This is a genomic window from Tsukamurella ocularis (assembly GCF_965138335.1).
Lineage (GTDB): Bacteria > Actinomycetota > Actinomycetes > Mycobacteriales > Mycobacteriaceae > Tsukamurella > Tsukamurella ocularis_A.
This window is the reverse complement of the sequence record NZ_CBCSDV010000015.1, coordinates 1701-56544: the sequence shown is the minus strand read 5'-3', so window position 1 is coordinate 56544 and position 54844 is coordinate 1701. Positions and strand designations below refer to the sequence as shown.

Genomic DNA, 54844 nt, shown 5'->3' with positions numbered 1-54844 from the left:
GGCTTCTGGCACAACGGTCTCACCTCCGGCGTCGGCAACGCCGTCTTCAACGAGTCCGACCAGCTCCTGGTGGTGGTGGACAACGCCTACGCCGCCGCGACCGGCGGTCAGGACCTGCTCTCCTCCCGAGCGATCCTGCCCGACCGCAGCACCAACAACCCGATCGAACGGGCGGTGCGCGGCGTCGGCGTGACGTGGGCGAAGACCATGCCGGACACCTTCGACGTCGCGAAGATGCGCGACGTCTTCATCGACGCCCTCACCAGTAAGAAGAAGGGCCCCAAGGTCATCGTCGCCCAAAGCGAGTGCCAGCTGAACAAGCAGCGCCGCGAGAAGCCGGAACGCGCCGCGGCGGTCGAGGCCGGCAAGCGCGTCGTGACCCAGCGGTTCGGCGTCGACCCGGAGACCTGCACGGGCGATCACGCCTGCATGCGGATCTCGGGCTGCCCGTCGCTGACGATCGCGCCCAACCCCGACCCCATGCGCACCGACCCCGTCGCGGCCGTCACCGACACCTGCGTCGGCTGCGGCGTCTGCGGTAACAACGCGCACGCGGCGGCGCTGTGCCCGTCGTTCTACCGCACGGACGTCGTCACCAACCCCACCCGCGTCGACCGGATCCGCGACCGCGTGCGCGGCGCCGTGTCCGAGCGCCTCGGCCGCGGCCTCGAGGGGCGCGCCGCTCGCTACGAATCCACGGAGGCCTTCTCATGACTTGGACCATCGGGCAGCGGCCCATCACCGTGGCGGTGCTCGCCATGGGTGGCGAGGGCGGCGGCGTGCTCGCCGATTGGATCGTCTCGCTCGGCGAGGACGAGGGCTGGACCGCGCAGAACACCTCCGTGGCCGGCGTCGCGCAGCGCACCGGCGCCACCGTCTACTACGCGGAACTCTTCCCACCGGACGTGGCGCACCGCAGTGGAACGGGCCGCGCCCGCGACACCCCGATCCTCTCGCTCATGCCCACGCCGGGCGAGGTCGACGTGCTCATCGCGTCCGAGCTCATGGAGGCCGGCCGCGCCGTGCAGCGCGGCTTCGTCACCCCCGACCGGACCACGCTCATCGCCTCGCTGAACCGGGTCTACTCGATCCTCGAGAAGTCCACCCCCGACGACGGCCGGGTCGACTCGGCGGCACTGCTCGACGGCGCCGCCGCGGCCGCGAAGACCCTCGTCTCCGGCGATTTCGCGACGCTCGCGCGGGAGAACGGCAGCGTGATCAGCGCGTCCCTGTTCGGCGCGCTCGCGGGGAGCGGCGCGCTGCCGTTCCCCCGCGAGGACTTCGAGGAAGCGATCCGCAAGGGCGGCAAGGGGGTCGAGACCTCGCTCGCCGCCTTCGCCGCCGGGTACGAGCGGGCGCGGGAGAGCCTGGCGGAGGACGCCGCGCGCACGCAGGCCCCGGCGCCGGCCCCCTCCGGCGGCGGGCCCGTGCCGCTCACCCTGCAGGTGCGCCGCCCGAAGACGCCCGAGGAGGTCAAGGCCGACCGGGAGGCCGAGCGCAACGCGATCGCCGCGCGCGCGCCCGAATCGCTGGTCGGGCCGGCCCTCGCAGACCGCGCCCGCCGCGTCGCCCGGTCCTTCCCCGCCGCGGCCGCGTCGATGCTCCTGCACGGCCTCGAGCGCACCGCCGTCTACCAGGACCTCGCCTACGCCGACCGCTACCTCGACCGCGTCGCGCGGATCAGCGCCCTCGACCCCGATCACGAGGGGGCGGCCACGCTGACCGTGGAGGCGGCCCGGCACATCGCGCTGTGGATGACGTACCAGGACACGGTGCACGTCGCGCTGCAGAAGGTGCGCGGCCGCCGCATGGAACGGGTGCGCGCCGAGGTGCGGCCCGGCGACGAACAGGTGATGCGGGTCCATGAGTACCTGCACCCCCACGTCGATGAGATCACCGACACGCTGCCCACCGCACTGGGCCGCGCGCTCGAGCACAACCGTGCCTTCGCCAAGGCGGTCGACACGGTGTGCCACCGGGGCTTCATCATCAACACCACCTCGGTGTGGGGCTACACGACGCTGTCCACCCTCGCCCGGATGCGGCCGCTGCGGCCCCGTTCCCTGCGATTCGGCCGGGAGCAGGTCTTCATCGACACCTGGCTCGACACCGTGACCTCGGTCGGCCGCACCGATCCCGCGCTCGCGACCGAGGTGGTCGTCGCCGCGCGGGTCCTCAAGGGCTACGGACAGACCCACGCCCACGGCGTCGACAGCTTCGGCCTGCTGATGGAGGGCCTCGCGCTGCTCCGCGGCCGGCCGGACGCCGCCGCGCGGATGCGTCGCCTGGTGGACGCCGCCGTGGCCGACGAGGACGGCGGCCGGCTCCGTACCGCCCTCGCGACGCTGCGCGACGCGGCGGCCTGACGGCACCGTCGGACACGGGAAGGGGGGGGCCCCCTTCTTCGTGGTGCGATCAGCGGCCGAGCAGGCGCCGCACGCGGGTCAGGGCACCGTCGNCGCGCCGGAGGAGCTCCTGCGCGACGAGGTGACCGGAGCCGCCGCCGAGGCCCGGCCCCGGATGTGTGGCCGCCCCGATGTGCCAGAGGCCGTCGACGGCGGTGCGATGCCGCGCGGTCAGCGGCCCCGGGCGCCAGAAGATGTTCTGGTCCAGCTCTGCCGCACCGCAGTACGGGTCGCCCCGCACGGCGTTGGGGTTCGCCGCCGCCAGGTCGACGGGGCTGATCGCGCTGACCGCGAGGACGGCGTCGCGCGTGCCGGGCGCCGCCTCCTCGACGAGGCCGAGGACCCGGTCGACGTAGCCGGCGACCAGCTCGTCGGTCCAGCCCGCGGACGTGTCGAGCTCGCCCGCCGCGTCGCCGACGGGCGCGAACGGGACCTCCTGCAGCTGCAGCCACAGCATGCCGCGGCCCGCGGGGACCCGGCTGGGATCGATGAGTGCCTGCTGCCCGACGACCACCGTCGGACGAGCCGGCAGGAGTCCGGCCTCGGCCTGTGCGCACGCGACGCCGACCGTGTCCGAGCCGCCGGTGAGGTGCACCAGCGGTGCGCCGTCGAGCGCAGGATCGGACCACTGCAGCGGCGCGTCCAGCGCGACGTGCACCTGCATCGCGGCCCGGCCGTACTGGTAGCCGCGCGCCTCGGCGCGGACCGACTCGGGGACGGCCGATTCCGGCAACAGATCGCAGTACAGGGCCGTCGGGGTGACGGACGCGAGGACCGCCTGCCGCGCGTCGATCCGGCGCCGTCCGACCATCACGCCCGCGGCGCGTCCGCCCTCGACCAGGATCCGGTCGACCGGCGCCCCGGTCAGGACCTCGACGCCCCGCTCGGCGAGCAGCGCGGCGAACGCGTCGAGGAAGGCGCGCTGTCCGCCGACCGCGACGGGCAGGCCGGCGCCGTGCATCGTCGCGGCGAAGACGGGGATCATGAGCCCGCCCGACGCGCTGTCGGGGCTCAGGCCCGCGTGCAGCAGCCACGGCGCCCACAGCTGGTCCACCTCGGGGCCCTCGAACGTCCTTCGGCCCCAGCGGCGCCCGCTGGCGGCGGCGTCGCGCACCCACCCCTCGGTGCGGCCCAGGCCGCGGCGCAGCATCGCCGCCGCGTGCCCCAGCACGCCCGGCGCGCGGGTCTCGTTGCCGAGGAGGCCGCCGATGACGTCGAGGTCCCCGCCGATCCGGTCGAGCATCGCCAGGTAGGCGGTCCGGTCCCGCGCCGAGAACTGCTCGACGGTGCGCGCGGGGTCCCGGTGCGCGACCACGGCGCGGCCGTCGCCGGAGACGGATCCGGTGACGGCGTCGTCGGCGTTCGCGTACTCCAGGCCGTGGCGGTGCAGGTCCGCACCGAGCGCGGCGTAGGCGCCGCCGGTCACGAACAGGGGATGCCACGACGAGTAGGTGTCGTGCAGGAAGTCGGGCAGCGTTAGCTCGTCGCTCGCGAGGAAGCCGCCCAGCCGGTCGGCCGCCTCGATGAGGCACACCGACCGGCCGGACCCGGCGAGCTCGGCGGCGGCGACGAGGCCGTTGATGCCGGACCCGATGACGACGACATCGGCCGTCACGCGACGCGCCTCGGGCTCGCCCCGGATCGTGCCGCGTCCGCCGCCGGGCGGGGACGACGGGCGAGCAGGCGCTGCGTCACCCAGCGGTAGTCCGCGGGCTTCGGCGGCAGCAGCCACTCGCGCACCCGCTGGCGCCGCGGCAGTCGCAGGCCCATCTCCTCGATGATCTCGTCGATGTTGTGCATCGAGAACGGGATCAGGTTGGTGCCGCGGGCGTGGTGGCCCTCGGTGCGGTCGCGCATCCACCGCAACCGCGCCGACACCTGGTCGCGCCGCGCGGGCACGGCCGGGAGCCGCGCCGCGCCGTCGAGGACGTGCGCGACGTACAGCGACGCCATCTCGGCGGACAGGGGCGAGAAGAAGGACGAGTTGTAGCCGACGAAGGCCAGGCCGGGCACCTCGTGCGGGAGGATGAAGCGGTAGAGCTCGAAATCGCCGTTCGCGTCGGTCAGCCGGGCCTGCACGTCGGCGTCGAGGAAGGGCACGTCCTGCCGCCATCCGGTGGCCGCGATGACGACGTCGGCCGGCACCGTCGAGCCGTCGGACAGGCGCGCCGCCGGGCGGCCGTCCTGGACCAGCAGCTCCGTGATCTCCGTGTCGCGGCGGACCGCGAGGCTGCCGTCCTGCACGGCCTCGAAGAAGCCCTCGCTGACCAGGCTCACGGTGCTGCGGGCGATGCGCTCGAAGTCCCCGTCCGGGACCAGGCCGTGCTCCTTGAGCCGCAGTTGCTTCGTCGCGACGGCCTGCAGGCTCGCGAGCATGCTGTTGCGCACCGGCTTGCCGGCGCCGTGCAGGAAGGCCTCCACGCCGCGCAGCCGCTGGTACTCGAAGAGCGCCTCGCCGAGGCGGGTGAGCATGAGGAACTTGTAGTTGACGGCGCCGCCCAGGTGACGCGGCATCTTCCACAGCAGCTTCCGCGCGATCACCGTCGCGCTGGCGGTGACGGGTGCGATGGCGGACGCGACGTCGCAGGCGGACTTGCCGTAGCCGACGACGAGCACGTCGCGGCCGGCGACCTCGTCGAGTTCATGCACGTCGCCGGGCGCGCAGACCCGCCCGCCCGCGGCCTCGAAGGCCTCCCGACCCGGCCATCCCGGGATCGAGGGCGCCGAGAAGATGCCGTTGGCACCCACGAGGTAGTCGTAGACCTCGGTGCTCACGCCCTGCGGTCCCTCCGCGGTCACCGACCAGGTCACGGGGCGCAGGGCGGGATCCGCGGTGACGTCGCCCGACGGCGCACCGTCGGGTTCGTTCAGCGTGGCGGCGATGACGGTGGTGGACAACCGGAACCGGTCGCGCAGTCCGAACCGGTCGACGTAGGCGTCGAGGTACTCCTGGACCTGGGCGCCCTCGAGCCACTGCGGGTAGTGCCGCGGCATCGCGAGGTCGGACAGGCAGTACGTGCCCTTGTTGTTCTGGGTCCGCAGGCCCGGGTAGCGGCGCGACGCGCTCCACACGCCGCCGATGTCGGGGGCCTTCTCGTAGACGGTGACGTCGTGGCCGAACTGGGTGAGGACCTTGGCTGCGGAGACTCCGGCGAAGCCGGCTCCGATCACGGCGATGCGCATGGCTGTGTGTTCTCCTACTCGGTGCCCGCGGGGGCCAACAGGGGGATCGCGGGGGCGGCCTGTTCCGGCCCCATCGCGGAGTAGCCGCCGTCGGCGGCCCAGTCGGCGCCGGTCACCACGGACGCGGCGTCGGAGCACAGGAAGGCGACCACGCGGCCGACCTCGACCGGGTCGGCGACGCGGCCCGTCAGGTGGAAGGGAGCGGCGACGGCGTCGGTGTGCGCGCGGTCGTGCTCGGAGACGCTGTCCATGATCTTCGACCAGACCCAGCCCGGGCTCACCGAGTTGACCCGGATCTTCTCGGCCGCGTAGTCCATCGCCATCGACCGGGTGATCTGCACCAGCGTCGCCTTGCACGCGGGGTAGACCCACCGACCCGTCTGCGCCACCGAGCTCGAGATCGACGTGAAGTTCACGATCGCCCCGCGCCCGCTCGCGGCGAGCGCGGGCCGCGCCGTCGCCGCGACGCGGACTGCGCTCGCGACGTTGACGTCGAACGCCGTCAGCCAGTCGGCGCGGGCGGTCTCCGCACCGTCGTCGAGGTACGTGCAGGCGAGGTTCACGACGATGTCGAGTCCCCCGTGGTCCCGGACGGTTGCGGAGACGAGGTCCGTGACCTGCGCGTCGTCGGTGATGTCCGTGGTTCGCGCGATCACGCGGTCGCCGAGGCGGTCGGCGATCGCGCGTGCGCCGTCGGCGTCGATGTCGGCGACGATCACGGTCGCGCCCTCCGCGTGCAGTGCCTCGACCACGCCGTGGCCCACCAGGGTCGCCCCACCGGTCACGATCGCTGTACGCCCGTCCAGATTTCCCGTCATGCCTCCACCTCGCGTCGATTCCGTGGCGCCGTGCGGGCGCCGATGGGTCCGGACGGTAGTGACGCAGGTCATAGCGCTGCTATCCGCTGCGACACGGGCGCTATCCAGATCGCGGTATTGCGCCTGCTTGACGACAGGCAGGAATGCAGCACATGATGGTGACGTGATCCACGCCACAGGGAGGTGCCCGTGACCGCTCCGACGGTTCTGCGGACGCGGGACGTCGACCTCGCCCGGGCGCGGGTGGCCGACTTCTTCTGCGACCACCGGCTCGATCCGGTGGGGCGCGCCCACGCCATCGACATGCGGCTGCGCATCGACACGGTCGGGTCGATGGGCCTGGTGCACCTCGACTACGGCGAGCCCGTCCAGATCCGGCCCGGACCACTGGCCACCTTCTACCTGGTGCAGATCCCGCTCGCGGGCCGAGCGCTGGTGGAGCACGGCGTCGCGCGCGTGCAGTCCACGCCGCACCTCGCCACGGTGCTGTCGCCGACGTCGCCGACGGTGATGACCTGGCAGCGCGGCAATCCCCAGCTGTGCGTGCGGCTGCGGCGCAGCACCATCGACCGGGAGCTGATGCGGCGCCTCGGTCGTGAGATCACTGCACCCCTGCGATTCGACGTCGGCATGGATCTGCGCCGGCCCGAGGTGGCCTCCTGGGTGCGGATGGTGCGGTTCCTCGCCGACGAGGCGCTGCGCGGCGCGTCGTCCGTCGGCGGGGCCGACTGCTCCGAGTACCTCGCCCGCGGTGTGGTCAACCAGCTCCTCGACGTGCAGCCCCACAACTACAGCGCCGCGCTCGCCTCGGCCGCCGACGGTGCGGCCACCCTCGGCTCACGCATGCTCACGCTCGTCGACGACCACCTCGCGGACCCGCTCGGACCCGGCTGGCTCGCGGAGCGCCTGCGGGTCAGCGTCCGGGCCCTGCGCGAGGCGTGCCGATCCGAGCTCGACTCGACGCCCACGGCCGTGGTCAAGGAACGGCGGCTGCTCGCGGCCCGGGCCCGTCTGCTCGACGCCATGCATCCGGGGCGCACGGTCACCGATGTCGCGCTGAGCGTGGGACTGACCCATCTCGGCCGGTTCGCCGTCGACTACCGGGCGCGGTTCGGGGAGTCGCCGAGCGAGACGGCGGCGACGTCCGCGTGACGCGCGCGGAGGTGACTTCCGCGTAGCGTGCGGCGCCTGATTGGATCGTCGAATGCTTGTCGCCCTGTTCTCCTTCGCCGCCGCCTCCGCGCTCCTCGTGGTGCTGCCCGGCCCCGACACGCTCGTCGTCGTGCGGGGCGTCGTCCAGGGCGGCCGGTCCGCCGGCCTGCGCACCGGTCTCGGCGTGCTCAGCGGCCTCGTGGTGTGGGTGCTCGCGGCGGTCCTGGGCCTCTCGGCGATGCTCAAGGCCAGCGAGTACGGCTACACCGCGCTCAAGGTGCTCGGCGCCGCCTACCTGATCTACATGGGGGTCCAGTCGCTGCGCGCGGTGGTGCGCGGCTCGGCGCTGGGGGAGCTCCCGGCGGCGTCGGTGGAGTCCTCCTGGCGCACCGCCGGGTTCACCGCCGGCTTCCTCACCGACATGCTCAACCCGAAGATCGGCGTCCTGTTCGTGAGCCTGCTGCCGGGGTTCGTGCCCACCGGCTACTCGGTCACCTGGACGACGCTCGCCTTCGGCGGCGTCTACATCGCGCTGACCGCGGTCTACTGCGGCGTGCTCATCGCCGCCGCCGGAACGGTCACCCGGTGGATGCGGACCCCGCGGACCCGGCGCGCGCTCGACGGCGTCGCGGGGGTCGCGCTGATCGGGTTCGGGGCGAAGCTGGTCACGGAGCGGTAGTGGGCGGGTAGCGGTAGAAGCCCTCGCCGGTCTTGACGCCGAGCCTGCCCGCGTCGACGTACTCGTGCAGGACGCGGCGCGGGCCCTCCGGGAGGTGGGGGTTCTCGGCGGCGTAGTGGTTCTCGATGTCGAGCACCACGTCGAGGCCGACGCTGTCCATCATCTGGAACGGCCCGACGGGCATCTGCCAGTTGAGTCGGAACATGCCGTCGACGTCCTCCGGCCGGGCGACGCCGTCGGCCACCACGGCGAGCGACTCGCGCTTGATGGCCGCCCATACCCGGTTGAAGATGAATCCCGTACTCTCCCTGCGCGCCTCGAACGGGTGGACGTCGAACTCCGGCAGTACGGTGAGCAGCGTGTCGATCACCTCGCGCGCGGTCTCGCCGTCCGACATGACGTCCGCCGCGTTCGCGGTGGGCGGCATGTAGAAGTGCAGGTTGCACAGGCGGCTCTTGTCGCGGATGTTCTCACTCATCAGCCGCGACGCGTACGACGAGGAATTGGTCGCGAAGATCGCGTCCGACGGTGCCGCGGCGTCGATCTCGCCCCAGAGCGGGATCTTGATCTCGAGCCGCTCGGGCACCGCCTCGATCACGAGCCAGGCGTCCTGGAGCGCGGTGGCCAGATCGGTGCCCACGCTCGCGTTGCCCGGCTCGCCCGAGCCGCGCCGCGCGAGCAGATCGGGGAGCGTGCTCGCGACGTAGTCCACCGCCGCGCGCGCCTGATCGGCGTTCGGATCGTGGATGCGGACCTCACCGCCGCGGCCGGCGAACATGAGCGCGATCCGGCGCCCGAGCGTGCCCGCGCCGATCACGGCGACGGGACGGTTGCGGATGTCATCGAACGAGTAGGCGTAGGTCATCGCTGGGTTCCGTTCTCGGTGGGTGTCGGTCGTGGGGTGATGCCGGCGATGCCGGACACCGGGGTGCCGAGATCGGCGAGGATCTCGGGTTCGCCGCCGCCCAGCGGCACGCGCCGGATGCGGCCGCCCAGGTCGGAGACGTAGGCGACGCCGGCGGGGGAGTCGACGGCGAGGCCGATCGCCTCGGCGAAGCCGCGCGCGAGGATCGCGGGCGGTGCTCCGCGCTCGCCCTCGCGCGGGAGCGGCGCGCGGTTGAGCGAGTTGCCGTCGGGCGCCGCGCCGCGATCGGTCCAGTACAGCGTGTCGCCGGCGATCTCCAGGTCGATCGGCTCGGGCAGTCCGTCCCACAGCGTCTCGATGTCGGGACGGTCCCGCGGCGTCGCGCCCGCGGGGAGCCCCAGGCCGGCCCGCAGGATGCGCCCGCGACCGCCCTTCGCGGGACCCTTCTGCGTCCAGTAGAGGTGGCCGCGCACCGGATCGACGGCGACGCCGACGCATTCGGCGAGGCGGTCCGGCGCCGGGGCGTTGACGACGTGGTCGCGCAGGTCGGTGCCGTCGACGCGCGCCGAGCTGACCCGCAGGCCCTCGCGATCGCCCCAGTACAGGCGCCCGGCACCGTCGGAGGTGAGCTGCTTGCCGGTGGTGATGGACCCGTTCGGCAGGAGGTCGCGGACGTCCGAGCCGTCGGGGAGGGCCGAGTGGAGGCCGCCGTTGCGGGCGGAGTAGTCCAGCCCCGCCTCGCCGGACAGGTCCGGTACCCGGCTCGGGCGGCCCATCGTGGTCCAGTGGATCCGACCGCCCACGGCGACGATGCCGTCGGGGCTGGCGCCCCGTGGGCCGGTGTGCACGATCCGGGCGGCACCGTCGGGAAGGGAGACCCGGACGACGGTGCCGGCGCTGATGCCGAGCGCGAAAATTGCTTCGAACATGTAACTTATTCTACGGCCGCAGAAGCCCGGCGGAGCGCCGCTCAGGGTGTGATGTTCGAGACGTGCTGCGCCCCGAATATCGTCTCCTCCGAGCGCAGGAGGTACTCCTCGAGCAGCGTCGCCGCGCCGTCGCCGTCCCCGGCTTCGAACGCCGCGAGGATCGTCACGTTGTCGTCCAGGAACGGCGCGTGCAGGAACTCCGGGTCGGCGATCGCGCCGAAGGCAAGGCGGAGTTCGGCGAGCATCGAGGTGAGCAGCGCGTCGAGCCGCGGGCTGTCGCACAGGCCGACGATCCCGCGATGGAACTCCAGGTCCGATGTGCCGACCGTCTGCCAGTCGCCCGCGTCGGCGGCGGCCCGCGCCGTGGCGACCGCGTCGCGCATCCGGGCGGTCGCGGGGTGCTGCGGCCCCGCGGCCCGCAGGGACGGGGGCTCGACGGTGCGGCGCACCAGGTAGATGTCGCGGATCGAGGCGCGGGTGGGCGTCGTGACGCGCGCGCCGCGGTTGGCCTCGTGCACGACCAGTCCTTCGTTCGCGAGGGTGCGCAGCGCTTCCCGCAGCGTGTTGCGCGAGACCCCGAGCTCCGCCGCCAGTCGCTCCTCGCGGAGCGGATCGCCCGGCCGGAGGGCGCCCTCGACGATGGCGCGCCGCAGGTCCTCGGTCGCCTCCGTGGCGGCGTGGCCGCGCTGCCGTTCGATGCCCACGCGGATGATCCTACGGAGCGAGCCTGATTTTTGTTCAACAAATCCGCCTAGTGCTGGTGACAGATTGTTCAACAATCGTCTATGGTGTGGATCACACCAGCGCTCGACCGCTCGACCGAGAAGAGGCCACCCATGTCCACCGCTTCGCCCGCGCCCGGCTCCGCGCAGAAGGGCGCCGTGAAGGCGTACATCGCCAGCCTCACCGGCACCTCCCTCGAGTACTACGACTTCGCGCTGTACTCCGTCGCCTCCGCGCTCGTCTTCCCCCACGTGTTCTTCCCCGCGGAGGACCCGTTCATCGGGCTCCTGCTGTCCTTCTCGACGTTCGCGGTCGGCTACTTCGCCCGTCCGATCGGCGGCGTGGTGTTCGGTCGCCTCGGCGATCGGATCGGCCGCAAGAACGTCCTCGTCGCGACGCTCCTCCTCATCGGGGTCGCGACGGTGCTCATCGGCGTGCTCCCGGGGTACGGCACGATCGGGGTGATCGCGCCGACCATCCTCGTGCTGTTGCGGTTCGCGCAGGGCGTCGGGGTCGGCGGCGAGTGGGGTGGCGCGGTGCTGCTCTCCAGCGAGTTCGGTGACCCGCGCAAGCGCGGCTTCTGGGCCTCCGCGGCGCAGATCGGCGTACCCGTGGGCAACCTCATGGCGAACGGCGTGCTCGCGCTCGTCGCGGCGCTGCTGACCGAGGACGCCTTCCGGGACTGGGGCTGGCGCATCGGCTTCCTGCTCTCGGCCGTTCTGGTGATCTTCGGGCTCATGATCCGCCTGCGGTTGGAGGAGACCCCCGTCTTCCAGGCCATCGCCGAGCGCGCGGAGCAGCCCCAGGCCCCGATCTCGGAGGTCCTGCGCGGGCACCCGCGGGCGCTGCTCGCCGCGGCGCTCTCCCGCATCTGCCCCGACGTCCTCTATTCGCTGCTCACCGTCTTCCTCGCCAGCTACGCCACCAAGGAACTCGACTTCCCCACGAGCCACGTCCTGACGGCGGTGCTCACCGGATCGGCGGTGCAGATCGTCGTCATGCCGCTCGCCGGCTCGCTCACGGACCGGTTCAACCGGCGTCTCGTCTACGGCATCGGCGCGGTCCTGACCTCCGCGTGGGTTCCGGTGCTGTTCCTCATGATCCAGTCCGGCAGCCGGGTGCTGCTGACCCTCGGGGTGGTCGTCGGCATGTCGCTGCACGCGCTGATGTACGGCCCGCAGGCGGCGTTCATCACCGAGCAGTTCCCGGCGCGCCTGCGCTACGCGGGCAGCTCGCTGGCCTACACCTTCGCCGGTGTCGTCGGCGGCGGTACGGCGCCGCTCATCTTCACCGTGCTCTTCCGCTGGACCGACTCGTGGGTGATCATCGCCGGCTACGTCGCCGTCACGGCGGTCGCGACCGTCGCGGGAATGATCCTCGGCCGCGACCCCGCCCCCGACGAGGAGCTGGAGCTGCTCGCCGACGCCCCGGACGGTGTCGATGTTCCCCGCTGACGTCCGCCGGCTCGGCGCCCGCGCCGTGCGCGTCCGGGTGGGTCCCGGCACCGTCGAGGCCCTCCGCGCCCGGTTGGCCGCCGAGCCGCTGCCCGGGCAGCGGGAGCTCGTCGCCGGGGGCGCGTCCGTGACCGTGCTGTTCGACGGTGCCGGGCACGCGGCGCGGGCCGAGCACCTGCTCGCGGCGATGGCGACGCCGGATCCGGNCGTCGCCGACGGTCCGCTCGTCGAGATCGCCGTCGTCTACGACGGCGAGGACCTGCGCGACGTCGCGGATCTCCTCGGCACCGACGAGGCCGGTGTCGTGCGGATGCACACCGGACGCGCCTGGCACGTGGGCTTCCTCGGCTTCGCGCCCGGCTTCGCCTATCTCCGGTCGGGCGACTCCGGACCCGAGATCGCGCGCCGGGCCTCGCCCCGCGTCCGCGTCCCCGCCGGGGCCGTCGGGCTGGCGGGGGAGTACAGCGCCGTCTACCCGCGCAGTTCGCCGGGCGGCTGGCAGCTGATCGGGCGCACCGACGCGGAACTCTGGTCGCTCGACCGCGATCCACCCGCGCTCCTCGTACCCGGCACGCGGGTACGGTTCACCGCCGTTCGCGAGCGGCTCGCGGTTCCCTCGGCGTCGGAACCGAGTGCGCCGGGACCGGATGCGTCGCAACCGGGGACACCGGCGGCGCGCCCCGAGCGCGGTCTCGTCGTGCGGGAGACGGGCCTGCAGAGCCTCGTCGAGGACCTCGGTCGTGCCGGCCGAGCCGCGATCGGGGTCACCCGGTCGGGCGCCGCAGACCGCGGCGCCCTGCGGCAGGCCAACCGCCTCGTCGGAAACCCGGCGGNGGCGGCGGGGATCGAGAACGCCGGGGGCGGGGTGGAACTCGTCGCGACCGGGGAACACGTGGTCGCCGTGACCGGCGCCGACGCCCGGCTCGTCGTCGAATCGCCGGACGGACGCTGGCGCACCGTCCAGCGGGGACACCCGTTCGCCCTCGACGACGGCGACCTGCTCGAGGTCGGCCCCGCCACCGCCGGCCTGCGCGTCGTGATCGCGGTGCGCGGCGGCGTGGACGTGCCGCCCGTCCTGGGCAGCCGCAGCACCGACACGCTCGCGCACCTGGGCCCCGCCCCGATCGCGGCCGGCGACCTGCTGCCCGTCGGACCCGCGCCGCGGACCGTCGTCGGCGAACCCGAGGCCGTGCCCGCCGTGCCGGACGGGACTCGCCCGACGGTGCTCGACGTGACGCCCGGCCCGGACGCGGGGCTCTTCCCCGACGGTGCCTGGGAGCACCTCCTCGACGAGGAATGGACGGTCACGCCCCAGAGCGATCGCGTCGGCGTCCGCCTCACGGGACGGCCCCTCGCGCGCGCCGACGGCGAGGTGCAGAGCCAGGCGCTGGTGCCCGGGGCCATCCAGATCCCGCCGTCCGGGGAACCGGTGGTGTTCGTCGTCGACCACCCGACGACGGGGGGCTATCCGGTGCTCGCCGTCGTCGCGGAGCACCACCTGGACCGGCTGGCGCAGCTACCGCTCGGGTCGCCAGTGCGGTTCGCGGCGACAGCGGGACCGCACGTGGGTGCGTGAAAGCGCCGGTCCGCGGAGGGGAGATGTGGTTACGTCGGGGAACGAGCGGTTCTCGGACGGCTCCTCTCTCGACTCGGCGCGCCACCGGAAGGACTCATGAGGACGATCGCAGCACGGCGGATCAACGGCGTCATCGCGGGCGTGTCGGCCGCGGCCCTGCTCGTCGCGGGATGCGGGAACGGCGACGCGGGCGACAGTAAGGCGGCCACGTCGACGGGAAGCGCGGCGACCGCCGTGTCGACGACGGGCGCTGTGGCATCCGGCTCCGGCACATCGTCGGCGACGGCTTCGGCGTCCGCGTCGGTCTCCGCGGGATCGTCCACGGGTTCGTCTCCGGCGGGGGCGGCCGGTCGCGGGGTGAAGGTGAAGGGCGCCAACGGTAGCGACGTGACCCTCACGGGCCCGATCGCCGCGAAGTACTCCGCCGCCACGCAGGCGCAGCGCACCGCGCTGGGCGTGGTGCTCACCGGCGATCACAACGCGGGAACCCGCGACAGCGGGGTGATCTTCCAGCAGTTCAAGGGCGGCGTCATCACGGCGAAGAACGCCGACGCGGGCACGCCCGCCTACATCACCTGGGGCCGGATCCGGGATGCGTGGAACATCGAGCGCGGTCTCGACGGCAGGCCCGCGCCGGACGGCCGGAACGGCTCCGCAGGGCCGCTGGGCGCCGTGACCAGCGACGAGACCACCGCAGGGGCGGTCAAGCAGACCACCTTCGAGCACGGGAGGATCACCTTCGACCCGAAGACCGGGAAGGTCGAGGTGACCGTCAACGGCAAGCCCGTCCCGGCGGGACTCTAGGAGCGAACATGGCCGACACCGCGGGACCGATCGACATCACCTTCTCCGCCGTCCTCGGCAAGGTGCGCGAGGGCGACACGTGGACGTGCGTGCAACTGCCGGACTCCGCCGAGATCTTCGGCACGCGCGGCCTCGTCAAAGTCGCCGGCACCGTCGACGGCGTGCCCTTCACCTCCTCGTTCATGGCGCTCGGCGACGGGACGCACAAGCTGCCCGTGGCCGCGGCGATCCGCCGCCGGATCGGCAAGACCGACGGCGACGAGGTGGAGGTGCACCTGACGGACCGCCTGAACTGACGCGGCTCGGCGTCGGGCCGGCGGGTCAGCGGGCGAGGACGCCCGTCGCGAGCCGCTCGGCCGTCGCGGCGACGGTGCGACGCCAGTCCTCGGGATCGACCGCGTGGGCGCCGTGCTCGCCCGCGAAGGCGCTCGAGGCGACGAGATCGGGAGCCAGTCCGCCGAGCACCTCGAGGCTCGCGAGCAACTGGGCACCGTCGCTCATGCCGGGGATGTAGCCGGCGTTCCAGCGCCCGTCCGCACCGCGGTAGAGGGTGTCCCCGGTGAACAGGTACCGCGCACCGTCGGACCCGGTGATCAGGAAGGATGTGCTTCCGGGAGTGTGGCCGGGGGTCGGGATCACCTCCACGCCGTTCGCATCGATGCCGCGGCCGGCGAAGACGACGCCGGGGTCGGCGTGCTCGACGATGCCCGCGAGGTCGCCCTCGGGGGCGTGCAGGACGGCGCCGAACCGGGCAGCGATGTCACCGAGCACCGGCCCGGCCTCGTCCTGGTGGCTGAGGTACTGGTGGGCGATACCGCCGTGCTCGGCGAGGGCGTCGAAGTTCGCGGCGTCGCCGGGGGAGTAGAACAGGACGGTGCCGCCCGTCGGCGGGGTCCAGAGGTAGGCGTGGGTGGTCAGCCCCGGGAAGGGCGAGTACGCCGGGGTCTCGAGCAGGTCGGGCCGGATCGGGGTGAGCATCGGGTGTCCTCTCGTCGGGGTGACTCCGACGCTAGGACCTGGACATTGGTTCAGGTCAAGGGACGTCGGCCGGATCGCGCAGGGAGCGCGAACGCGATCAGCGCGACGCCCAGGGCGCAGCGCCACCACACGAACGGGTCGATCGCCGCGCGCTCGGTGCCACCGGCGCCGAGCGGGTTCGCCCACGGGATGACCAGCGCGGCGAGGCCCGACACGGCGATGCAGGCGGCGGTGACCGACGCGAGCCGCGGTCGCGAGCGGACCAGCAGGAGGACCGCGAGTCCCATCAGGGCCATCCCGCTGACGTGCTCGACGTACGCGGCGATCGGGTGCACGACGATCCGGGCGCGGGGCCCGTCGGGGAACTCGCCGGCGCTGCCCGGGAAGAGTCCCACGCACGCCAGGGCGATGCCGTTGATCGCCGCGAGGGCGACCGCGACGGCTCCCCAGCGACGGGGGAGCAGCGGGCGCACCGCGACCGCCGCCGCGATGCCGAGTGCGCCGACCACCACGAACGCCGTGTTCATCACCGGATGCCACGGCGAGCACACGAACCGGTCCGCGACGGCGAGGCCGCCGTCGCGGCGGAGATCGCCGAGGCACTCCGGGACGCCGAGGTCGCTGATCATGTTGTCGGTCCAGCTGTACGGCCGCGGCCAGCGCGCCGCGACGATCAGCTCAGCGACGAAGTAGCCGACAGACGCGATGAGGAGCGATCCGGCGACCACGGCCCTGCGCCTGTTCGTCGTCGTGACCGGATGTGCCGAGGGGAGTGACGAGATCGTTAGCCGCATTCAGTATTTCTACGCGAAGACCCCCGTTGCACGCTGTGGTGTGCATCTCGGTCGGGGCGTACGGTCGGAAACATGGCGAAGAAGACTCCCGGACCGTCGGTGAAGGACGATGAACTGTACGAAGAGCTCCGCGACCAGGGCGACTCGAAGGAGAAGGCGGCGCGGATCGCGAACGCCGCGGCGAACCGGGGGCGGTCCGCAGTCGGCGCCGCCGGCGGCCGCTCGCACGCGTACGAGGGCTGGACCGTCGACGAACTCAAGGCGCGGGCCAAGGAACTGGGCCTGACCGGCTATTCGTCGAAGCGCAAGAGCGAGCTGATCGACGCACTCCGTCATCACTGAGGACTCGTCCGCGAGTCGCCTCACTCCGCCGCGGCGGGTACCCCGAGTCGCTCCGCAGCGGACGTCCGGCGTCGCTCCGCGTCCGACCGCGCGTCGAGAGCACGCACCAGTTCGACCACGGAACGGTGACCGGCGGTGATCACGTCGAGGACCGGGTTGACCAGTCCGCGCAGCAGGCTGTAGCCGGTCCACCGGGCGGGTGCGATCGTGCGCGCAGCGCGCCGCTCGATTCCGCGGACGGTGCTCTCGCCCGCCTGCTCCGGCGTGATCCGGGCCGTGAGGAAGGACGGCAGTAGATCCGTCACCACGGAGGCGAGCGGGTCCTCGTCGAAGCCGACCTCGACCATCCGGGTGTCGACGAAGCCGTAGTACACGACGCCCGCCGTCGCGCCGTACGGGGCGAGCTCGACGCGGAGCGCCCGGCCGAGTTGCTCGACGCCCGCTTTCGCCACCGCGTAGGGCGAGACGCCGACGCCGTTGACGAAGGCGTAGACCGACGACGTCAGCAGCAGGTGGCCGCTGCTCTTCAGGACGTGCGGCATCGCCGCGAGCACGGTGTTGTAGACCCCGTGCAGGTTGACTGCGAGGACCCGGTCGAACTCCGCGGGTTCCATGCCCTGCACGGTGGCCGCGCGGGGCGCGATGCCGGCGTTCGCGACCACGACGTCGATGGCCCCGAACTGCGCGGCGGCCGCTGCGAACGCGCCGGCGAGGCCGTCACGGTCGGTGACGTCGGCCGCGAGCCCGATCGCGCCGTCGCCGATCTCGGCAGCGGCGGCGTCGGCATCGTCCTGTCGGAGGTCGAGGACGGCGACGCGAGCGCCACGGGCGGCGGCGGCCTTCGCGGTCGCGAGGCCGATGCCGCGCGCGGCCCCGGTGACGACGACGGTCCTGCCGTTGAGGTCGAGGTTCATGATGGTCTCCTGGTCGCGGTGCGTCAGCCGGCGAAGGCGTAATCGGTGAGGGGGAATCGGCGGCTCTGCCAGGCCGCTTCGAGGGTGGTGGACGCCCGGAACGGGACGTCGCCCTGCTTGGTGAAGTAGTAGCTGTTGGCGCCCGCACAGCTGGGGTTCGAGAACACCTGGAGCGGGCGGCGCGCGAGGATCGACGCCATGTAGGACTCCTGCGCGGCCGGGGTCACCTCGGCGGTCGTCGCCTCGCGTCGTCGCGCCTCGTCGAGCACTCGGACGATGTGGGCGGCGCTGTTCTCCACCAGCGTGAAGAACGAGGCGCCGTTGTAGCCGTAGGGGCCGAAGACGGTGAAGAAGTTCGGGAAGCCCGCGGTGGCGACGCCCTGGTACGAGTGGAAACGTCGGGCTTCCCAGTGCTCGGCGAGGTCGGTGCCGTCGCCGGCGGTGAGCGCGTACGTCGGGAGTGCGTCGCGATCGGTGACCTTGAAACCCGTCGCGAGGATGAGTACGTCGAGGGGGTGCTCGACGCCGTCGGTCGTGCGGATCCCGGTGGGCGTGACCGCCGCGATCGGCGTGGTCTCCAGCGCGACGTCGGGGCGGTTGAAGGTCGCGAGGTAGGAGTTGTGGAAGCTGGGGCGCTTGCAGCCGAGGGCGTAGGACGGCGTGAGCTTCTCCCGCGTGGCGGGGTCCGCGACCTGCGTTCGGATGTAGTTGCGGGCCGCGACTTCGACGACGTCGGTGCCGGGGATCCACTTGTGGAAGTGGGCGAGCACGGGGAAGGTCGCCTCCACGAACGCCTGGCTGGCGAGACGCGCGGCCTGCCGGACGCCGGGAATGGCCGACAGGCCCGCGCGGCCCACCCGGCCGAGCGGGAAGTCGGGCTTGGGCAGGCACCAGATCGGCGTGCGCTGGAACACCGTGAGGTGCGCGGCTTCCGGCGCGATCTCGGGGATGACCTGGACGGCGGTGGCGCCCGTGCCGATGATGCCGATGCGCTTGCCGGCAAGGGTGGTGTCGTGGTTCCACCGGCTGGTGTGCATCGTCTCGCCCTGGAAGGAGTCGATGCCGTCGATCTCCGGCAGCTTCGGCTGGCTCAGCGGCCCGCCCGCGTGGATCAGCCACCGTGCCGTGATCCCACCGGTGCTGGTCGAGATCGACCAGCGGGCGGAGGCCCCGTCGAACGACGCGGCGTGCACGCGCGTTCCGAAGCGCAGCCGCGGAGTCAGGCCGTACTCGTCGACGATCTGTTCCGCGTACGCGCGCAGCTCCCGGCCGGGTGCGTAGCTCCGCGACCACGTGGATCGTTGCGCGAAGGAGAACTGGTAGCTGAACGACGGGATGTCGACGGCGACGCCGGGGTAGGTGTTCCAGTGCCAGGTGCCGCCGGGGCCCGCGGCGTCGTCGACGAGGAGCACGTCGTCGAAACCCGCCCAGGCCAGGGCGATCGCCGTCCCGAGGCCGGAGAAGCCGGCGCCGACGATGACGATCTCGTGGTGAGGGACGAGGGGGAGTGCTGCATCGGGCACGACGGTCGCCTCTTTTCGGATACAGTGAGTATTCAAATACGGACTGTATCCCGATAGGATGGCCGGATGCAACGGTTGTCGAGGGCGGACGCCCAGTCGCGGACGCGGGCGCTCATCGTCGCGTCCGCGACGGAACTGTTTCTCCGCGACGGCTTCACGGCGACCTCGCTCGAGGCCGTCGCGGCGCACGCGGGTTTCACGAGGGGCGCGGTGTACTCGAACTTCGCGAACAAGGTCGCCCTGGGGACCGCGGTGATCGACGGCCTCTACGAGCAGGAGACCGCCCGGGTCCTGGCGCTGGCCGAGGCCGCGCGGGCCGACGGTCTCGCCGCAGTGATCGACTCCCTCGATGCATGGGGACGGACGATCGTGGGGGACCGGGCGTGGTTCCGGTTGGAGATGGCGGTCTCGGCGACCAGTGCCGCGGACGGCGAGCTGATGACGGCGACGGCCTCGCGGTACGAGCGCATCCGCGCGGCCACGAAGACACTGGTGGAGGAACTGGAGGCGGCCCACGGGCTGGAGCTCCCGGTGGACGCGGAGACGTTGGCGCTCGGCCTGTTCAGTCTGATCCTGGGGCTCGGGATGCAGCGCGCGACAGATCCGTCGGTGTCGACCGATGTCGTGGCGGTCTTCGTGCGGAGACTGCTCGGCGGCTAGCGACGCGGCCGGTAGCGGAGCAATACCACGCCGCTGTCGAAGCGGCGCTGATCGATGAGCTCCAGGTCGACGCGCATCCCTGTGGGGAGCCCCGGCTTGCCGCCGCCGATGACGAGGGGCAGGACGTACAGCTGCACCTCGTCGATGAGGCGCGCGGCGAACGCCTGGGCCGCGAGATCGGCACCGCCGATGAGGATCTCCCGACCGGCGCCGGCCTTCAGTGCGCGGATCCGGTCGGGATCGAAGGCGCGCTCGATCCGGGTGTTCGCGGTCGACGGTGCCGTCAGGCTCGTCGAGTAGACGACCTTCGCGGTCGCGCGCCACGCGGCGGCGAACTCGGCCGCGGCAGGGGAGCGCCCGGCCAGGGACGGCTCGGTCTCCCAGACGGACATCGTCTCGTAGAGGTGGCGTCCATAGAAGAGGGTGCCGGCGGATCGCATCAGTGCGGTGTGCGCGGCGAAGACGTCGTCGTCGCCGGGGAGCCAGTCGAAGCGGCCGTCGGCGTCCTCGATGTAGCCGTCGAGGGAGACGTTCGTCGCGTAGATCAGGTCGGCCATGCGCCTGATTCTTCCGCGCGCACACGATGAGCGCGCGCGTTCAACTCCTGATGATGCGCACCGCCAATCCGGTGCCGAGGGCGACGAGGACCGTCGAGGCCGTGCGGTCCAGCCAGACGTGGAGCCGGGTGGTCCGAACGGCGCGACGGGCGTGCGCGGCCAGTACCACCACCGTGGGCAACCAGATCAGCGTGGCGGCCAGATGGATGAGCACCAGGACGATCACCCACATCGTCCGGCTCGGCCCCGAAGGCAGGAACTGCGGCATGACGCTGATGAAGGACACGCCGATCTTCGGGTTGAACAGATTCGACGTGAGGCCCATTCGGAGAGTCGCCGCCGGTCGGTCCGGTCGGTCGATCCCGGCCTGCGCGGCGCTGGTGCGGAACGAGCGCCACAGCGCCCGACCTCCGAGCCACAACAGGTACGCCGCTCCCGCGATGCGGATCAGGTCGTACGCCTGCGGTGATGCCGCGACCAGCGCGGTCAGCCCCGCCGCGCCGGCGATGGCCCACAGTAGGCAGCCGAGCGCGATCCCGGCGACACAGGCCAAGCCGGCGCGCGGACCGCGCGCCATCGTGCTGCGCACCACGAGCAGGGTGTCCGCGCCGGGCGTCGCGACCGTCAACGCGGATAGGCCGACCCACGCCCAGAGCGCTGCCGCCGTCATGGTTGGTCGCCCCTCCTTCCGAGTGGTCAGCGTGCGAGTTGGGCGCCACCGTTGACGGGGAGGACCTGCCCGGTGATGTGCCCGGCGCCGGGGCCGGCCAGGAACGCGACGAGCTCGGCCACGTCCTCGGGCCTTCCCGGTCGGCCGGTGGCGGTGCGCCCGACGAGCTTCCGGAGGCGGTCGTCGGTGAGTCCACCGCCGAAGAACTCCGTGTCCACGATCAGCCCGGGTGCCACGACGTTGACGGTGATACCGCGTGACCCGAGGTCGTGTGCCGCGTACGCCGCCCATGCCTCCAGCGCCGCCTTCGCTGCGCCGTAACTGCCTCCGCCTCCGTCGCGTGCGGCGATGGAGCCGAGGGCGATCACCCGGGCGTCGGCGGTGAATCGATCGCGCAGTGCCTCGGTGACCAGCACGGTGGTCACCACGTTGGAGGCGAAGTTGGCATGCCAACCGAACGCGAGGTCGGCCAGGGGATCCGGAAGCGTTCGGCGCCCGAACGCGGTGTTGGCGCCGGCGTTGTTGACCAGCGCATCCACCTGCTCGGGCAGTGCGTCGAGCGCGGCATGAACCTGGTCCGGTTCCGCTGCATCGAAGCACACGGGGTGCGCGCCGATCTCCTCGGCGGTGGCGCGCAGCACGTCCGGGCGCCGGCCGGTCACCCAGACTTCCCAGCCGTTGCGTCGCAACGTGCGCGCGATCGCTTTCCCGATGCCTGTGCCTCCGCCGGTGACCACCGCGTTCCTGTTTAGGGCTAAACTCATGTGATCAGGTTAGAGCATGTTTAGCCCTAAAGACAAGGAGAGGAATCGATGCCGGATATCGCCGGGGAGATCGTGCGGGCGTGGCAGCGGGAGCTCCCCGGCACGCCCACGGACTCCATCGAGATCATCACCCGCATCTGGCGGGCGGGAAAGCTCCTCGACGACGAACGGCGTCGGACACTCGCAGCTCTCGGCATCGACCGAGCGACGATGGATCTGTTGTCGATGCTGCGCCGCGCAGGGGAGCCGTACCGGCTCACTCCCGCCGAGCTCGCAGCCCAGTCGCTGGTCAGCGCCGGCGCGATGACCCAACGGGTCGCGAGGGCCGAAACCGCGGGCCTGGTGAGCGTGCGCAGGAACCCCGCCGGCACGCGCACGATCGATGTGCGGCTGACCGCGGAGGGGCACCGATGGATCGATACCTCGGTGGCGGACCTGCTGACTCACGAGTCAACGCTGGTCGAGCATCTCACCGCCAAGCAGAGAGCTCAGCTGGCCGAGCTTCTCGAGGTCTTCCTACGCGGTCTGCATGCTCATCTGGATGCCCCCGGCGCCCCGTAACGGTCGTTGCTGACGACCGGAAGGCCGACCGGCGGCAGAGTACGGTCAGCAGCAGTTCGGGTCCAACACCCTGCACAGGGCGGTGAGTGCTTCGCGACGCGGGGTGTGGTGCATGCTCATGCCCTGTCGCTCGGACGCGATGAAGCCGGCGGTGCGCAGCTGGCCGAGGTGGTGGCTCACGGTCGACTCGGCGAGACCGACCGCGGCCGCGAGGGAACCCGTGGTGCACGGTTCACCGCAGGTGAACAGCAGTGACAACACCTTCACGCGGACCGGATCTGCGAGAGCTTTGAGGCGCAGTGCCACGTCGAGCGCTGCGGCGTCGTCGGCGGGTGTCGCGGCGACGGGTGCGCAACGGACCGGATCGGTCATGTCGATCATGGGCAGCGCCTTGGGCATGACGTCGATCCTACGGACCGCATTGACATATGTCGAAAAGGTGCCGTAGAACAGACCGTGTCAGCGATTCGACGTGCATCGCACGCCTTGGAGGTCGTCACCATGTCCCAGCTCGCCACGACCGCCGCGTGCGACTGCGGCCCGCAGTGACCACTCCGGCCACGGAACAGCAGGCGAGCGGGAAGCTGTCGACGCTCGATCGGTTCCTCCCCGTGTGGATCGGGTTGGCGATGGCCCTGGGCCTGCTGCTCGGCAGGATGATCCCCGGCATGAACACCGCACTGGAGAAGATCCAGGTCGACGGCATCTCCCTGCCGATCGCGCTCGGGCTGCTGATCATGATGTACCCGGTGCTGGCGAAGGTCCGATACGACCGCCTCGATACCGTCACCGGCGACCGCAAGCTGCTCGTCAGCTCGTTGGCACTGAACTGGATCATCGGCCCCGCGTTGATGTTCGCGCTCGCTTGGCTACTCCTACCGGACCTGCCCGAGTACCGCACCGGCCTGATCATCGTCGGCCTAGCCCGCTGCATCGCGATGGTGATCATCTGGAACGACCTCGCCTGCGGCGACCGCGAGGCCGCCGCCGTGCTCGTCGCGCTGAACTCGGTGTTCCAGGTGATCATGTTCGCCGTCCTCGGCTGGTTCTACCTGTCGATCCTCCCGGGCTGGCTCGGCCTCGAACAGACCACGATCAGCACCTCGCCGTGGCAGATCGCCGAGTCCGTGCTGATCTTCCTCGGCATCCCGCTGCTCGCGGGCTATCTGTCGCGCCGCTGGGGGGAGAGGGCGAAGGGGCGCGACTGGTACGAGGGGGCGTTCCTGCCGCGGATCGGCCCGTGGGCGCTGTACGGACTGCTCTTCACCATCGTCATCCTCTTCGCCCTCCAGGGCGAACAGATAACTTCCCGGCCCTGGGACGTCGCGCGGATCGCGCTGCCTCTGCTGGCGTACTTCGCGATCATGTGGGGCAGTGGATACCTGCTCGGCGCCGCGATGGGCCTCGGCTACCAACGGACCACCACGCTGGCCTTCACCGCCGCGGGGAACAACTTCGAGCTCGCCATCGCCGTCGCGATCGCCACGTACGGCGCCACGTCCGGGCAGGCCCTCGCGGGCGTCGTCGGGCCGTTGATCGAGGTCCCGGTCCTCGTCGCCCTCGTCTACGTCTCCCTGGCGCTGCGCAAGCGGTTCCCTCCTACTCCGTCCTCCACCGCCGCCGCGACTACGGATCCGTCCGGGAGAGTGAACCGATGACCGACAAGCAGGCCCGAGTGCCGACCGTGCTGTTCGTGTGTGTCAAGAACGGGGGCAAGTCGCAGATGGCCGCCGGCCTGATGCGTGACGTCGCCGGCGATGCCGTCGAGGTGCACTCCGCCGGCACCCGACCCGGCGCCGCCATCAATGCCCTCTCGGCCGAGTCCCTCGCCGAGGTGGGAGTCGACATCACCGGCGAGATCCCCACACCGATCGACCCGGAACTGCTTGCCCGCGTGGACCTGGTGGTCACCCTCGGCCGCGAGGCCGTCGTCGACCCGCCTGCGGGCGTCATGCTGGTCAACTGGGACACCGACGAGCCGTCGGAACGGGGCATCGAGGGGATCGAGCGGATGCGGCTCGTCCGTGACGACATCGCCGCTCGCGTCGTCGCGCTGGCTGCGGAGCTCAGCGAGGCGGGGCGGATCCACCCGTAATGTCATAATGTAGATTATCGGTGAAACAGGGTGCTGCGCGAGTCGAGTGCCGGTGAGCGTCTCGCCGGGTTGTCGTCCCGTTCGCCGGCTACCCGTTCCGGTGATCCGCTGTCGCGCTGCCCATCGGCGCGCACCGCTCGCGGCCCGGTGATCTGACCGGCCGCCTGGCGCGCGTTGGTTGGGCACGCTGCTCCTGGCGCTCGCTGTGCGCTCTCGGCGCATCGATCGACGGTCGCACCGGACGCCATCGAGACGGTTCGGCCCGTCCCGGCGGCCTCGGGGCCTCCTTCCTGTTCGGTCGCTCATCCAGTCAGGTGCCATCAATACGTCACTGTGACGTATTCACTCGGTCTGGCGTCACGAAGCGCCATCCGGCTGACTCGCCGCTGGAAACGGCGACGGTACTGAATAGCCGACCGGCGAGTATTGCAATAGCAATGGACTCTCTCCTACTCTTGTGACGCATGATGAACCTCGGGCGAATGGGGAATTCGTTCGTGTGCACAAGGAGGAAAAATGGGCAGGCATAGTCGTGAAGAAGTCGCGGCGGCCCCGAGGGTCGACGTTTCGCTGGAAGACACGGTGCAGTTCAGTCTTCCGGGGCTCGATCTCGCCCGTCCGACCTCCGCTCTGGCCAGTTCCGATACGCGCCAAATGGCCATAGATTCCATTTCGCGCATGATTGATTTAATCGATCTAATCGACAGCGCGCCGGATCCACGCGCCGCCCGCCGGGCCGTGCGCCGCGGATCTCTCGTGAACTTTCGTCAGATCGCCACGGCTGGTAATCGATTCGCGCACGCGGCCGCGACGCGTGTGCTGCATCCCGGCGGTGGTCGGCACCGGTTCACAGGAGAATCCGGCGGCGACACGCGGCCTCCTGCGGAGAACATTAACCATCGGTGGTCGGATAACGCTATTGTTAACACCATGACCAATGAAGACCTCTCCGTCCTCAAGCGCGCCCAAGAACTCGTTCGCAAGCACGATGAGGAGGCCCGTGCCCAGCGAGTCGAGCGTGAAGGCCGGGTGCGCCAGACGGGCTCGCTGATCGCCACCTACAGTGCGGACTGCGCGCTCCGCCTGGCAGAACTGCTGGACTTCTCCGAGAAGGACGGCCCCGTCGACAAGATCACGTGGCAGCTGTCCGCCGCCGGCGAGAAGCTGATCTCCTTCAACCCCGAGGACAACGACCTGATGGTCGACATGCATCGCATGCCGATGCTGGTCACCAACGTCGAGGGCTACACGGTGGGTGTGCAGCACCTGCTGGGCACCGACGTCTACGTCTTCGGCCTCACCGACGGCGAGGACAACTGGAGCGGCTTCGAGGATCTCGAGGGCTTCGGTCGCGCCACCCTCACCCCGGGCAACCGGTACAAGTGGGGCGAGGTCTCGCTCTCCCAGTACAACGACTGACACTCCCCCCTTCCACGAAGTCGAGCGCGCCCACGGGCGTGCTCGACTTCTCTGCTTCCGCGGTAGCGCGCCGGTACCCTGGTGCGGTTGCCGCACGAGGTCATCAGGAGCGTTGATGCCGCAGTCCGTCCCGCACGCCGCCGACAGCCACGAGAGGATCCGCGTCCACGGGGCGCGGGAGAACAATCTCAAGAACGTCAGCATCGAACTGCCCAAACGGCGCCTCACGGTGTTCACGGGCGTCTCCGGATCCGGGAAGAGCTCGCTCGTCTTCGGCACCATCGCGGCGGAGTCCCAGCGCCTGATCAACGAGACGTACAGCGCTTTCGTGCAGGGGTTCATGCCCACGTTGGCGCGTCCCGACGTCGACGTACTCGACGGCCTCACCACCGCGATCATCGTCGGTCAGGAGCGCATGGGATCCGACCCGCGTTCCACCGTCGGCACGGCCACGGACGCCAACGCCATGCTGCGCATCCTGTTCAGCCGGCTCGGCGACCCGCACATCGGCTCGCCGCAGGCGTACTCCTTCAACGTCGCCTCGGTGAGCGGCGCCGGCGCGGTCAAGCACGACAAGGGCGGACGCGAGGTCAAGGAACGGGTCAGCTTCGGCATCACCGGCGGCATGTGCCCGCGCTGCGAGGGCCGGGGCAGCGTGAGCGACATCGACCTCACGGCGCTCTACGACGACACCAAGTCGCTCGACGACGGCCCGTTCACCATCCCGGGCTACAGCATGGACGGCTGGCAGGGCCGCATCTACCGCGGCAGCGGCTTCTTCGACACCTCCAAGCCCATCGCGAAGTACACCAAGCGGGAACTGAACGACCTGCTCTACAAGGAGCCGACCAAGATCAAGGTCGAGGGGATCAACCTCACCTACGAGGGCATCATCCCCAAGATCCAGAAGTCCTTCCTGGCCAAGGACGTCGACGCGATGCAGCCGCACATCCGCGCCTTCGTCGAGCGCGCCGTCGCGTTCAGCGTCTGCCCGGAGTGCGACGGCACCCGCCTGTCGGAACTCGCCCGTTCGTCGAAGATCAACGGCACATCGATCGCGGACTGCTGCGCGATGCAGATCAACGAGCTCGCGGAGTGGATCCGCGCCGTCGACGACCCGTCGGTGGCGCCGCTCATCGAGAGCCTGCAGCAGACCCTGGACTCCTTCGTCGAGATCGGGCTCGGCTACCTCTCCCTGGACCGCCCCGCCGGGACGCTGTCGGGGGGCGAGGCGCAGCGCACCAAGATGATCCGGCACCTCAACAGCTCGCTCACGGACATCACCTACGTCTTCGACGAGCCGACCATCGGGCTGCACCCGCACGACATCGCTCGGATGAACGCCCTCCTCCTGCGCCTGCGGGACAAGGGCAACACCGTCCTCGTCGTCGAGCACAAGCCCGAGGCCATCGCGATCGCCGACCACGTCGTCGACCTCGGCCCGAAGGCCGGAACGGCGGGCGGCGAGATCGTGTTCGAGGGCACGGTCGACGGCCTGCGCGGCGCGGACACGCTGACCGGGCGCCACCTCGACGACCGGGCACGCCTCAAGGCCGGGGTGCGGGCACCGTCGGGCGTGCTGGAGGTACGCGGCGCGACCGAGCACAACCTCCAGCAGGTGGACGTCGACGTGCCGCTCGGCGTGCTCGTCGTGGTCACCGGCGTCGCCGGCTCGGGCAAGAGCTCGCTGATCCACGGCTCGATCAGCCCTCGGGACGGCGTGGTCACCGTCGACCAGACCCCGATCAAGGGCAGCCGGCGCAGCAATCCCGCCACCTACACCGGATTGCTGGACCACATCCGCAAGGCCTTCGCGAAGGCCAACGGCGTCAAGCCCGCCCTGTTCAGCGCGAACTCCGAGGGCGCCTGCCCCGCCTGCAACGGCGCGGGCGTCATCTACACCGACCTCGGCATCATGGCGGGCGTCTCCACCACTTGCGAGGAGTGCGACGGCAAGCGGTTCCAGGCGGCGGTGCTCGAGTACCGCTTCGGCGGGAAGAACATCAGCGAGGTCCTGACGATGCCCGTCGCGGAGGCCCTGGAGTTCTTCGCCGACGGCGAGGCGAAGATCCCGGCCGCGCACAGGATCCTCGGTCACCTCAGCGACGTGGGGCTCGGCTACGTCGGCCTCGGTCAGCCCCTGACGACCCTGTCGGGCGGCGAGCGTCAGCGTCTCAAGCTCGCCACCCACATGGGCGACAAGGGCGGCGTGCTCGTCCTGGACGAGCCCACCACGGGCCTGCACCTGGCCGATGTCGAACAACTCCTCGGGCTGCTCGACCGCCTCGTCGACGGCGGCAAGTCGGTCATCGTCATCGAGCACCACCAGGCGGTGATGGCGCACGGCGACTGGATCATCGACATCGGCCCCGGCGCCGGGCACGACGGTGGCCGGGTCGTCTTCGAGGGGACCCCGTCGGACCTGGTGGCCGCACGCGGCACCCTGACCGGAGAGCACCTCGCCGCGTACGTGGGCGCCTGACGGTGCCGGGGCCCTCAGGTTCGTCGCCTACCATCGCTGACGTGTCCACCATCGAGACGGCCGCGCCCGCCGCCACAGAGAACCGTCGCACCACCGGAATCCTGCTCCTCGTGACCGGCGTGCTGGGGCTGTTGGCCTCGGCGATGCTCACCATCGACAAGATCAAGCTGCTCGAGGACCCGAACTTCGTCCCCGGGTGCAGCCTGGACCCGACGATCTCCTGCGGCTCGGTGATGCAGTCGTGGCAGGGCTCGGTGTTCGGCTTCCCCAACCCGCTGATCGGGATCGCGTCGTTCTCCGTGGTGATCGTCGCCGGCGTGCTCGCGCTCGGGGGCGTCGACCTCCCCCGCTGGTTCTGGATCGGCCTCGCGATCGGCGCCGCCGCCGGGATCGCGCTGGTCGTGTTCCTGATCTACTCGAGCCTGTTCGTGATCCACGCGCTGTGCCTGTGGTGCATGCTCGTCTGGACGATCATGCCGATCGTGCTCGCGACCGCCGTCGCCGCCGCGCTCGGCCCGAAGGCGACGCAGCCCGTCAAACAGGGGCTGGCCGCCGCCGTGCTGCTCTGGTACATCGTCGTGCTCGCCCTGATCGGCGTGCAGTTCTGGGACTACTGGAGCAGCAAGTTCTAGCTCAGTGCCAGGTGTCCTCGAGCATCCGCGGCTTGCACGCCTGGTAAGCGCCGACGCCGAGGATGACGAGGCAGCCGAAGAGCATCGCGAACGGCGCCGCCCATCCGTGCGTCGCCTCGTGCAGCAGGCCGAAGCCCAGCGGGCCGGCGCACGCCGCGAGGTAACCCACGCCCTGCATGAACCCGGACAGGGCGGCGGAGCCGGCGCCCGTGCGGGTGCGCAGGTTCACCAAGGTGAGCGCCATGGGGAAGGTCGTCGGTCCCAGGCCCAGTGCGATCACCCAGACCCAGGTCAGCGTCATCGGCGCGAACAGCAGGCCCAGGAAGCCCGCCACGAAGCAGCCGAGGAACACGATCACCAGCGGGAACGGGTTCTCCATCCGGGTGCACAGGCTGGGCACGATCAACGTCGCCACGAAGCCGACGCCCGAGAACAGCGCGACCATGTTGCCGCCGAGGGCGGCGCTGCCGCCGGAGTCCGAGAGGATCGTCGGGATCCACGTGAACATCGCGTACGTGTTCAGCGAGGTCATGCCGAACATCGCGGCCGCGCCCCAGGCCAGCGGCGAGCGCCAGATGCGGCCCCGTTCCGCCGGCGTCTCGGCCTCCGGCTCCCCCGTCACGTCCTGCACGTCGTGGCCCCGCCGGGCCAGGACGATGCCGAGCCAGGGCAGGAACGCGGCGATCGGGATGAGCGCCCAGATGGCGAGCGAGACCTGCCAGCCGTAGGCGTCCGCGACCGGGACCGCGGCCAGCGCCGGCACCATGGTGCCCAGCTGGACGCAGGTGAGGTACGCGGTGCTGAGCACCGCGACGTTGTCCGAGAAGTACCGCTTGACCAGGGGCGGCAGCACGACGTTGCCGACGCCCATGCCGATCAGCGCCAGGCACGAGAAGAGCAGCAGCCCGAGGGTGCCGCCCATCACGGAGCGCACCCCGATGCCGACCGCCGTCGCGGCGACGGCCACCAGGGTCGTGCGTTCGAGGCCGATCCGGCTCGTCAGCACCGGCGTCACGATGCCTGCCGCGGCGAACATGGCGGTGGGCAGCATGCCGAAGACGCCGATGATCGTGGCCCCGAAGTGCAGGTCCTCGCTGATCCGGGTGAGCAGCGGTGTCAGTGACGTGACGGCGGTCCGCAGGGTGAGCGCGAACAGCACGATCGCCAGCAGTACGAGCAGCCGTCCCTGCTTCACGGATCGCACCATGGTCTGATCGGCCTCCTGCGGCTCGGTCGCGATGCTGGTCATTCGCCCTCCTTACAGTCGACACAAATCATAGGATGAATGGATGTATGACGGCAACACGATTTCCGTGCGGATAGGATGACTGTGATGCAACCCGTACGTAGGCAGACCTTGATCGCGCAGGTCACAGAACAGCTCCGCGGCGAGATCGCCAGTGGGCGATGGCCCGTGGGCGGACGCATACCCACGGAGACCGAGCTCCGCGAGCTCACCGGCACCGCGCGCAACACCGTCCGCGAGGCGGTGCAGGCGTTGGTGCACGCGGGCATGCTGGAGCGGCGCCAGGGCTCCGGCACCTACGTGCTCTCCGCGTGCGCCACCTCCACGCTGGGCGACTACTTCTCCGCCGCGCGCGACACCGATCTGCTCGAACTGCGCGAGGCCCTCGAGGTGACGGCCGCGGGTCTCGCCGCGGAGCGCCGCGACGACGACGACGTCGCCGAGCTGCGTCGCCTCCTGGACGCCCGGAACCGGCTCTGGGCGCCCGAGCAGGTCGAGTCCGGCGCCGAACGGGAGGCCATCGCGGCGGATCTCGCGATGCACCGCGGGGTGGTCGCCGCCAGTCACAACGCGATCTACCTCGAGTTCTACGACTCGCTGGTCCCCGTGTTGCAGGAGCATCTCCAGGAGTTTCCCGTCGGATTCGCCACGTCGTACGAGTGCGCGCACATCGCCGTCATCGACGCCGTGGCCGCCGGCGACGCGTCCGCCGCCCGCGCCGCCGCGCGCGAGCTCCTCGCCGAGGTGCGCCTGCGCGAGCGGTGACCCCTACCCCGTTGGGGTATTATTCGGCCGTGCGGGCGATGCGGAACGGACGGACGGCGGCCACCACGGTCGTCGTCGTGGCGTTCGCCGTCGTCCTCATGCACCTGGGCATGCCGCTCATGGCGATGCCCTCGGCGGCGGGCTCGTCGAGCATGCACCACGGCGCGCCGCCGACAACGGCGCCCGCCGAGACCACGATGGCGCAGGCCGAGCACGGCACGTCCGTCGAGAAGCAGACCGTCGACGCCGTGCACGACCACGAGGCGCACGACTGCGCCGGCACCGTCGTCGTGCACAAGACCGTCGGCGCGCCGCCGCTCGTCGCGGTCCTCCCCCTCGCCGACGGTGCCGCCGACGCCACTCCGGCGGCCCGCGCCGCCCTCGCGCGCGGTCCCCCGCCCTGGACGGTGCTCGACCTCGCCCGGCTCTGCGTTCTCCGAGTCTGATCGACGCCCGCGCGCGGCCACCACGGCCGCGGCGCGCTGAGCCGACCCGTCAGACCGAATCGCACCCGTAAGAGGAACAATCATGAACGTTTCGCGTATCCGCATCGCCGCAGTCCTGTCCGCCGCCGCCGTCGGCGCCTCCCTGCTCGCGGGCTGTACCTCCGGTGACACGAACGAGGCATCGCCGTCGAGCGCGGCCGCCACCAGCGCGGCCGGTCACGCCGGCCACGACATGGGCACGTCGTCGAGCGCTGCGCCGAGCAGCGCCGTCACCGTCCAGTTCAACGACGCCGACGTCGAGTTCGCCACGATGATGTACCCGCACCACGCCCAGGCCGTCGAGATGGCCGAGCTGGTCGCCGGCAAGGGCGCCCGCCCCGAGGTGGTCGAACTCGCCGCCGAGATCCAGGGCGCGCAGCAGCCCGAGATGGACGCCTTCGCCCGGCTCCTCGCGCAGTGGGGCAAGCCCGCCCCGACCGCGTCGATGGAGCACGCGATGGACGGCATGATGACGCCGGCGCAGATGGGGAAGCTCCGCACGCTCCGGGGCGCCGACTTCGACCGCGAGTGGCTCACGATGATGATCGCCCACCACAGGGGCGCGATCACCATGGCCGACACCGAGCTGGCGAAGGGCGTCGACCCGGAGAACAGGAAGCTCGCCGAGCAGATCAAGACCGGCCAGCAGGCCGAGATCGCCCGCATGGAGAAGCTGCTGTAGTCCGTTCGGAGGAATCGCCCGGCCGGTCAGGACGAATCGACCCCGTGTTGCTTCTGCACAGGGCATGATCATCGGACCGATGTGCACCACGTCGGTCACTCGACCGTCCTGGCCGGCCCGGCCGCCCCACGACCGCGATCGAGTACCACGCGTTCCGCCCGGACCGCGTGATGGACGACCGGACCTGCTCCAGCCCCACCACTTCATTGCTTCAAGAAAGCGAGCAACGATGACAACGAGGCATGCCCTCCGCACGCCCCGGCCGATCGCGCTGGCCGCCGCAGGAACGGGACTCGCGGGCGTGCTCGCCCTCACCGGCGGCGGAGCCGAGTTCCTGGCTCAGGTCGCGGCGAAGACGATCATCGTCGTCGGCGGCGCCAGTGACCCGACGGGGAAGGATCAATGGGCCCGGATCAGCGGTGACTACACCGGGCCCGCGCCCGTCTTCGTCCAGTACCCCGCGGTCTTCGGGGTCGGCTTCCCCGGCCTCGCGCTGAGCAGCGACGGCAAGCACACGTACGCCCAGTCCAACGACATCGGCGCTGCGGCCACCGTCGACGCGATCACCGCCGCGAAGGCCGACCCGAGCGAGGAGGTCGTGGTCTACACGATCTCCCAGGGCGCCGACGTCGTCGGCCTCGCGGTCCTGCGTTACGGCAAGGACCATCCGCGCCCGGCCGACGGTTCTGCGAAGCTCACCATCATCGAGCAGGGCAGCCCGAGTTTCGTCCGTTCCGGCGCATGGAACGTCATCCCTGCCGGGATTCCGGGCCTGCACTCGGGACCGGTCCGCAACGACGGCGCGTCCGGGGCGACGGTCGTCAGCATCTGCTTCAAGGGAGACATCGCCTGCGGGATGGGCGCCAACCCCGTCTCGCTCGCCGTCTACCTGATCCCCGGGTTCCTGATGCACGGGGCCGTGTACACCGCCGAGAACATCGGCAGCTACTCCCCGCTCACCGGCGAGCCCTTCACGCCCGGCTCCACGCCGGACAGCCCCGTCGACACCCGCACCGAGACGCGCAACGGTGCCACCGTGACCGTCGAGACCTACGCGGACGGCACCGTCAAGCGGACGTGGACCGAGGACGACACGACGTGGGTCTCGATCGACAAGGGCGAGAATCCGTGGGGCTGGATGCTCCGTCGCGGCGGGCTCGCGGTGCCGAAGGAGTTCGATCAGATCCTCAACGCGCTCGTGCCCGTCCCGGAGCCCGGCGACGTCGGGTTGGTGCCCCGCGTGCCCACGCCCGTCGTCACCACGGCCGATCGTGCGGAGACGCCGTCCGCACGCCATCGCGACGACCGGCCCGACGCCGTCCCGGTCGCGCACCTCCTGACCGAGGACGACGAGGCCGGTCAGGCTCCTCCCGCGGTCGATCCGCCGGCGCAGCAGTCGCCCGCCGGTGCCGCCGTCGAGGTCCCGGCCGTTGTCCCGAGCGATCCCCCGATCGACCCCGCCGATACCGTGCCCGACGAGGCCGAGGTCGGGCCGGAGCAGACGCCCGCGGAGGAGCCCGCCGCCGATCCGGCCGCCCAGGGCGCTGCCGCGGACGAATCGGCATCGGCCCCGACGCCGACGGACGAGCCCGCGAGGGACGCCGCTTAGCCGTACACCTCGTCGTACAGGGCGACGATCTCGACGGCATCGGGCACGCGCGGGTTGTTCCCGGGCGAGCCGGACGCGAGGGCCTGCTCCGCCATGAGCGAGGCGAGCCCGTCCCACCGGGCCTTGTCGATGCCGTACGCCCGGGGCGTGGGCACGGCCAGGTCCGTGCAGAGCTCCTCGATCGCGCCGACGAGGGCCTGCGCGAGGGCCTCGTCGGAGGCGCCGGACAGCCCGTACGCCCGGGCGCAGTCCGCGTAGCGCGACGGTGCCGCGCCCACCGAGAAGCGCATCACCGCGGGCAGCAGCATGGCGTTGGACAGACCGTGCGCGACGTGGAAGTGCGCGCCGATCGGGCGGCTCATGCCGTGCACGAGTGCGACCGAGCTGTTGGAGAAGGCCACGCCGGCCTGCGTCGCGGCGAGCATCATCGCCTCCCGCGCCGCGCGGTCGGCACCGTCGGCGTAGACGGCCCGGATATTCGCCGCGATCGTGGAGATCGCGGTGAGCGCGAAACCGTCGGCGAACGGGTTCGCCTTGCGGCTGACGTACGCCTCGATGGCGTGGGTGAGGGCGTCCACGCCCGTGTCGGCGGTGAGGCGCGCGGGCATCGAGAGGGTGAGCTCGTAGTCCACGATCGCGGCCACCGGGAGGAACGCCGGGCCCGGGCAGAGCATCTTCTCGTCGCTCGCGCTGTCGGTGATGATGCTGAACTGGGTGGCCTCGCTGCCGCTGCCCGCCGTCGTCGGGATCGCGATCACCGGCAGCGCGGGCCCGACGGTGACGGTCGGCGCCTTGTAGTCCCGCATGGTGCCGCCGCCCTCGGCGAGCACCGCGAGGGCCTTGGCCGTATCGAGGGGGCTGCCGCCCCCGAGCCCGATCACGCAGTCGGCCCGGTGATCGCGCACCACGGTCAGGCCGGGCTCGAGCGAGTCGGTCGTGGGATCGGGCACCGTCCGGTCGAAGACGGAGACCTCGCAGCCCGCCTCGGTCAGCGCCGCCACCAGGCGGGCGACCGTGCCCTGGGCCGAGAGGAAGGCGTCCGTCACGACCACCGGCCGGGAGAAGCCGAGGTCCCGGACCAGGCGGCCGGAGTCGGCGAGCGCGCCCCCTCCGACCGCGAGCCGACGGGGAAGTCCTATCTGCGCTGCAGTCATGCCACGAACGTACCTAGACTTCTTCGCATGGCTGAGCAGATCGGTGAAGGCACACATGAATTCGAGCCGCACCACGCCGCGATCGGGGACCGTCTCAACTGGCTGCGAGCGGGGGTGCTCGGCGCCAACGACGGACTGATCTCGACCGCGGGCATCGTCATCGGCGTCGCGGCGGCGACGGGCGAGTCCTCCGCGATCCTCACCGCGGGGATCGCCGGCCTCACCGCGGGCGCCGTGTCGATGGCGCTCGGCGAGTACGTCTCCGTGAGCACGCAGCGCGACACCGAGGTCGCGCTCATCGCCAAGGAGAAGGCGGAGCTGAGGGACATGCCCGACGACGAGTTCGCGGAGTTGGAGCAGATCTACCGCCAGAAGGGGCTCTCCCCCACCACGGCCCGCCTCGTCGCCGAGGAGCTCACCGCCAAGGACCCACTGCAGGCGCACCTCGACGCCGAGCTCGGCATCGACGAGGGGAATCTGACGAGCCCGGTCGCGGCGGCCCTGTCGTCGGCCGTCTCGTTCAGCGTGGGCGCGAGCATCCCGATCCTCGCCTCCCTCATCGAGGCGCAGCGGATCCTCGCGATCGTCGTCGCGGTGCTGGTCGGGCTCGCGCTCACCGGCTACGTCTCCGCGCGGCTCGGCGATGCGGACGTCCGGCGCGCGACGGCCCGCGTCGTGCTCGGCGGCCTCATCGCGATGGCCGTCACCTACGTGGTCGGTAAGGTCCTCGGCACCACCGGTATCGCCTGAGGAGGCCGCGAGTGATCGCACGATTCGCAGACAAGACGCCCCGCATCGCCGAGACGGCCTGGGTCGCCGAGACGGCCACCGTCGTCGGGGACGTGGAGCTCGGACCGGGTGTCGGGGTGTTCTACAGCGCCGTGGTGCGCGGCGACACGACGCCCATCGTGATCGGTGAGAACAGCAACGTCCAGGACGGCGTGGCGATGCACGCCGACCCGGGCTTCCCGCTGAAGGTCGGTGAACGGGTGTCCATCGGCCACAACGCGGTGGTGCACGGGTGCACGGTCGGCGACGACGTGCTGATCGGCATGGGCGCGGTCGTCCTCAACGGCGCGGTGATCGGTGCCGGCAGCCTGATCGCGGCGAACGCCCTGGTTCCTCAGGGGATGGAGGTGCCGCCCGGGTCGATGGTCGCGGGGGTGCCCGCGAAGGTGCGGCGCGAGCTGTCCGACGAGGAGCGTGCCGGGATCACGGCGAACGCCGCGGGCTACCAGTTCCTGACGCAGGCCCACTCGACGCAGACCGGCCCGGCGTAGCCCCGGCACGTCGTCGCGGCCGGGCGGAACACCTCAGAGCCCCGACCACACCATCGTCGCGCCGGAGTGCCCGGCCGCGATCACGCCCCACAGGCACGCGGCCGCCGCCACCGTCGACAACACGCCCAGGACGACGGTGCCCGCGCGACCGGAGAGCACCGTCGACCCCGAGACGCGGGAGGCGACGGCCGGGCTGGATCCCGCCCAGACCAGGAGGGCGACGACGAACAGCGCCAGCGACCACAGGAACGTCGCCGTGCCCTGGGTCTCGTGGCCCGCGATCTGCTCGCGCATTCCCTCCATCGACGGGCGCTGCTCGAGCTTCTCCCCCGACTCCTTCGCGAGATAGCACGCGAGTGTCGCGACCAGCGCGAACACCGGCAGCGCGACCCCGAGCCGCGTGCGGGCCACGGGCCACCAGGCGGCGATCACGAGAGCGAGCGCGGCCAGGGGCAGCAGCACGACCGCGGCGTGGACCAACAACGGATGACTCGGAATTCCCGCGATCTCGGTGAGCACGCATCAATGCTGGCAGAGTGGACCCCGTGATGCAGACGACTCAGCCAAGCTTCTGCCCCACGCGGCGCGCGGTCCTCGCGGCGCTTCCCGGTATCGCGATCCTGCCCGTCGCGGTGGCCTGTGGAACGTCCTCGACGAACGACGACGCCCCGTCGGGCTCAACCACGACGAACGGCGCCTCGACGGGAGGCGCCGCACCGGGCGGCGGCGCCCGGATCCCGGTGGCCCAGGTGCCCGTCGGGAGCGCCGTGGTGATCGCGGGCCCCAAGCCGTACGTGGTCGCCCAGCCCACCGACGGGACCTTCGTCGCGTTCGACGCGGCCTGCACCCACCAGGGCACCGTCGTGGCGGCGCAGGACGGCCTCAGCCTCGAATGCCCGGCCCACGGCAGCAGGTTCAACGGGGGCACCGGCGCGGTGGAGGGCGGCCCCGCGAGAACCGCGCTGGCCTCGGCCCCCGTGCGGCGCGACGGGGAGGAACTCGTCGTCGGATGACGACCGGTTGATAGATATGGACCCGGAAGCTACCGCGTTGTAGCATGGCGGGAACGTTATTGAACTGGTCTCAGTAGGCAGCCACCGCCGGGACCGTCACCACTTCAACGAGGAGGCTCCCGTGGCCAATCCCGAGGCGATCTACAAGGACGTGCTCATCGTGGGCGCCGGACTCGCCGGCATCGACACCGCCTACCGCGTGTCGAACGAGATCCCGCAGTTCAGCTACGCCGTGCTCGAGCAGCGCGCCGAGATGGGCGGCACCTGGGACCTGTTCAAGTACCCCGGCATCCGCTCGGACTCGGACATCTTCAGCCTGAGCTACCCGTTCCTGCCCTGGAAGGGCACGAACCGCCTCGCCAGCGGCCCGGAGATCAAGGCCTACATCGAAGAGGCCGCCGCGAAGTTCGGCATCGACAAGAACATCAGCTTCAACACCAAGGTCGGCACCGTCGACTTCGACTCGCGGACCGACCTGTGGACGGTGACGGCCGAGCGCGAGGGTGAGCAGGTCGTCTACCAGGCGCGCTTCCTCGTGGCGTGCACCGGCTACTACGACTACGAGGCCGGGTACGAGCCGCCCTTCCCCGGCGTCGACCAGTTCCAGGGCCAGGTCGTGCACCCGCAGCACTGGCCCGAGGACCTGGACTACCAGGGCAAGAAGGTCGTCGTGATCGGGTCGGGCGCCACCGCCATCACCCTGATCCCGTCGATGGCCGACGACGTCGAGCACATCACCATGCTGCAGCGCTCCCCCACGTACGTGCTGCCGGTGCCCAATGCCGACCCGCTCACCAAGTTCGGCGCCAAGGTGCTGCCCGCGACGGTCTCGCACAACATCACCCGCAACGTCAACGCCGTCATCAACGTCGGCCAGTACGTGCTGGCGCGCTCCTTCCCGAAGACCTCGCGCAAGTTCCTGCGCAAGCTCAACCAGGCCATGCTCCCCGAGGGCTACGACGTGGACGTCCACTTCAAGCCCAAGTACGAGCCCTGGGACCAGCGCCTCTGCGTCGTCCCCAACGGCGATCTGTTCAAGACCATCAAGGACGGCAAGGCGGAGGTGGTCACCGACACCATCGACACCTTCACGGAGAAGGGCATCCGGCTGTCGTCGGGCCGCGAGCTCGAGGCCGACATCGTCATCACGGCGACCGGCCTGCAGCTGCTCGCCTTCGGCGGCGTCGAGGTCAACGTCGACGGTGCCCCGATCAAGCCCAACGACAAGTTCGCCTACAACGGCTACATGCTCGAGGGCGTGCCGAACTTCGCGTTCATCATCGGCTACACCAACAATTCGTGGACGCTGCGCGCCGACATCTCGGCCCGCGGTATCGCGCGCCTGCTCAACCACATGGTGGTCAAGGGCTACACGCACGTCGAGCCGGAGGTCGGCGGCAAGGTGCTCACCGAGCACCCCGCCCTGGACCTGAGCTCGGGCTACGTGCAGCGCTCGCCCGACGCGATGCCCAAGGCCGCCACCGAGCAGCCCTGGATGATCCGGCACAACTTCGTGCTCGACTCGCTCGACTACCAGCGCTCGCGCGTCGACGCGCCCGAGCTGAAGTTCGGTACCGTCGCGGCGCCGTCGAAGGCCGGCGTCTGATCGCCTGATCCGCAACGACGAACCCGCCCCCTCCGACACGGAGGGGGCGGGTTCGTTCGTCGTGCGTCGGGGCTCAGGAGCCCTGCACGTAGGTGCCGCCGACGGTGTTGCGCACCACGATCGGCGAGCCGATCGGGAAGTTGTCGTAGAAGTACTTGCCGTTGGCGGTGCTCACGTTGAGGCAGCCGTGGCTCACGTTGGAGACGCCTTGCTGGTTCACCGACCACGGGGCGGCGTGCACGAAGATGCCGCTCCACGACATGCGCGTCGCGTACTCGACGTAGGTGCGGTAGCCCTCCGGGGAGTCGACCGGCACGCCGTACGTGGACGAGTCCATGTACATGTCGCGCTTCTTCTCCATGGTGTAGTACACACCGTTCGGCGTCGGGTGCTTGTTCGTGCCGAAGGACGTCGGCATGGTCTTGACGACCTCGCCGTCGTGCCAGACGGTGATCTGCTTGGTGTTGTCGTCCGCGAGGGCGACCCAGCCGGTCTTGGTGGCGACGGGAGGCTCGGGCGAGGCCGCGACGGTCTCGCTCGTCTCGGTGGCGCCGGCCGGCGTCGACGGACCCGTCGGGCGGGGCGTGGTCGGACGCGCCGGGGTCGTGGGAGCTGCGCCCGCGACGGCCGCGGAGGCCGTGGCCGCGACGATCGCCGCTGCCGCGCCCGCGCCGAGGCGCGCGAATCCGCGCCGGTTGACGCCGGTGGGACCGAGGTTCCGGTCAGTCATCGTTGTTCCTCCTGCGGTATCAAGCTTTGCGCACGATTCTACGGGTCGAGGGGCTCAGGTGAAGAAATCACTGAACCGGAGCTGAGGATCGCACCGGTACCGTTAAGCATCCAGTGGGCCAGGAAACAGGGCCACCACCTGCCGGTTCTCCGTGCCAGCGCATCCATCAGGGCCCCGAAACCGGCGGTGACGCCGATTGTCGGAAATACGGGGTCGTGAGCGCTGCGTGCGGCACCGACGTGCCACAGCCCGAACGCGAGCGGCCCCGCCACGGCGCCGGTCCGCCTGCCGTACGCCGACTGCAGCGCCGGCGTGAGCGCACCGCGGAAGAGCAGTTCCTCCGGCAGCGCCGTGCCGAGCGGGATGTCCACCAGGACCCATTTCGCCCGGTTGGACGGTGCCTCCCGCCGCACGGGCCGCACCAGGGTCAGGCCGGCGACCGTGAGCGCTCCCCCGACGGCGATGCCGGCCGCGGTCGGCACGCGCGACCGGGCGAGCGCGGCGTCGGCCGCGCAGAAGGCGAGCGTTGCGGCCGAGCGGGCATCCCGGCGCCGGCCGAACCGATCCGCGAGCCGGGGCAGCACCGCGTTGGACCACGCCACGGCGGCTCCGGCCGCGAGCGCGGGTGCGCCGCGGGCGGCCCGGTGCCCGCGGGTCACTGCATCGCCACCCACGAGCCCAGGGAGCGGTACAGGGTGGCGGAGAAGGGCAGATCGCTCCCATACTTCGCGGGGTCGCGCGAGGCGTCCTCCTGCAGGGCGTGGCTCACCCCGCGCAGGCGCACGTAGTTCGCGTGGGTGCCGGTCATCACGTCGGCCAGGTCCTGCGTCGCGGAGCAGTCGACGGCGACGTCCGCGTCGGAGCAGGTCACGATGTTGTGCTTCTGCGGCGGCAGGGTCATGGCGGTCCGCAGCACGTCGGGGGTCCCTGCCGGCAGGCCCGAGAGCACGGGTTCGACGAGGGCCATCGGCACGGCCGCGCGGCCGGTGCCGCCCGTGCCGAGCGCGAGCGCCAGGGCCGCCGCGGTGCCGTGGCCGACGGCGAGCAGCCGGTCGTCGCCCAGGCCCGCACGCTCGGCGAGCGCGGTGAGGCCCTTCCCGGCCCGGTCCACCAGGGCCGCGTAGCCCGGGCTGCCCGACGGTGCGCCGTCGAAGCGGAGCGAGGCCACGCCGTGCTGCGCGAGCATCACCGAGAGCTCGCGCGCGGCGACCTGGCCCGCCCGGTCCGGCCCGGCCAGGATCAGGGCGGCGCGCAGCCGCTGCGGGTTGCTCGGCGAGACGTAGGTCGCGGCGCCGGCGTCGGCCGGCACCTGCACGGTCGACTCGTTCCAGTTCGCGGGCAGCGCCGCCGGGGCGGGCGGCGCGGGCTCCTGCGAGATCACCGGGGTGGGCTTGTCCGAGGCGCAGGACGCGACGGCGAGCAGCATCGCGAGGATCACCGCGGCGAACCGGGTCCGGGCGTGGGTCATCGACGTTCCCTCTCGTGATTCGGCGCGGGTCAGCGCAGGCGTTCGGCGGCGCGCGCGGTCTCGACGAGCCGGTCCGCGAGTTCGGCGAGTTCATCCCGGTCGGCGCCCTCGGCGATCGCGGTGCGCACGTCCTCGGCCGCGCAGCGCACCTCGAACATACGCTCCCCGACCGACTCGGCCTCGTCCGCGGTGAGGACCACCGAATCCGGGGGCAGGGACGTCCCGGCGAGGGCGTTGCGGGCCTCGTAGGCGCGCTGCCGGCACGACCGGCGGCAGTACTTGCGGGTGCGCCCGGGCCCCTCCGTGACGACCTCGCGCCCGCACCAGGCACACGCGGCGGACCTGCGACGGCGAGCGGTGGTCATGGGCCGCAGTCTAATGAACCGGGTAGACTGGGAATGTTCGGCGTAGGCGAGAGGTTGGGAGAAGCATGGCAGATCGAGTTCTACGGGGCAGCCGCCTGGGCGCGGTGAGCTATGAGACGGATCGGGACCACGACCTCGCTCCGCGCCGGGTGGCGCGGTACCGCACGGACAACGGTGAGGAGTTCGACGTCCCGTTCGCGGACGACGCCGAGATCCCCGGCACCTGGCTGTGCAAGAACGGGCTCGAGGGCACCCTGATCGACGGGGTCGCACCCGAGGAGAAGAAGGCGAAGCCGCCGCGCACGCACTGGGACATGCTCCTGGAGCGGCGGTCCGAGGGTGAGCTCGAGGAGCTCCTCAAGGAGCGGCTGGACCTGCTCAAGGCGCGGCGCGGTAAGTAGGCGCGAGGTTCGTCCGACGAACACGAAGGGCCCCGGAGAGATCCGGGGCCCTTCGGCGTTCTCGCGGTCCTACTTGCCGCGCAGCTTCTGCAGCTTGCGCCGGCGGGCCTGGAGGCCCCACTTCGGCACCAGGGTGGCCGCCTCCTTGAAGATGGAGCCGCTCATCTTGGAGTCGCCGATCACGCGCTCGGTGAAGGTGATGGGCACCTCGACCACGGAGAACCCGGCCTGCACCGCGCGCCACGTCAGGTCGATCTGGAAGCTGTATCCCAGCGACTCCACCTCGTCGAGGCCGAGGCCCTCGAGGGTCTCGCGCCGGAAGGCCTTGTAGCCGCCGGTGATGTCCCGGATCCGGGTGCCCAGCATGATCTGGCTGTAGACGTTGCCGCCGCGCGAGATGAGCTGGCGCGACAGGGGCCAGTTCACGGTCTTGCCGCCGAAGACGTAGCGCGATCCGATCACCAGGTCGGCGCCGGCGTCGATCGCCGCGAGGTGTCGCTCGAGCTGCTCCGGGGCGTGCGAACCGTCGGCGTCCATCTCGACGATCACGCGGTAGTCGCGCTCGAGGGCCCACCGGAAGCCTGCGATGTAGGCGCCGCCGAGGCCGTTCTTCTCGGCCCGGTGCAGCACGTGGATCCGCGGGTCCTCCGCGGCCATCGTGTCGGCGAGGTCGCCGGTCCCGTCGGGGCTGTTGTCGTCGACCACGAGCACGTCGACGCCGGGCTGCGCGCGGTGCAGCCGGCCCACGATGAGCGGCAGGTTCTCCAGCTCGTTGTACGTGGGGATGATCACCAGCGTCTTCGACGACGGCGCTGACGTCTCACTCATGCAGGTTCCTCGGTCCGTGGGCGGGGCTGAAACAGACCTCCATCGTGCCTTATCGCCATCGCGATTCCGCAGAGGGTGGCCAGGAGGAACACGACCTCGCCCCAATTCCCCAGCCGCGCGGCAGGAGTGAGGCCGTCGCGCAGCCGGATCGTCTCCACGAGGTGATCGTTCGTCCAGATGCTCGTTTGCCGGGTCACCTCGCCGTCGGGGCGCACCAGTGCGCTGACCCCGGTGGTGGCCGCGACCACCACGTCGCGGTCCAGCTCGACCGCCCGCACCCGGGACATGCCGAGCTGCTGGTAGGTCATGCCGGTGCGGCCGAAGGTGGCGTTGTTGGTGGGCACGGTGAGCACCTGCGCGCCGTTCTCGACGGACCCGCGCAGTGCCCGGTCGAAGGCCACCTCGTAGCAGGTCGCCACCCCGAGCGGGATGCCGTTCGGACTGACCACACCGGTACCGGTGCCGGGCGTGAAGTCGTTCGCGAGGTCCACGTAGTCGCTGAACAGGCGGAAGAAGCCGCGCATCGGCATGGTCTCGCCGAACGGCTGCAGGATCGCCTTGTCGTGCCGCTCCAACGCGCCCGACGCGTCGATGAGGATCATGCTGTTGTAGTAGCGGCCGGTACCGTCGTAGTGCACCGTCCCGACGAGGATCGGGGCGCGCACGTCGGCGGCCGCGGCGCGGATCCGGGCCGCGACGTCCGGATCGCGCTCCGGCGAGACGTCGGAGGAGTTCTCCGGCCAGATCACCACGTCGGGCTGCTTCTGCCGCCCCTCCCGCACCTCCGTCGCGAGCCGGTGCGTCTCGTTCAGGTGGTTGGTGAGCACGGCCTCGCGCTGGGTCGCGACGTCCCAGCGTTGTTCGGGCACGTTCCCCTGGATCGCCGCGATGGACACGGTCCGGCCCTCCGACGCCGCGCCCACGAACGGCCAGGCGGCGGCGGTGCCGATCGCCACGACGGCCGCCGCGGCCGCGGGCAGCAGGTACGTCCGACGGTCCGCGCGGCGGTACGCCGCCACCGCCGCAGCGGCCAGGCACGCACCGAGCAGGGCGACGGCGAAGGACAGGCCGGGCGCGCCGACGTACCGGGCCAGGGCCAGCAGCGGACCGTCGGCCTGGCTGAAGGCGAGCCTCCCCCACGGGAATCCGCCGAAGGGGAAGGAAGCGCGCGCCCATTCGGTGACGGCGAACGTCGCGGCGACCCAGACGGGGCCACCGGGGGCGCGGGCGACGCGCGCCGCGATGAGCCCGAACAGGCCGTAGTACAGGGCGCACGTGATGCCGAGGCCGATCCACGGCAGCGCGCCCACCATGGAGTCGATCCATTTGAGGAGCGGGACGAACAGGCCCAGCCCGGCGAGGAAGCCATAGAGGAATCCGCCGCGCAGGGTGACCCGTGCGGGCACGGTGAGGACGGCCACGAGCACGGCGACGCCGACGGGCGCCAGCCACCACAGTCCGGCGGGCGGGAAGGCGAAGAACAGCGCGACGCCGGCGAGGAGCGCGGCGCCCCCGCGGACCAGGAGGTTCACGCCGCGAACACCGTCCGGCCGTCGACCACGGTGCGCAGGCACAGCGGCAGGCGCGCGCCCGGCGCGAGGTCGGGCAGCGGGGCCACCCCCGCGCGGGGATCGGTCGACCAGCGCTGCACGGCGTCCGACGGTGCGCGGACCACCAGCTCGTCGGCGTCCCAGACCGCGAACGTCGCGGGCGCGCCGGGGACCAGCGTCCCGGCGACGCCGTCGCGGACTCCCCCGGCGCGCCAGGCCCCGCGGGTGGCGGCCGCGAAGGCCGCGCGCGGCGAGATCGCACTGCCGGGCGTGTGGTGCTGCGTCGCGGCGCGCAGGGTGGCCCACGGGTCGAGCGGGGTGACGGGCGAATCCGAGGAGAAGGCGAGCGGCACGGCGTTCTTCGCCAGCAGCGCGAAATCGTTGAGCGTCGCCGCGCGCTCCGCGCCGAGCCGCCGCGCGTACATCCCGTCGGGCCCGCCCCAGAGCGCGTCGAACTGCGGTTGCATCGAGGCGTTGACGCCCCAGTCGCCGAGCTTCGCGGCCTCCTCCGGCGACACCATCTCCGCGTGCTCGACGCGGTGGCCGCAGGAGGCGACCCGGGGCCCGCCGAAGGCGTCGACGGCCGCGGCGAAGGCCGCGACGACCCGGGCGACCGCGGCGTCGCCGATGGCGTGGAAACCGGCCTGGATCCGGGCCCTCGTGCAGGCCAGGACGTGCGCGGTCACGGTCTCCTGGTCGAGGTACGCCACGCCGTTCGACGGGGCGTCCGCGTACGGCGCGTGGAGCAGCGCGGTACGGCTGCCCAGCGAGCCGTCGACGAAGAGATCGCCGGCCAGGCCGTCGGCCCCGGTGCGGTAGAGGATCGCGCGGGCGTGGTCGGCGTCGCGGGCGGCCTCACCCCAGTAGCGGCGCACGTCCACGCCGTGGTCGAGCGAGCCGAGGAGAGTGAAGTCGCGCTCCCCCGCGATGTCCGGCCCGCCGCACTCGTGGACGGCGGCGATCCCGGCGGCGGCGGCCGCATCGAGGGCGGCGGTCTGCGCGGCGGTGATCTGCGCATCGGTGAGCGCCGCCGAGGCGGTGGCGCGGACGGCGTGGTGGGCGGCAGCGGTCAACGGACCGTCGGGCGAGAACCCGGCGAGGCCCTCCAGCCCCGGCACGAGGGCGCGGAGGGCGGTGCTGGCCTGCGCCGAGTGCTCGTCGATCCGGGCCGCGTAGATCACGCGGTTCTCGTCGAGATCGGTGCGCTGGAGCGGGCGCTCCCAGGTGGTGTCGTCCCACCCGCGGGCGATCACGGTGTCGCCGGTCGCCGCCGCGAGCGCCGCCCGCGCCGCCTCCGGCCCGCCGGACAGGTCCGGCCCGGTGAGCGCGAGGCCCGTGGCGGTGACGTGGACGTGGGTGTCGACGAAGGCGGGGGCGACGAAGGCGCCGTCGAGGTCGGTGACCTGCGCGTCCGGGTGCAGGGCGCGGGCCGCGCGGTCCTCCCCGATCCAGCTGATGCGGCCGTTCTCGACGGCGATCGCGGTGGCGGTGGTGGACGTGGGCGTGTAGATCCGCCCGCCGACGAGCAGTTCGGTGGTCACGGTGGACCAGTCTGCCAACTACGGAGCCGGCGGCAACTCGCGGTATCCCGGTCGCGGCCCGGGCCCACCGAAGTCGACGACGGACTCGGCCGGGGTGCCCTGGTCGGTGACCACGCCGCCGTCGACGACGGTGCCGTAGCCGCGCGGCCGGCCCGCGAGGACGGTGACCAGGCCGGACTCCTCGACGAATGAGGCGACGCGCTTGGCGCCGACGTAGGCGACCGCGGGCCGGACCACCGCGCGGACAGGCTTGATCAGCAGGAGCAGGCCCAGCGCGGTGCTCACGACGCCGGGCACGGCGAGCAGGAAGACGGCGGCCGCGAGGATCGCGGTGTCCATGAGCGCGGGGCCCGCGGACCGCTGCCCGTCGAGGGCCTGCCCGAGGTCGCGCAGCACGCCGGCGGCGGTGCGCCGCAGCATGAGCACGCCCAGCGCGGTGGCGCCGATGATCGCCAGCACCGCCCAGCCGAAACCGAGCCAGGACACCAGCCCGGCGAACGCCGCGATCTCCACGACGAGGTAGGTGAGGAACGCGAGGAGCTTCATACCCCTACAACGGGCGAACCGGGCGAAAGGTTCCCCGTCGCTCCCGATTGAACACTGTTTCGGTCGGCGAAAGCCCAGGTCGCGCTGTACCGGAACAGTGTTCAATCGGGGTCAGCGGTCCTCGAGGTCGCCCTCGGTCTCGAGGTAGGCCTGCTGGAGGGCGGCGAGGAGCTGGGGATCCGGCTCCTTCCAGAGCTCGCGCTGCGAGGCCTCGAGGAGCCGCTCCGCGATGCCGTGCAGGGCCCACGGGTTGGACTCCTCCATGAACTTGCGGTTCTCGGGATCGAGGACGTAGTTCTCGGTGAGCTTCTCGTACATCCAGTCGGCCATGACGCCGGCGGTGGCGTCGAAGCCGAAGAGGTAGTCCACCGTCGCCGCCATCTCGAAGGCGCCCTTGTAGCCGTGCCGGCGCATGGCCGCCATCCACCGCGGATTCACGACGCGGGCGCGGAAGACCCGGTTGGTCTCCTCGCTCAGCGTGCGCGTGCGCACCGAGTCGGGACGCGTCGAGTCGCCGACGTAGGCCTCGGGGTCGGAGCCCGTGAGATGACGGACCGTCGCGACCATGCCGCCGTGGTACTGGAAGTAGTCGTCCGAGTCGGCGATGTCGTGCTCGCGGGTGTCGATGTTCTTCGCCGCCACGTTGATCCGCCGGTACGCGGCGCGCATGTCGTCGGCCGCCGGCGCACCGTCGAGCCCGCGGCCGTAGGCGTACCCGCCCCATGCGGTGTACACCTCGGCGAGGTCGGCGTCGCTGCGCCAGTTCTTCGAGTCGATGAGCTGCAGCAGGCCGGCGCCGTAGGTGCCGGGCTTGGACCCGAAGACGCGGGTCGTCGCGCGACGGGAGTCCCCGTGCTCGGCCAGGGCCGCGCGGGTGTGCGCCGCGACGTAATTGGATTCGTCCGCCTCGTCGAGCGTCGCGACCAGCTGGACGGCGTCGTCGAGCATGGCCACGACGTGCGGGAAGGCGTCGCGGAAGAAGCCGGAGATCCGGACGGTGACGTCGATGCGCGGCCGGCCCAGCTCCTCCAGGCCGATGACCTCCAGGCCGGAGACGCGGCGGGACTGCTCGTCCCACACCGGCGTCACGCCGAGGAGGGCCAGGACCTCCGCGATGTCGTCGCCCGCGGTCCGCATGGCGGAGGTGCCCCACACCGACAGGCCGACGGACTTCGGGTACTCATCGTGCTCGTCCCGATACCGGGCGACGAGCGAGGCGGCCAGCTCCTGCCCCGTCGCCCAGGCGAGCCGCGACGGCACGGCCTTGGGGTCCACCGAGTAGAAGTTGCGACCCGTGGGCAGCACGTTGACCAGGCCGCGCAGCGGCGAGCCCGACGGCCCGGCGGGCACGAAGCCGCCGTCCAGCGCCCGGAGCACGTGGTCGAGCTCGTCGCCCGTGCGGCGCAGGCGCGGCACGATCTCCGTCGCCGCGAAGTCGAGGATCCTCGCGACGGCGGGCACGTCGGTGAGGCCCGCCATGGCCGACGGTGCCCAGTCGGCGGCCGCGGCGGCGAGGACGAGCTCGCGGGCCCGGGCCTCGAACTCGTCCGTCTTCGCCTTCGACGCGGTGCCGTCCTCCTCCAGGCCCAGCGCCTCGCGCAGGCCCGGCGTGTGCAGCGCGCCCGCCCACATCTGCTTGGCGCGCAGCATCGCGAGCACGAGGTCGGTCTCCGAGTCCCCGACGGGTGCCTGCCCCAGGACGTGCAGGCCGTCGCGGATCTGCACGTCCTTGATCTCGCACAGCCAGCCGTCGACGTGCAGGATCATGTCGTCGAAGGCGTCCTCGTCGGGCTGATCGGTGAGGCCGAGGTCGTGGTCGAGCTTCGCGGCCTGCAGCAGCGTCCAGATCTGCTGGCGGATCATGGGAAGCTTCGCCGGGTCCAGGCTCTGCACGTTGGCGTACTCGTCCAGGTGCTGCTCGAGGCGGGCGATGTCGCCGTAGCTCTCGGCGCGGGCCATCGGCGGGATGAGGTGGTCGACGAGCACCGCGTGCGCGCGCCGCTTGGCCTGCGTGCCCTCGCCCGGATCGTTGACGAGGAACGGGTAGATCAGCGGAAGGTCGCCGAGCGCGGCGTCCGTGCCGCACGCCGCGGACATGCCGAGCGTCTTGCCGGGCAGCCATTCGAGGTTGCCGTGCTTGCCGAGATGGATCACCGCATCGGCGCCGAAGCCCTGTTCCCGGTCCGCGACCCAGCGGTAGCTGGCCAGGTAGTGGTGGCTCGGCGGCAGGTCCGGGTCGTGGTAGATCGCGACGGGGTTCTCGCCGAAGCCGCGCGGCGGCTGCACCATCACGGTGATGTTGCCGAAGCGCAGCGCGGCGATGGCGATGTCGCCGGAGCCCGTCGTGAACAGGCCGCCGGGGGCCTCGCCCCAGTGCTCGATCACCTGCTCGCGCAGCGCCGCCGGGAGCGTCGCGAACCAACCCCGGTAGACGTCCGGGTCGACGGTGACCTCGCTCCCGTCGAGCCGCTCGTCGGAGAGCCAGTCCGGGTCCTGGCCGCCGCGGGCGATGACGGCGTGGATGAACGCGTCGGAGTCGTCCGCCTCCAGCCCGGGGATCGCGGACGGATCCCCGATGTCGTAGCCCGCGCCGGCGAGGCGGCGGAGGAGCTCCAGCGCCGACTGCGGCGTGTCCAGGCCGACGGCGTTGCCGATCCGCGCGTGCTTGGTGGGGTACGCCGAGAGCATGAGCGCGACGCGCTTGTCGGCGTTGGGGATCGTGCGCAGCCGCGCGTGCCGCAGCGCGAGGCCCGCGACGCGGGCGGCGCGCTCGGTGTCCGGCACGTACGCGGGGAGCCCGTCGTCGCCGATCTCCTTGAACGAGAAGGGCACGGTGATGATGCGCCCATCGAACTCCGGGATCGCGACCTGCGTCGCCACGTCGAGCGGGCTGAGGCCGTCGTCGCTGCCCTCCCACTGTTCGCGGGAGGTGGTCAGCGCCAGGGCCTGCAGGATCGGGATGTCCAGGGCGGCGAGGCGGCCCACGTCCCAGGACTCGTCGTCGCCGCCCGCAGCCGCGCCGGCGGGATTGACGCCGCCCGCGGCGAGCACGGTCACGACCAGGGCGTCGAGGGTGCCGAGCTCGGCGAAGAGGGCGTCGTCGGCGGTGCGCAGCGAGGCGCAGTAGATCGGCACGGCCACCGCGCCGCGCTCCTCGATCGCCGAGGCCAGTGCGTCGATGTAGGCGGTGTTCCCCGCCAGGTGCTGGGCGCGGTAGTACAGCACGCCGATCCGCGGGCCCTCCTGCGGGCCCGCGGGCCGGTCCACGATCCCCCACTGCGGCGCCGCGACGGGCGGGGCGAAGCCGTCGCCGGTGAGCAGGATCGTGTCCGACAGGAAGTGGTACAGCTGCACCAGATTGTCGGGGCCACCCTCCGCCAGGTAGGCGTGCGCCTGCGTGGCGACGCCGGCGGCGACGGTCGAGGCCTCCATGAGATCGGCGTCGGGCGCCTGCTCCCCCGAGACGACGACGACCGGTTTTCCGCTCGCGGCGAGCGCGTCGAGGCCGCTCTCCCAGTACCGGCGGCCGCCGAGGATGCGGACCACCACGATGTCGGCGCCGTCGAGCAGGCCGGGCAGGTCGAGGTCCACGCTGATCCGCGCGGGATTGGCCCAGCGGTAGTCCGCGCCGCTGGCCTTCGCGCTGAGGAGGTCGGTGTCCGAGGTGGAGAGGAGGAGGATCACCGGCCCAACCCTAGTGGGCGCCGATTCAGACGATCGTTCCCGAGTGCAGGCCGGGCAGCCGACGGTAGGCGCCGCGGATGTGCGCCTCGGTCACGTCTGCGGCGCGACCCGCGTCCCCCTGCTCGATCGCCGCGAGGATCTCCCGGTGCTCCCGCTGCAGGACCGCGGTGAGCGCGGGCCAGTCCTCGATCTCCTCGAAGGCGGCGAGGATCCCCGCGCGCAGGGCCCCGCGGATGGCGACGGTCACCGTCGTGACGAGGCGGTTGCCGCAGGCCTCTGCGATGGCTGTGTGGAAATCGGTGTCGGCGTCGTTGAAGGCGGCTCGGTCGTCGCCCGCGGCGTCCATCGCGTCGAGCGCGGCGCGGACGGGGGCCAGCCCCGCGGCGTCGGCGTCGCGGGCCGCGAGCGAGACCGAGGAGCGCTCCAGAAGGACGCGCGCCTCGACGACCTCGGGGAACTCGAAGTTGGTGAGCGCCATGTGCAGGCGGAGGAAGTGCGCCAGCGAGTCCGCCGGCACGGCGCTGACGAAGGTGCCGGCGCGCGGGCCGCTCCCGGTGCCGGAGGTCACGACGCCCTGCGCCTCGAGCACGCGCAGCGCCTCCCGGACCGCGGGGCGGCTCACCTCCAGCCGCGCCGCGAGGTCGCGCTCGGGCGGCAACGCGTCACCCACGCGGAGCGCGCCGCTGAGGATCTGCTCCTCGATCGCGCTGATGACCAGCTGGTACGTGCGCGTACGGGCGACGGGCCGCCAGTCCGGTGCGTCGAGCGTCATGTCGTCGGCCTTCCGTACGGCGTGCGATCGGTTGACATGTGATGCCTGTCACCCTACCGTCGATCCTGTGGTCAGACCACAGCACTGAATGTTCCGACTCAGCCCGTTCGGAGATCCCCATGCCCCATCCGCGTCCCTGTCGCGCCCGGACGGCACCGTCGTGAAGGTCGCGCTGTTCGCCACCTGCTTCAACGACACGATGTGGCCCGAGACCCCGAAGGCCGTCGTCCGGTTGCTGGAGCGCCTCGGCGTCGAGGTCGAGTTCCCGCAGGCGCAGACGTGCTGCGGGCAGATGTTCACGAACACCGGCTACGCCGACGAGGCCATCCCCGGCGTCCGCCGGTTCGTCGACGTCTTCTCGGGGTACGACGCCGTCGTGGCACCGTCGGGCTCGTGCGTCGGCTCGGTGCGGCACCAGCACGCCGGCCTCGCCGATCGCGCCCGCGATCCTGGCCTCCGCGCCGCCGTCGCCGCCCTGACGCCCCGGGTCCACGAACTCAGCGAGTTCCTCGTCGACGTGCTCGGGGTCACCGACGTGGGCGCATACTTCCCGCACCGCGTCACCTATCACCCGACGTGCCACTCGCTGCGCATGCTCCGCGTCGGCGACCGCCCTGTGCGCCTGCTCCGCGCGGTCCGTGGCATCGACCTCGTGGAACTCCCGGACGCGGACCAGTGCTGCGGCTTCGGGGGCACCTTCGCCATGAAGAACGCCGACGTCTCGGTGGCGATGGGCCTGGACAAGACCGCGCGCGTCCGCGGCACCGGCGCCGAGTACCTCGTGGCCGGCGACAACTCGTGCCTCGCGCACATCGGCGGGCTCATGTCCCGTACCGGCGACCGCACGCGCACCGTCCACCTCGCCGAGATCCTGGCATCGACCGAAGGAGACCGGCCGTGACCACCGGACATCCCCACGTCGGCGTGACCGGCACGTTCGTCGGCATGCCCGCGTTCCCCGCCGCCGCCCGCGAAGCCCTCGGGGACACCACCCTGCGCCGCAACCTGGCGCACGCGACGAAGGTCATCCGCGGCAAGCGCGCCTCCGTCGTCGGGGAGCTCGACGACTGGGAGCAGCTGCGCGACGCCGCGGAGGCGATCAAGAACCGCACCCTGCGCCACCTCGACCACTACCTCGAGCAGTTCGAGGCCAACGCGACCGCCGCGGGCGCCGTCGTGCACTGGGCCCGGGACGCTGAGGAGGCGAACCGGATCGTCATCGACCTGGTCCGCGCGGCCGGCGCCGAGGAGGTGGTGAAGGTGAAATCGATGGCGACGCAGGAGATCGAACTCAACGAGGCGCTCGCCGCCGCCGGCATCGACGCCTGGGAGACCGACCTCGCGGAACTCATCGTGCAGCTCGGCGAGGACTGGCCGAGCCACATCCTGGTGCCCGCGATCCACCGCAACCGCACCGAGGTGCGCGACATCTTCCGGCGCCGCATGAAGGAGGTCGGCCGCCCCGCGCCGGACGATCTCACCGATGAACCCGCCCGGCTCGCCGAGGCCGCGCGCCTGCACCTGCGGGAGAAGTTCCTCCGCGCCGAGGTGGGCGTCAGCGGCGCCAACTTCGCCATCGCCGAGACCGGCGGCCTGGTCGTCGTCGAATCCGAGGGCAACGGCCGCATGTGCCTCACCCTGCCGAAGACGCTCATCTCCGTGGTGGGCATCGAGAAGATCCTGCCGACCTTCGCCGATCTCGAGGTCTTCCTGCAGGTACTCCCGCGCTCCAGCACGGGCGAGCGGGAGAACCCGTACACCTCGATCTGGACCGGGCCGGCCGGCGGCGGCGACGGCCCGGAGGCGGTGCACATCGTCCTCCTCGACAACCACCGCACGGACGTCCTCGCCGACGAGGTCGGACGCTCCGCGCTGCGCTGCATCCGCTGTTCCGCGTGCCTCAACGTGTGCCCGGTGTACGAGCGGGTGGGCGGGCACAGCTACGGCTCCGTCTACCCCGGCCCGATCGGCGCCGTGCTGACGCCCCAGCTGCGGGGCACCTCGTCCGAGGTCGACGCGTCGCTCCCCTACGCGTCCACGCTGTGCGGTGCGTGCTTCGACGCCTGCCCGGTGAAGATCCCGATCCCGGACCTGCTGGTGCATCTGCGGACGCGCGTGGTCGACGAGGCGCGCGGCGGCCTCCCGAAGCCCGAGGCAGCGGCCATGAAGGGCGCCGCGTGGATGTTCGGCAGCCCGCTCCGGCTCGGCGCGGCGCAGCGCGCCGCCACCCTCGGCGGCCGGATCCTCCGCAACCGCACGACCTTCGGCGCGCTCCCGGGCCCGATGCGCGGCTGGAGCGCGGAGCGCGACACACCGGTCCCGCCGACGGAGACCTTCCGCCAGTGGTGGGCCCGCGAGCGCGGCGGAAGGCGCGACCGATGACCGCGCGCGCGGAGATCCTGGGCCGGGTCCGGGCCGCGCTCGCCGACGTCCAGGACGCCGACGCCGCCGAGACCCCGGTCCCGTGGGTCTACGGCCGGACCGTCGGTACGGGCGACCTCGGCGTGATCGACCGTTTCGCCGAGCGGGTGGCCGACTACCGCGCCGAGGTCCGACGGTGCGCCGCCGCCGACCTCGGTGCGACGGTCCGCGCGGCGCTCGGACCGATCGACGGGCGTGCGGGCGTCCTCGGCGACGCCGTGGTGCGCGGCCTCGTGTCCGGCCCGCTCCCCTGGCTCGACGACGACGATCTCGCGCCGTACGAACTCGATGCCGCCGCGGCGGTGGTGACCACCGCCACCGTCGGGATCGCCAACACCGGCACGATCGTCCTCGACCACGGCCCCGGCCAGGGGCGACGGGCCGTCACCCTGGTCCCCGACGTGCACGTGTGCGTGGTGCACGCCGACCGGATCGTCGACGACGTCCCGGCGGCGGTGGCGCGGCTGCGGGAGACCGGCGCCCACGTGCGCCCGCTCACCTGGATCAGCGGGCCCAGTGCCACCAGCGACATCGAGCTGGACCGCGTGGAGGGCGTGCACGGCCCCCGGAACCTGCGGGTGATCGTCGTCGAGTGAGCGGCTCAGAGCACGGCGCCGTGCATGACGATGCCGGGGGCGGCCGCGTCGACGAGGTCGGTGTTCGCCTCGTCGCCGCCCGCGTAGGCGACGACGCTCGAGGTCTCGATCCGCGTCTCGCCGGCGACCCGGATCACGCAGTCGACGGTGAAGAGGTCGATGCCGGCCTTCGTGACGCGGTCGGCGATCCGGGCGCCCACCGAGGCGACGTCGCCGATGTGGATCGGCTCGACCTGCCGGACGGTCTGCGAGACGTGCAGCAACCGACCGACGTTGAAGTCCTCGATCTGCTCGGCCAGGAGCCGGGCCGCGACCTTGAACACCGGGTCGGCCACGATGAGCGGCGGAACGGGCGTGTCGCGCGGGATGATCCGGCTACTCGCATAGGGGACGTGCGGTGAGCGCGTGGCCCGGCCGTAGGACCGCAGTCCCTCCGAATCGACGGAGTAGCAGTCGTCCAGCCAGAGGGTGTAGTCGCCGTCGGTCATTCGGCGACTGTAGCGCCCCGCACCACGTCCGGAGCCGCCATCGTCAGGTCGAGCAGGGCCATCATCGAGTGGTACACGTCGGTGAGCGGGTAGATGTCTCGGGCCGCACGCGCACGCGCGACCGCGCCCTCGATGGAGCTCATGAACACGGAGGCGAAGACCAGCGCGCCGCGCTCCTCCACCCCGTATTCGACGAGCGCCGTGGCGAACCGCCGCTCGCACTCGGTGTACGCGGCGGTCGCGGCGTCCTGCACGCGCGGCGCACCGTCGGCCAGGGCGGCCGCGAGCAGTGGGCACCCCACCTGGAACTCGGACCGGACGAGGACGCGCTTCCACAGCTCGATGAACCGGCCGATCCACTCGCGGGGCTCGCCCTTACTGGTTGCCGCATCGATGTACCGCAACAGCCGACGGCCCGCGAGCGAGGTGGACGCCTCCACCAACTCCGCCTTGCCGCCGGGGAAGTACTGGTACAACGAGTTCTTGGAGGCCTGCGACTGCGCGGTGAGTTCGGCGAGGCCGGCGTCGGCGAAGCCGTGGCGGCCGACGAGATTGAGCGCGGTGTTCACCAGTCGGACCCGGGGGCGGGGACGCGGCTTGGGGGCGGCGGACATCGGGGCCGGACCCTCCTCAAC

At 71.6% G+C, this 54844-nt stretch carries 57 protein-coding genes and 2 pseudogenes (1 of these 59 running past the window's edge); 30 read left to right on the top strand and 29 right to left on the bottom strand.

Features of this window, described 5'->3' with window-relative positions; genetic code table 11:
* Positions 1–714, top strand: part of the annotated coding region (locus tag ACNAYW_RS14650) for a thiamine pyrophosphate-dependent enzyme (protein WP_415850415.1) (this coding region is incomplete at its 5' end). The annotated region extends 68 nt beyond the left edge of the window; 714 of its 782 annotated nt are in view.
* Entirely contained in the window at positions 711–2366 is a 1656-nt protein-coding gene (locus tag ACNAYW_RS14645; protein WP_415850414.1) for an indolepyruvate oxidoreductase subunit beta family protein, read from the top strand. The genes ACNAYW_RS14650 and ACNAYW_RS14645, both read left to right, overlap by 4 nt.
* 93 nt (positions 2367–2459) lie before the next feature.
* Here the strand turns inward: ACNAYW_RS14645 and ACNAYW_RS14640 are convergent.
* From ACNAYW_RS14640 to ACNAYW_RS14630, 3 genes are all read right to left on the bottom strand, one after another.
* The coding region (locus tag ACNAYW_RS14640) for a phytoene desaturase family protein (protein WP_415850413.1) at positions 2460–4020 on the bottom strand (1561 nt) is incomplete at its 3' end.
* Complete coding sequence (locus tag ACNAYW_RS14635; RefSeq protein ID WP_415850412.1) at positions 4017–5588, bottom strand: flavin-containing monooxygenase; 1572 nt, start codon at positions 5586–5588, stop codon at positions 4017–4019. The genes ACNAYW_RS14635 and ACNAYW_RS14640, both read right to left, overlap by 4 nt.
* Positions 5589–5602: 14 nt before the next feature.
* Positions 5603–6406, bottom strand: coding sequence for an SDR family oxidoreductase (locus tag ACNAYW_RS14630; protein ID WP_415850411.1), 804 nt, complete (start codon positions 6404–6406; stop codon positions 5603–5605).
* A 189-nt stretch (positions 6407–6595) separates the two neighbouring features.
* Between ACNAYW_RS14630 and ACNAYW_RS14625 the strand changes: the two genes are divergently transcribed.
* Positions 6596–7558: an AraC family transcriptional regulator gene (locus tag ACNAYW_RS14625; RefSeq protein ID WP_415850410.1), complete on the top strand. Its 963-nt coding sequence runs from the start codon at positions 6596–6598 to the stop codon at positions 7556–7558.
* Between the two features lie 52 nt (positions 7559–7610).
* Positions 7611–8237, top strand: a complete 627-nt coding sequence (locus tag ACNAYW_RS14620; protein WP_415850409.1) for a LysE family translocator — start codon at positions 7611–7613, stop codon at positions 8235–8237.
* Here ACNAYW_RS14620 and ACNAYW_RS14615 read toward each other — a convergent pair.
* The 3 genes from ACNAYW_RS14615 to ACNAYW_RS14605 are packed head-to-tail and all read right to left on the bottom strand — an operon-like array spanning position 8224 to position 10735.
* Entirely contained in the window at positions 8224–9102 is an 879-nt protein-coding gene (locus ACNAYW_RS14615) for a 3-hydroxyacyl-CoA dehydrogenase family protein (protein WP_415850408.1), read from the bottom strand. The genes ACNAYW_RS14620 and ACNAYW_RS14615 overlap by 14 nt on opposite strands.
* Positions 9099–10031, bottom strand: coding sequence for a hypothetical protein (locus tag ACNAYW_RS14610; protein WP_415850407.1), 933 nt, complete (start codon positions 10029–10031; stop codon positions 9099–9101). The genes ACNAYW_RS14615 and ACNAYW_RS14610 overlap by 4 nt, the downstream gene beginning before the upstream one ends.
* Before the next feature lie 41 nt (positions 10032–10072).
* Complete coding sequence (locus ACNAYW_RS14605) at positions 10073–10735, bottom strand: GntR family transcriptional regulator (protein WP_415850406.1); 663 nt, start codon at positions 10733–10735, stop codon at positions 10073–10075.
* 132 nt (positions 10736–10867) lie between these two features.
* Between ACNAYW_RS14605 and ACNAYW_RS14600 the strand changes: the two genes are divergently transcribed.
* The 6 genes and pseudogenes from ACNAYW_RS14600 (at position 10868) to ACNAYW_RS14575 (ending at position 14884) form a co-directional block, all read left to right on the top strand.
* Entirely contained in the window at positions 10868–12208 is a 1341-nt protein-coding gene (locus ACNAYW_RS14600) for an MFS transporter (RefSeq protein ID WP_415850405.1), read from the top strand.
* A pseudogene (locus tag ACNAYW_RS14595) lies at positions 12195–12414 on the top strand (5-oxoprolinase subunit B/C family protein); the annotation flags it as partial. The gene ACNAYW_RS14600 and the pseudogene ACNAYW_RS14595, both read left to right, overlap by 14 nt.
* 1 nt (position 12415) lies before the next feature.
* A pseudogene (locus tag ACNAYW_RS14590) lies at positions 12416–13041 on the top strand (5-oxoprolinase subunit B family protein); the annotation flags it as partial.
* A gap of 1 nt (position 13042) precedes the next feature.
* The coding region (locus tag ACNAYW_RS14585) for a 5-oxoprolinase subunit C family protein (protein ID WP_415850404.1) at positions 13043–13784 on the top strand (742 nt) is incomplete at its 5' end.
* A 96-nt stretch (positions 13785–13880) separates the two neighbouring features.
* On the top strand, positions 13881–14588 hold the full coding sequence (locus ACNAYW_RS14580; RefSeq protein WP_415850403.1) for an LGFP repeat-containing protein: 708 nt from the start codon (positions 13881–13883) through the stop codon (positions 14586–14588).
* Positions 14589–14596: 8 nt separating this feature from the next.
* Positions 14597–14884, top strand: a complete 288-nt coding sequence (locus tag ACNAYW_RS14575; protein ID WP_415850402.1) for a DUF1905 domain-containing protein — start codon at positions 14597–14599, stop codon at positions 14882–14884.
* A 25-nt stretch (positions 14885–14909) separates the two neighbouring features.
* Here the strand turns inward: ACNAYW_RS14575 and ACNAYW_RS14570 are convergent, their stop codons facing one another.
* Both ACNAYW_RS14570 and ACNAYW_RS14565 read right to left on the bottom strand, forming a co-directional pair.
* Entirely contained in the window at positions 14910–15566 is a 657-nt protein-coding gene (locus ACNAYW_RS14570) for an MBL fold metallo-hydrolase (protein WP_415850401.1), read from the bottom strand.
* A 50-nt stretch (positions 15567–15616) separates the two neighbouring features.
* The gene (locus ACNAYW_RS14565; RefSeq protein WP_415850400.1) at positions 15617–16294 is read right to left on the bottom strand and encodes a DUF998 domain-containing protein; all 678 of its coding nucleotides are present in this window, start codon (positions 16292–16294) and stop codon (positions 15617–15619) included.
* A 138-nt stretch (positions 16295–16432) separates the two neighbouring features.
* Here ACNAYW_RS14565 and ACNAYW_RS14560 point away from each other — a divergent pair, with 138 nt between their 5' ends.
* Positions 16433–16702 (top strand): DUF7218 family protein, encoded by a 270-nt coding sequence (locus ACNAYW_RS14560; protein ID WP_415850399.1) that lies wholly within the window; start codon positions 16433–16435, stop codon positions 16700–16702.
* A 20-nt stretch (positions 16703–16722) separates the two neighbouring features.
* Here the strand turns inward: ACNAYW_RS14560 and ACNAYW_RS14555 are convergent, their stop codons facing one another.
* Together ACNAYW_RS14555 and ACNAYW_RS14550 are read right to left on the bottom strand one after the other, a co-directional pair.
* Positions 16723–17616: a short-chain dehydrogenase/reductase gene (locus ACNAYW_RS14555; protein WP_415850398.1), complete on the bottom strand. Its 894-nt coding sequence runs from the start codon at positions 17614–17616 to the stop codon at positions 16723–16725.
* Positions 17617–17639: 23 nt separating this feature from the next.
* Complete coding sequence (locus tag ACNAYW_RS14550) at positions 17640–19139, bottom strand: flavin-containing monooxygenase (protein WP_415850397.1); 1500 nt, start codon at positions 19137–19139, stop codon at positions 17640–17642.
* A 66-nt stretch (positions 19140–19205) separates the two neighbouring features.
* Here ACNAYW_RS14550 and ACNAYW_RS14545 point away from each other — a divergent pair, with 66 nt between their 5' ends.
* Entirely contained in the window at positions 19206–19799 is a 594-nt protein-coding gene (locus ACNAYW_RS14545) for a TetR/AcrR family transcriptional regulator (RefSeq protein ID WP_415850396.1), read from the top strand.
* On the opposite strand, the gene ACNAYW_RS14540 is transcribed toward ACNAYW_RS14545, so the two are convergent.
* The 3 genes from ACNAYW_RS14540 to ACNAYW_RS14530 are packed head-to-tail and all read right to left on the bottom strand — an operon-like array spanning position 19796 to position 21790.
* A complete protein-coding gene (locus ACNAYW_RS14540; RefSeq protein ID WP_415850395.1) occupies positions 19796–20356 on the bottom strand; it encodes a dihydrofolate reductase family protein in 561 nt (186 codons plus the stop codon). The two genes, ACNAYW_RS14545 and ACNAYW_RS14540, sit on opposite strands and share 4 nt — an antisense overlap.
* 40 nt (positions 20357–20396) lie before the next feature.
* Positions 20397–21026 (bottom strand): LysE family translocator, encoded by a 630-nt coding sequence (locus ACNAYW_RS14535; protein ID WP_415850394.1) that lies wholly within the window; start codon positions 21024–21026, stop codon positions 20397–20399.
* A 26-nt stretch (positions 21027–21052) separates the two neighbouring features.
* Positions 21053–21790, bottom strand: coding sequence for an SDR family NAD(P)-dependent oxidoreductase (locus tag ACNAYW_RS14530; protein WP_415850393.1), 738 nt, complete (start codon positions 21788–21790; stop codon positions 21053–21055).
* A gap of 48 nt (positions 21791–21838) precedes the next feature.
* On the opposite strand from ACNAYW_RS14530, the gene ACNAYW_RS14525 reads away from it, so the two are divergent.
* Positions 21839–22351, top strand: coding sequence for a MarR family winged helix-turn-helix transcriptional regulator (locus ACNAYW_RS14525; protein ID WP_415850392.1), 513 nt, complete (start codon positions 21839–21841; stop codon positions 22349–22351).
* 45 nt (positions 22352–22396) lie between these two features.
* Here ACNAYW_RS14525 and ACNAYW_RS14520 read toward each other — a convergent pair whose 3' ends face one another.
* Positions 22397–22750, bottom strand: a complete 354-nt coding sequence (locus ACNAYW_RS14520) for an Rv2640c family ArsR-like transcriptional regulator (protein WP_415850391.1) — start codon at positions 22748–22750, stop codon at positions 22397–22399.
* Between the two features lie 146 nt (positions 22751–22896).
* On the opposite strand from ACNAYW_RS14520, the gene arsB reads away from it, so the two are divergent.
* The 5 genes from arsB (at position 22897) to ACNAYW_RS14495 (ending at position 28979) form a co-directional block, all read left to right on the top strand.
* On the top strand, positions 22897–24009 hold the full coding sequence (arsB, locus tag ACNAYW_RS14515; protein ID WP_415850390.1) for an ACR3 family arsenite efflux transporter: 1113 nt from the start codon (positions 22897–22899) through the stop codon (positions 24007–24009).
* On the top strand, positions 24006–24446 hold the full coding sequence (locus tag ACNAYW_RS14510) for an arsenate-mycothiol transferase ArsC (protein ID WP_415850389.1): 441 nt from the start codon (positions 24006–24008) through the stop codon (positions 24444–24446). The genes arsB and ACNAYW_RS14510 overlap by 4 nt, the downstream gene beginning before the upstream one ends.
* A gap of 930 nt (positions 24447–25376) precedes the next feature.
* A complete protein-coding gene (locus ACNAYW_RS14505; RefSeq protein WP_415850388.1) occupies positions 25377–25865 on the top strand; it encodes a hypothetical protein in 489 nt (162 codons plus the stop codon).
* A 115-nt stretch (positions 25866–25980) separates the two neighbouring features.
* Positions 25981–28347, top strand: a complete 2367-nt coding sequence (locus ACNAYW_RS14500; protein WP_415850387.1) for an ATP-binding cassette domain-containing protein — start codon at positions 25981–25983, stop codon at positions 28345–28347.
* A 41-nt stretch (positions 28348–28388) separates the two neighbouring features.
* A complete protein-coding gene (locus tag ACNAYW_RS14495) occupies positions 28389–28979 on the top strand; it encodes a vitamin K epoxide reductase family protein (protein ID WP_415850386.1) in 591 nt (196 codons plus the stop codon).
* 1 nt (position 28980) lies between these two features.
* On the opposite strand, the gene ACNAYW_RS14490 is transcribed toward ACNAYW_RS14495, so the two are convergent.
* Positions 28981–30228, bottom strand: coding sequence for a CynX/NimT family MFS transporter (locus tag ACNAYW_RS14490; RefSeq protein WP_415850385.1), 1248 nt, complete (start codon positions 30226–30228; stop codon positions 28981–28983).
* Between the two features lie 84 nt (positions 30229–30312).
* Here ACNAYW_RS14490 and ACNAYW_RS14485 point away from each other — a divergent pair, with 84 nt between their 5' ends.
* The 4 genes from ACNAYW_RS14485 to ACNAYW_RS14470 all read left to right on the top strand — a co-directional run bounded on the left by ACNAYW_RS14485 (position 30313) and on the right by ACNAYW_RS14470 (position 33766).
* Positions 30313–30990, top strand: a complete 678-nt coding sequence (locus ACNAYW_RS14485) for a FadR/GntR family transcriptional regulator (protein ID WP_415850384.1) — start codon at positions 30313–30315, stop codon at positions 30988–30990.
* A 29-nt stretch (positions 30991–31019) separates the two neighbouring features.
* Positions 31020–31436 carry a hypothetical protein gene (locus ACNAYW_RS14480; RefSeq protein ID WP_415850383.1) on the top strand — a complete coding sequence of 139 codons (417 nt, stop codon included), beginning with the start codon at positions 31020–31022 and terminating at the stop codon, positions 31434–31436.
* A gap of 82 nt (positions 31437–31518) precedes the next feature.
* Positions 31519–32157, top strand: a complete 639-nt coding sequence (locus ACNAYW_RS14475; protein WP_415850382.1) for a DUF305 domain-containing protein — start codon at positions 31519–31521, stop codon at positions 32155–32157.
* A 229-nt stretch (positions 32158–32386) separates the two neighbouring features.
* The gene (locus ACNAYW_RS14470) at positions 32387–33766 is read left to right on the top strand and encodes a hypothetical protein (RefSeq protein ID WP_415850381.1); all 1380 of its coding nucleotides are present in this window, start codon (positions 32387–32389) and stop codon (positions 33764–33766) included.
* Here the strand turns inward: ACNAYW_RS14470 and ACNAYW_RS14465 are convergent.
* Complete coding sequence (locus ACNAYW_RS14465; protein WP_415850380.1) at positions 33763–34920, bottom strand: iron-containing alcohol dehydrogenase; 1158 nt, start codon at positions 34918–34920, stop codon at positions 33763–33765. The genes ACNAYW_RS14470 and ACNAYW_RS14465 overlap by 4 nt on opposite strands.
* A gap of 27 nt (positions 34921–34947) precedes the next feature.
* Here ACNAYW_RS14465 and ACNAYW_RS14460 point away from each other — a divergent pair, with 27 nt between their 5' ends.
* Positions 34948–35670 (top strand): VIT1/CCC1 transporter family protein, encoded by a 723-nt coding sequence (locus ACNAYW_RS14460; protein WP_415850379.1) that lies wholly within the window; start codon positions 34948–34950, stop codon positions 35668–35670.
* A gap of 11 nt (positions 35671–35681) precedes the next feature.
* The gene (locus ACNAYW_RS14455; protein WP_415850378.1) at positions 35682–36200 is read left to right on the top strand and encodes a gamma carbonic anhydrase family protein; all 519 of its coding nucleotides are present in this window, start codon (positions 35682–35684) and stop codon (positions 36198–36200) included.
* Positions 36201–36233: 33 nt separating this feature from the next.
* Here ACNAYW_RS14455 and ACNAYW_RS14450 read toward each other — a convergent pair whose 3' ends face one another.
* Positions 36234–36719: a hypothetical protein gene (locus tag ACNAYW_RS14450; RefSeq protein ID WP_415850377.1), complete on the bottom strand. Its 486-nt coding sequence runs from the start codon at positions 36717–36719 to the stop codon at positions 36234–36236.
* Between the two features lie 29 nt (positions 36720–36748).
* On the opposite strand from ACNAYW_RS14450, the gene ACNAYW_RS14445 reads away from it, so the two are divergent.
* Positions 36749–37213, top strand: coding sequence for a Rieske (2Fe-2S) protein (locus ACNAYW_RS14445; protein WP_415850474.1), 465 nt, complete (start codon positions 36749–36751; stop codon positions 37211–37213).
* A gap of 121 nt (positions 37214–37334) precedes the next feature.
* The gene (locus ACNAYW_RS14440) at positions 37335–38819 is read left to right on the top strand and encodes a flavin-containing monooxygenase (protein WP_415850376.1); all 1485 of its coding nucleotides are present in this window, start codon (positions 37335–37337) and stop codon (positions 38817–38819) included.
* 73 nt (positions 38820–38892) lie between these two features.
* Here ACNAYW_RS14440 and ACNAYW_RS14435 read toward each other — a convergent pair whose 3' ends face one another.
* The 4 genes from ACNAYW_RS14435 to ACNAYW_RS14420 are packed head-to-tail and all read right to left on the bottom strand — an operon-like array spanning position 38893 to position 41382.
* The gene (locus tag ACNAYW_RS14435) at positions 38893–39549 is read right to left on the bottom strand and encodes a L,D-transpeptidase (protein ID WP_415850375.1); all 657 of its coding nucleotides are present in this window, start codon (positions 39547–39549) and stop codon (positions 38893–38895) included.
* A gap of 38 nt (positions 39550–39587) precedes the next feature.
* Positions 39588–40223, bottom strand: a complete 636-nt coding sequence (locus ACNAYW_RS14430) for a CPBP family intramembrane glutamic endopeptidase (protein ID WP_415850374.1) — start codon at positions 40221–40223, stop codon at positions 39588–39590.
* On the bottom strand, positions 40205–41017 hold the full coding sequence (locus ACNAYW_RS14425) for a hypothetical protein (protein WP_415850373.1): 813 nt from the start codon (positions 41015–41017) through the stop codon (positions 40205–40207). Before ACNAYW_RS14425 ends, ACNAYW_RS14430 begins: the two co-directional genes overlap by 19 nt.
* A 29-nt stretch (positions 41018–41046) precedes the next feature.
* Entirely contained in the window at positions 41047–41382 is a 336-nt protein-coding gene (locus ACNAYW_RS14420) for a hypothetical protein (RefSeq protein ID WP_415850372.1), read from the bottom strand.
* Positions 41383–41447: 65 nt separating this feature from the next.
* Between ACNAYW_RS14420 and ACNAYW_RS14415 the strand changes: the two genes are divergently transcribed.
* The gene (locus ACNAYW_RS14415) at positions 41448–41783 is read left to right on the top strand and encodes an RNA polymerase-binding protein RbpA (RefSeq protein WP_068525672.1); all 336 of its coding nucleotides are present in this window, start codon (positions 41448–41450) and stop codon (positions 41781–41783) included.
* A 69-nt stretch (positions 41784–41852) separates the two neighbouring features.
* On the opposite strand, the gene ACNAYW_RS14410 is transcribed toward ACNAYW_RS14415, so the two are convergent.
* From ACNAYW_RS14410 to ACNAYW_RS14385, 6 genes are all read right to left on the bottom strand, one after another.
* The gene (locus ACNAYW_RS14410) at positions 41853–42611 is read right to left on the bottom strand and encodes a polyprenol monophosphomannose synthase (protein ID WP_415850371.1); all 759 of its coding nucleotides are present in this window, start codon (positions 42609–42611) and stop codon (positions 41853–41855) included.
* Positions 42608–44143: an apolipoprotein N-acyltransferase gene (lnt, locus tag ACNAYW_RS14405; RefSeq protein WP_415850370.1), complete on the bottom strand. Its 1536-nt coding sequence runs from the start codon at positions 44141–44143 to the stop codon at positions 42608–42610. Before lnt ends, ACNAYW_RS14410 begins: the two co-directional genes overlap by 4 nt.
* Positions 44140–45702 carry an amidohydrolase gene (locus tag ACNAYW_RS14400; protein WP_415850369.1) on the bottom strand — a complete coding sequence of 521 codons (1563 nt, stop codon included), beginning with the start codon at positions 45700–45702 and terminating at the stop codon, positions 44140–44142. The genes lnt and ACNAYW_RS14400 overlap by 4 nt, the downstream gene beginning before the upstream one ends.
* An 18-nt stretch (positions 45703–45720) precedes the next feature.
* Entirely contained in the window at positions 45721–46248 is a 528-nt protein-coding gene (locus tag ACNAYW_RS14395) for an FxsA family protein (protein ID WP_415850368.1), read from the bottom strand.
* 111 nt (positions 46249–46359) lie between these two features.
* Positions 46360–49932 (bottom strand): cobaltochelatase subunit CobN, encoded by a 3573-nt coding sequence (cobN, locus tag ACNAYW_RS14390; protein ID WP_415850367.1) that lies wholly within the window; start codon positions 49930–49932, stop codon positions 46360–46362.
* A 25-nt stretch (positions 49933–49957) separates the two neighbouring features.
* Positions 49958–50704, bottom strand: coding sequence for a FadR/GntR family transcriptional regulator (locus tag ACNAYW_RS14385; RefSeq protein WP_415850366.1), 747 nt, complete (start codon positions 50702–50704; stop codon positions 49958–49960).
* A gap of 160 nt (positions 50705–50864) precedes the next feature.
* On the opposite strand from ACNAYW_RS14385, the gene ACNAYW_RS14380 reads away from it, so the two are divergent.
* Genes ACNAYW_RS14380 through ACNAYW_RS14370 form a run of 3 tightly spaced genes read left to right on the top strand, consistent with a single transcriptional unit; the run spans position 50865 to position 53721 of the window.
* Positions 50865–51605: a (Fe-S)-binding protein gene (locus ACNAYW_RS14380; protein WP_415850365.1), complete on the top strand. Its 741-nt coding sequence runs from the start codon at positions 50865–50867 to the stop codon at positions 51603–51605.
* 44 nt (positions 51606–51649) lie between these two features.
* Positions 51650–53086, top strand: coding sequence for a LutB/LldF family L-lactate oxidation iron-sulfur protein (locus tag ACNAYW_RS14375; protein ID WP_415850473.1), 1437 nt, complete (start codon positions 51650–51652; stop codon positions 53084–53086).
* Positions 53083–53721: a LutC/YkgG family protein gene (locus tag ACNAYW_RS14370; RefSeq protein WP_415850364.1), complete on the top strand. Its 639-nt coding sequence runs from the start codon at positions 53083–53085 to the stop codon at positions 53719–53721. Before ACNAYW_RS14375 ends, ACNAYW_RS14370 begins: the two co-directional genes overlap by 4 nt.
* Before the next feature lie 5 nt (positions 53722–53726).
* Here the strand turns inward: ACNAYW_RS14370 and ACNAYW_RS14365 are convergent, their stop codons facing one another.
* On the bottom strand, positions 53727–54209 hold the full coding sequence (locus tag ACNAYW_RS14365) for an FAS1-like dehydratase domain-containing protein (protein ID WP_415850363.1): 483 nt from the start codon (positions 54207–54209) through the stop codon (positions 53727–53729).
* On the bottom strand, positions 54206–54844 hold a 639-nt coding region (locus ACNAYW_RS14360; protein WP_415850362.1), incomplete at its 5' end, for a TetR/AcrR family transcriptional regulator. The genes ACNAYW_RS14360 and ACNAYW_RS14365, both read right to left, overlap by 4 nt.

Excerpts from the sequence above, each read along its gene's own strand:
- ACNAYW_RS14645 (WP_415850414.1), top strand. The coding sequence starts at position 711 with ATGACTTGGACCATCGGGCAGCGGCCCATCACCGTGGCGGTGCTCGCC.
- ACNAYW_RS14635 (WP_415850412.1), bottom strand. The coding sequence starts at position 5,588 with ATGCGCATCGCCGTGATCGGAGCCGGCTTCGCCGGAGTCTCCGCAGCC.
- ACNAYW_RS14630 (WP_415850411.1), bottom strand. The coding sequence starts at position 6,406 with ATGACGGGAAATCTGGACGGGCGTACAGCGATCGTGACCGGTGGGGCG.
- ACNAYW_RS14620 (WP_415850409.1), top strand. The coding sequence starts at position 7,611 with ATGCTTGTCGCCCTGTTCTCCTTCGCCGCCGCCTCCGCGCTCCTCGTG.
- ACNAYW_RS14615 (WP_415850408.1), bottom strand. The coding sequence starts at position 9,102 with ATGACCTACGCCTACTCGTTCGATGACATCCGCAACCGTCCCGTCGCC.
- ACNAYW_RS14610 (WP_415850407.1), bottom strand. The coding sequence starts at position 10,031 with ATGTTCGAAGCAATTTTCGCGCTCGGCATCAGCGCCGGCACCGTCGTC.
- ACNAYW_RS14600 (WP_415850405.1), top strand. The coding sequence starts at position 10,868 with ATGTCCACCGCTTCGCCCGCGCCCGGCTCCGCGCAGAAGGGCGCCGTG.
- ACNAYW_RS14580 (WP_415850403.1), top strand. The coding sequence starts at position 13,881 with ATGAGGACGATCGCAGCACGGCGGATCAACGGCGTCATCGCGGGCGTG.
- ACNAYW_RS14575 (WP_415850402.1), top strand. The coding sequence starts at position 14,597 with ATGGCCGACACCGCGGGACCGATCGACATCACCTTCTCCGCCGTCCTC.
- ACNAYW_RS14570 (WP_415850401.1), bottom strand. The coding sequence starts at position 15,566 with ATGCTCACCCCGATCCGGCCCGACCTGCTCGAGACCCCGGCGTACTCG.
- ACNAYW_RS14560 (WP_415850399.1), top strand. The coding sequence starts at position 16,433 with ATGGCGAAGAAGACTCCCGGACCGTCGGTGAAGGACGATGAACTGTAC.
- ACNAYW_RS14555 (WP_415850398.1), bottom strand. The coding sequence starts at position 17,616 with ATGAACCTCGACCTCAACGGCAGGACCGTCGTCGTCACCGGGGCCGCG.
- ACNAYW_RS14545 (WP_415850396.1), top strand. The coding sequence starts at position 19,206 with ATGCAACGGTTGTCGAGGGCGGACGCCCAGTCGCGGACGCGGGCGCTC.
- ACNAYW_RS14540 (WP_415850395.1), bottom strand. The coding sequence starts at position 20,356 with ATGGCCGACCTGATCTACGCGACGAACGTCTCCCTCGACGGCTACATC.
- ACNAYW_RS14535 (WP_415850394.1), bottom strand. The coding sequence starts at position 21,026 with ATGACGGCGGCAGCGCTCTGGGCGTGGGTCGGCCTATCCGCGTTGACG.
- ACNAYW_RS14530 (WP_415850393.1), bottom strand. The coding sequence starts at position 21,790 with ATGAGTTTAGCCCTAAACAGGAACGCGGTGGTCACCGGCGGAGGCACA.
- ACNAYW_RS14525 (WP_415850392.1), top strand. The coding sequence starts at position 21,839 with ATGCCGGATATCGCCGGGGAGATCGTGCGGGCGTGGCAGCGGGAGCTC.
- ACNAYW_RS14520 (WP_415850391.1), bottom strand. The coding sequence starts at position 22,750 with ATGCCCAAGGCGCTGCCCATGATCGACATGACCGATCCGGTCCGTTGC.
- ACNAYW_RS14510 (WP_415850389.1), top strand. The coding sequence starts at position 24,006 with ATGACCGACAAGCAGGCCCGAGTGCCGACCGTGCTGTTCGTGTGTGTC.
- ACNAYW_RS14505 (WP_415850388.1), top strand. The coding sequence starts at position 25,377 with ATGACCAATGAAGACCTCTCCGTCCTCAAGCGCGCCCAAGAACTCGTT.
- ACNAYW_RS14500 (WP_415850387.1), top strand. The coding sequence starts at position 25,981 with ATGCCGCAGTCCGTCCCGCACGCCGCCGACAGCCACGAGAGGATCCGC.
- ACNAYW_RS14490 (WP_415850385.1), bottom strand. The coding sequence starts at position 30,228 with ATGACCAGCATCGCGACCGAGCCGCAGGAGGCCGATCAGACCATGGTG.
- ACNAYW_RS14485 (WP_415850384.1), top strand. The coding sequence starts at position 30,313 with ATGCAACCCGTACGTAGGCAGACCTTGATCGCGCAGGTCACAGAACAG.
- ACNAYW_RS14475 (WP_415850382.1), top strand. The coding sequence starts at position 31,519 with ATGAACGTTTCGCGTATCCGCATCGCCGCAGTCCTGTCCGCCGCCGCC.
- ACNAYW_RS14470 (WP_415850381.1), top strand. The coding sequence starts at position 32,387 with ATGACAACGAGGCATGCCCTCCGCACGCCCCGGCCGATCGCGCTGGCC.
- ACNAYW_RS14465 (WP_415850380.1), bottom strand. The coding sequence starts at position 34,920 with ATGACTGCAGCGCAGATAGGACTTCCCCGTCGGCTCGCGGTCGGAGGG.
- ACNAYW_RS14460 (WP_415850379.1), top strand. The coding sequence starts at position 34,948 with ATGGCTGAGCAGATCGGTGAAGGCACACATGAATTCGAGCCGCACCAC.
- ACNAYW_RS14445 (WP_415850474.1), top strand. The coding sequence starts at position 36,749 with ATGCAGACGACTCAGCCAAGCTTCTGCCCCACGCGGCGCGCGGTCCTC.
- ACNAYW_RS14435 (WP_415850375.1), bottom strand. The coding sequence starts at position 39,549 with ATGACTGACCGGAACCTCGGTCCCACCGGCGTCAACCGGCGCGGATTC.
- ACNAYW_RS14425 (WP_415850373.1), bottom strand. The coding sequence starts at position 41,017 with ATGACCCACGCCCGGACCCGGTTCGCCGCGGTGATCCTCGCGATGCTG.
- ACNAYW_RS14420 (WP_415850372.1), bottom strand. The coding sequence starts at position 41,382 with ATGACCACCGCTCGCCGTCGCAGGTCCGCCGCGTGTGCCTGGTGCGGG.
- ACNAYW_RS14415 (WP_068525672.1), top strand. The coding sequence starts at position 41,448 with ATGGCAGATCGAGTTCTACGGGGCAGCCGCCTGGGCGCGGTGAGCTAT.
- ACNAYW_RS14410 (WP_415850371.1), bottom strand. The coding sequence starts at position 42,611 with ATGAGTGAGACGTCAGCGCCGTCGTCGAAGACGCTGGTGATCATCCCC.
- ACNAYW_RS14395 (WP_415850368.1), bottom strand. The coding sequence starts at position 46,248 with ATGAAGCTCCTCGCGTTCCTCACCTACCTCGTCGTGGAGATCGCGGCG.
- ACNAYW_RS14385 (WP_415850366.1), bottom strand. The coding sequence starts at position 50,704 with ATGACGCTCGACGCACCGGACTGGCGGCCCGTCGCCCGTACGCGCACG.
- ACNAYW_RS14375 (WP_415850473.1), top strand. The coding sequence starts at position 51,650 with ATGCCCGCGTTCCCCGCCGCCGCCCGCGAAGCCCTCGGGGACACCACC.
- ACNAYW_RS14370 (WP_415850364.1), top strand. The coding sequence starts at position 53,083 with ATGACCGCGCGCGCGGAGATCCTGGGCCGGGTCCGGGCCGCGCTCGCC.
- ACNAYW_RS14365 (WP_415850363.1), bottom strand. The coding sequence starts at position 54,209 with ATGACCGACGGCGACTACACCCTCTGGCTGGACGACTGCTACTCCGTC.